61 protein-coding genes, 1 tRNA gene, 1 other RNA gene and 3 pseudogenes (2 of these 66 only partly in view) are annotated in these 57,671 nt (G+C 29.3%); 38 read left to right on the top strand and 28 right to left on the bottom strand.

Annotation, left to right across the window (positions count from 1 at the left end):
• The 5 genes in view from CQA42_RS06265 to CQA42_RS06245 are tightly spaced (at most 8 nt apart) and all read left to right on the top strand, a layout consistent with a single transcriptional unit that may run on beyond the window.
• Positions 1–1,166: the 3' portion of a bifunctional (p)ppGpp synthetase/guanosine-3',5'-bis(diphosphate) 3'-pyrophosphohydrolase gene (locus CQA42_RS06265; RefSeq protein ID WP_115583813.1), read on the top strand. 982 nt of this gene lie to the left of the window's left edge; 1,166 of the gene's 2,148 nt are visible here — the last part of the coding sequence; the start codon falls outside the window, past its left edge; its stop codon occupies positions 1,164–1,166.
• Between the two features lie 8 nt (positions 1,167–1,174).
• Positions 1,175–2,383, top strand: a complete 1,209-nt coding sequence (gene tyrS / locus CQA42_RS06260) for a tyrosine--tRNA ligase (RefSeq protein ID WP_115583812.1) — start codon at positions 1,175–1,177, stop codon at positions 2,381–2,383.
• Positions 2,380–3,474 carry a nitronate monooxygenase gene (locus tag CQA42_RS06255; protein WP_115583811.1) on the top strand — a complete coding sequence of 365 codons (1,095 nt, stop codon included), beginning with the start codon at positions 2,380–2,382 and terminating at the stop codon, positions 3,472–3,474. The genes tyrS and CQA42_RS06255 overlap by 4 nt, the downstream gene beginning before the upstream one ends.
• Positions 3,475–3,476: 2 nt before the next feature.
• Complete coding sequence (locus CQA42_RS06250) at positions 3,477–4,649, top strand: N-acetylmuramoyl-L-alanine amidase (protein WP_115583810.1); 1,173 nt, start codon at positions 3,477–3,479, stop codon at positions 4,647–4,649.
• Positions 4,649–5,455: a hypothetical protein gene (locus CQA42_RS06245; RefSeq protein WP_115583809.1), complete on the top strand. Its 807-nt coding sequence runs from the start codon at positions 4,649–4,651 to the stop codon at positions 5,453–5,455. The genes CQA42_RS06250 and CQA42_RS06245 overlap by 1 nt, the downstream gene beginning before the upstream one ends.
• Here CQA42_RS06245 and dapF read toward each other — a convergent pair.
• Genes dapF through carB form a run of 6 tightly spaced genes read right to left on the bottom strand, consistent with a single transcriptional unit; the run spans position 5,439 to position 11,109 of the window.
• Positions 5,439–6,209 carry a diaminopimelate epimerase gene (dapF, locus tag CQA42_RS06240; RefSeq protein ID WP_115583808.1) on the bottom strand — a complete coding sequence of 257 codons (771 nt, stop codon included), beginning with the start codon at positions 6,207–6,209 and terminating at the stop codon, positions 5,439–5,441. The genes CQA42_RS06245 and dapF overlap by 17 nt on opposite strands.
• 1 nt (position 6,210) lies before the next feature.
• Positions 6,211–6,708, bottom strand: a complete 498-nt coding sequence (locus CQA42_RS06235; RefSeq protein ID WP_115583807.1) for a DUF4149 domain-containing protein — start codon at positions 6,706–6,708, stop codon at positions 6,211–6,213.
• Positions 6,709–6,718: 10 nt separating this feature from the next.
• Positions 6,719–6,967, bottom strand: a complete 249-nt coding sequence (locus CQA42_RS06230; RefSeq protein ID WP_115583806.1) for an RNA-binding S4 domain-containing protein — start codon at positions 6,965–6,967, stop codon at positions 6,719–6,721.
• A gap of 10 nt (positions 6,968–6,977) precedes the next feature.
• Positions 6,978–7,400: a hypothetical protein gene (locus CQA42_RS06225; protein ID WP_115583805.1), complete on the bottom strand. Its 423-nt coding sequence runs from the start codon at positions 7,398–7,400 to the stop codon at positions 6,978–6,980.
• Positions 7,400–7,831 carry a Sua5 YciO YrdC YwlC family protein gene (locus CQA42_RS06220; protein ID WP_115583804.1) on the bottom strand — a complete coding sequence of 144 codons (432 nt, stop codon included), beginning with the start codon at positions 7,829–7,831 and terminating at the stop codon, positions 7,400–7,402. The genes CQA42_RS06225 and CQA42_RS06220 overlap by 1 nt, the downstream gene beginning before the upstream one ends.
• On the bottom strand, positions 7,831–11,109 hold the full coding sequence (gene carB, locus CQA42_RS06215; protein ID WP_115583803.1) for a carbamoyl-phosphate synthase large subunit: 3,279 nt from the start codon (positions 11,107–11,109) through the stop codon (positions 7,831–7,833). The genes CQA42_RS06220 and carB overlap by 1 nt, the downstream gene beginning before the upstream one ends.
• Before the next feature lie 138 nt (positions 11,110–11,247).
• Between carB and ffs the strand changes: the two genes are divergently transcribed.
• The 4 genes from ffs to coaE all read left to right on the top strand — a co-directional run bounded on the left by ffs (position 11,248) and on the right by coaE (position 13,828).
• Positions 11,248–11,345: signal recognition particle sRNA small type (ffs, locus tag CQA42_RS06210), an RNA gene on the top strand.
• A gap of 134 nt (positions 11,346–11,479) precedes the next feature.
• Positions 11,480–12,688, top strand: coding sequence for an NAD(P)/FAD-dependent oxidoreductase (locus tag CQA42_RS06205; RefSeq protein WP_115583802.1), 1,209 nt, complete (start codon positions 11,480–11,482; stop codon positions 12,686–12,688).
• 40 nt (positions 12,689–12,728) lie between these two features.
• Positions 12,729–13,244, top strand: coding sequence for a hypothetical protein (locus tag CQA42_RS06200; protein ID WP_115583801.1), 516 nt, complete (start codon positions 12,729–12,731; stop codon positions 13,242–13,244).
• Positions 13,244–13,828 carry a dephospho-CoA kinase gene (coaE, locus tag CQA42_RS06195; RefSeq protein ID WP_115583800.1) on the top strand — a complete coding sequence of 195 codons (585 nt, stop codon included), beginning with the start codon at positions 13,244–13,246 and terminating at the stop codon, positions 13,826–13,828. Before CQA42_RS06200 ends, coaE begins: the two co-directional genes overlap by 1 nt.
• On the opposite strand, the gene CQA42_RS06190 is transcribed toward coaE, so the two are convergent.
• From CQA42_RS06190 to CQA42_RS06175, 4 genes are read right to left on the bottom strand one after another with little or no spacing between them, the layout of a single operon-like run.
• The gene (locus CQA42_RS06190; RefSeq protein ID WP_115583799.1) at positions 13,825–14,565 is read right to left on the bottom strand and encodes an ABC transporter ATP-binding protein; all 741 of its coding nucleotides are present in this window, start codon (positions 14,563–14,565) and stop codon (positions 13,825–13,827) included. The two genes, coaE and CQA42_RS06190, sit on opposite strands and share 4 nt — an antisense overlap.
• A complete protein-coding gene (locus CQA42_RS06185; RefSeq protein ID WP_115583925.1) occupies positions 14,552–15,544 on the bottom strand; it encodes an iron ABC transporter permease in 993 nt (330 codons plus the stop codon). The genes CQA42_RS06190 and CQA42_RS06185 overlap by 14 nt, the downstream gene beginning before the upstream one ends.
• Entirely contained in the window at positions 15,534–16,472 is a 939-nt protein-coding gene (locus CQA42_RS06180) for an ABC transporter substrate-binding protein (RefSeq protein ID WP_115583798.1), read from the bottom strand. The genes CQA42_RS06185 and CQA42_RS06180 overlap by 11 nt, the downstream gene beginning before the upstream one ends.
• Positions 16,473–16,481: 9 nt before the next feature.
• Positions 16,482–18,671, bottom strand: coding sequence for a TonB-dependent receptor (locus CQA42_RS06175; protein WP_115583797.1), 2,190 nt, complete (start codon positions 18,669–18,671; stop codon positions 16,482–16,484).
• 99 nt (positions 18,672–18,770) lie between these two features.
• On the opposite strand from CQA42_RS06175, the gene CQA42_RS06170 reads away from it, so the two are divergent.
• Entirely contained in the window at positions 18,771–19,250 is a 480-nt protein-coding gene (locus CQA42_RS06170) for a DUF6056 family protein (protein WP_115583796.1), read from the top strand.
• Positions 19,251–19,263: 13 nt separating this feature from the next.
• Complete coding sequence (locus CQA42_RS06165; protein WP_258865590.1) at positions 19,264–20,298, top strand: DUF6056 family protein; 1,035 nt, start codon at positions 19,264–19,266, stop codon at positions 20,296–20,298.
• A gap of 101 nt (positions 20,299–20,399) precedes the next feature.
• Here the strand turns inward: CQA42_RS06165 and CQA42_RS06160 are convergent.
• From CQA42_RS06160 to tatB, 7 genes are all read right to left on the bottom strand, one after another.
• Positions 20,400–20,487 (bottom strand) — tRNA-Ser (locus CQA42_RS06160).
• A gap of 22 nt (positions 20,488–20,509) precedes the next feature.
• On the bottom strand, positions 20,510–20,896 hold the full coding sequence (locus tag CQA42_RS06155) for a hypothetical protein (RefSeq protein ID WP_115583794.1): 387 nt from the start codon (positions 20,894–20,896) through the stop codon (positions 20,510–20,512).
• 2 nt (positions 20,897–20,898) lie between these two features.
• Positions 20,899–21,111, bottom strand: coding sequence for a PP0621 family protein (locus CQA42_RS06150; RefSeq protein ID WP_115583793.1), 213 nt, complete (start codon positions 21,109–21,111; stop codon positions 20,899–20,901).
• Positions 21,104–21,619 carry a 16S rRNA (guanine(527)-N(7))-methyltransferase RsmG gene (gene rsmG, locus CQA42_RS06145; protein ID WP_115583792.1) on the bottom strand — a complete coding sequence of 172 codons (516 nt, stop codon included), beginning with the start codon at positions 21,617–21,619 and terminating at the stop codon, positions 21,104–21,106. Before rsmG ends, CQA42_RS06150 begins: the two co-directional genes overlap by 8 nt.
• Positions 21,616–22,632, bottom strand: coding sequence for a tRNA preQ1(34) S-adenosylmethionine ribosyltransferase-isomerase QueA (queA, locus tag CQA42_RS06140; RefSeq protein ID WP_115583791.1), 1,017 nt, complete (start codon positions 22,630–22,632; stop codon positions 21,616–21,618). Before queA ends, rsmG begins: the two co-directional genes overlap by 4 nt.
• Positions 22,625–23,368, bottom strand: coding sequence for a twin-arginine translocase subunit TatC (gene tatC, locus CQA42_RS06135; RefSeq protein WP_115583790.1), 744 nt, complete (start codon positions 23,366–23,368; stop codon positions 22,625–22,627). Before tatC ends, queA begins: the two co-directional genes overlap by 8 nt.
• The gene (tatB, locus tag CQA42_RS06130) at positions 23,361–23,828 is read right to left on the bottom strand and encodes a Sec-independent protein translocase protein TatB (protein WP_115583789.1); all 468 of its coding nucleotides are present in this window, start codon (positions 23,826–23,828) and stop codon (positions 23,361–23,363) included. The genes tatC and tatB overlap by 8 nt, the downstream gene beginning before the upstream one ends.
• A 125-nt stretch (positions 23,829–23,953) precedes the next feature.
• Here tatB and serS point away from each other — a divergent pair, with 125 nt between their 5' ends.
• The 10 genes from serS (at position 23,954) to CQA42_RS08550 (ending at position 34,042) form a co-directional block, all read left to right on the top strand.
• Positions 23,954–25,249: a serine--tRNA ligase gene (serS, locus tag CQA42_RS06125; protein ID WP_115583788.1), complete on the top strand. Its 1,296-nt coding sequence runs from the start codon at positions 23,954–23,956 to the stop codon at positions 25,247–25,249.
• 3 nt (positions 25,250–25,252) lie between these two features.
• The gene (locus tag CQA42_RS06120) at positions 25,253–27,694 is read left to right on the top strand and encodes a tetratricopeptide repeat protein (RefSeq protein ID WP_115583787.1); all 2,442 of its coding nucleotides are present in this window, start codon (positions 25,253–25,255) and stop codon (positions 27,692–27,694) included.
• 4 nt (positions 27,695–27,698) lie between these two features.
• On the top strand, positions 27,699–29,738 hold the full coding sequence (locus CQA42_RS06115; RefSeq protein WP_115583786.1) for an ATP-dependent helicase: 2,040 nt from the start codon (positions 27,699–27,701) through the stop codon (positions 29,736–29,738).
• Positions 29,739–29,742: 4 nt separating this feature from the next.
• Positions 29,743–30,459, top strand: a complete 717-nt coding sequence (gene flgA / locus CQA42_RS06110) for a flagellar basal body P-ring formation chaperone FlgA (protein ID WP_181881510.1) — start codon at positions 29,743–29,745, stop codon at positions 30,457–30,459.
• Positions 30,456–31,040 (top strand): UbiX family flavin prenyltransferase, encoded by a 585-nt coding sequence (locus CQA42_RS06105; RefSeq protein ID WP_115583784.1) that lies wholly within the window; start codon positions 30,456–30,458, stop codon positions 31,038–31,040. Before flgA ends, CQA42_RS06105 begins: the two co-directional genes overlap by 4 nt.
• Positions 31,037–31,528 (top strand): pantetheine-phosphate adenylyltransferase, encoded by a 492-nt coding sequence (gene coaD / locus CQA42_RS06100; protein WP_115583783.1) that lies wholly within the window; start codon positions 31,037–31,039, stop codon positions 31,526–31,528. Before CQA42_RS06105 ends, coaD begins: the two co-directional genes overlap by 4 nt.
• Before the next feature lie 2 nt (positions 31,529–31,530).
• Positions 31,531–32,094: a dTMP kinase gene (tmk, locus tag CQA42_RS06095; protein WP_115583782.1), complete on the top strand. Its 564-nt coding sequence runs from the start codon at positions 31,531–31,533 to the stop codon at positions 32,092–32,094.
• Positions 32,095–32,673 carry a ComF family protein gene (locus CQA42_RS06090; protein WP_115583781.1) on the top strand — a complete coding sequence of 193 codons (579 nt, stop codon included), beginning with the start codon at positions 32,095–32,097 and terminating at the stop codon, positions 32,671–32,673.
• Positions 32,674–33,275: 602 nt separating this feature from the next.
• Positions 33,276–33,686: a cytochrome P460 family protein gene (locus CQA42_RS06085; protein WP_147289263.1), complete on the top strand. Its 411-nt coding sequence runs from the start codon at positions 33,276–33,278 to the stop codon at positions 33,684–33,686.
• Entirely contained in the window at positions 33,650–34,042 is a 393-nt protein-coding gene (locus CQA42_RS08550; RefSeq protein WP_408941442.1) for a tetratricopeptide repeat protein, read from the top strand. The genes CQA42_RS06085 and CQA42_RS08550 overlap by 37 nt, the downstream gene beginning before the upstream one ends.
• A gap of 73 nt (positions 34,043–34,115) precedes the next feature.
• On the opposite strand, the gene CQA42_RS08545 is transcribed toward CQA42_RS08550, so the two are convergent.
• The 7 genes and pseudogenes from CQA42_RS08545 to CQA42_RS06045 all read right to left on the bottom strand — a co-directional run bounded on the left by CQA42_RS08545 (position 34,116) and on the right by CQA42_RS06045 (position 38,863).
• Positions 34,116–34,376, bottom strand: coding sequence for a 5-methylcytosine restriction system specificity protein McrC (locus CQA42_RS08545; RefSeq protein WP_115583923.1), 261 nt, complete (start codon positions 34,374–34,376; stop codon positions 34,116–34,118).
• A gap of 71 nt (positions 34,377–34,447) precedes the next feature.
• Positions 34,448–34,867, bottom strand: a pseudogene (locus CQA42_RS06070) (5-methylcytosine restriction system specificity protein McrC); the annotation flags it as partial.
• Positions 34,868–35,111: 244 nt separating this feature from the next.
• Positions 35,112–35,207: pseudogene (locus tag CQA42_RS08540) on the bottom strand (hypothetical protein); the annotation flags it as partial.
• A 185-nt stretch (positions 35,208–35,392) separates the two neighbouring features.
• Positions 35,393–36,277, bottom strand: a pseudogene (locus CQA42_RS06060) (McrB family protein); the annotation flags it as partial.
• Positions 36,278–36,301: 24 nt separating this feature from the next.
• Entirely contained in the window at positions 36,302–37,036 is a 735-nt protein-coding gene (locus CQA42_RS06055) for an FkbM family methyltransferase (RefSeq protein ID WP_181881509.1), read from the bottom strand.
• A 310-nt stretch (positions 37,037–37,346) separates the two neighbouring features.
• Entirely contained in the window at positions 37,347–38,300 is a 954-nt protein-coding gene (locus CQA42_RS06050; protein WP_258865582.1) for a polysaccharide deacetylase family protein, read from the bottom strand.
• A complete protein-coding gene (locus CQA42_RS06045) occupies positions 38,297–38,863 on the bottom strand; it encodes a methyltransferase domain-containing protein (protein ID WP_258865581.1) in 567 nt (188 codons plus the stop codon). The genes CQA42_RS06050 and CQA42_RS06045 overlap by 4 nt, the downstream gene beginning before the upstream one ends.
• A gap of 259 nt (positions 38,864–39,122) precedes the next feature.
• On the opposite strand from CQA42_RS06045, the gene CQA42_RS06040 reads away from it, so the two are divergent.
• The 9 genes from CQA42_RS06040 to pssA are packed head-to-tail and all read left to right on the top strand — an operon-like array spanning position 39,123 to position 46,774.
• On the top strand, positions 39,123–39,908 hold the full coding sequence (locus CQA42_RS06040) for a 3'-5' exonuclease (RefSeq protein WP_115583775.1): 786 nt from the start codon (positions 39,123–39,125) through the stop codon (positions 39,906–39,908).
• Positions 39,909–39,918: 10 nt separating this feature from the next.
• Positions 39,919–40,836: a PDC sensor domain-containing protein gene (locus tag CQA42_RS06035; RefSeq protein ID WP_115583774.1), complete on the top strand. Its 918-nt coding sequence runs from the start codon at positions 39,919–39,921 to the stop codon at positions 40,834–40,836.
• A gap of 20 nt (positions 40,837–40,856) precedes the next feature.
• On the top strand, positions 40,857–41,465 hold the full coding sequence (gene hisH, locus CQA42_RS06030) for an imidazole glycerol phosphate synthase subunit HisH (protein WP_115583773.1): 609 nt from the start codon (positions 40,857–40,859) through the stop codon (positions 41,463–41,465).
• Between the two features lie 13 nt (positions 41,466–41,478).
• Positions 41,479–42,189: a 1-(5-phosphoribosyl)-5-[(5-phosphoribosylamino)methylideneamino]imidazole-4-carboxamide isomerase gene (hisA, locus tag CQA42_RS06025; RefSeq protein WP_115583772.1), complete on the top strand. Its 711-nt coding sequence runs from the start codon at positions 41,479–41,481 to the stop codon at positions 42,187–42,189.
• Between the two features lie 54 nt (positions 42,190–42,243).
• Positions 42,244–42,621, top strand: a complete 378-nt coding sequence (locus CQA42_RS06020; protein WP_115583771.1) for a chemotaxis response regulator CheY — start codon at positions 42,244–42,246, stop codon at positions 42,619–42,621.
• A gap of 9 nt (positions 42,622–42,630) precedes the next feature.
• The gene (locus CQA42_RS06015; protein WP_115583770.1) at positions 42,631–43,500 is read left to right on the top strand and encodes a 50S ribosomal protein L11 methyltransferase; all 870 of its coding nucleotides are present in this window, start codon (positions 42,631–42,633) and stop codon (positions 43,498–43,500) included.
• A gap of 21 nt (positions 43,501–43,521) precedes the next feature.
• Positions 43,522–45,411, top strand: a complete 1,890-nt coding sequence (gene ftsH / locus CQA42_RS06010) for an ATP-dependent zinc metalloprotease FtsH (RefSeq protein ID WP_115583769.1) — start codon at positions 43,522–43,524, stop codon at positions 45,409–45,411.
• 2 nt (positions 45,412–45,413) lie between these two features.
• Positions 45,414–46,043 carry a hypothetical protein gene (locus CQA42_RS06005; RefSeq protein WP_115583768.1) on the top strand — a complete coding sequence of 210 codons (630 nt, stop codon included), beginning with the start codon at positions 45,414–45,416 and terminating at the stop codon, positions 46,041–46,043.
• Positions 46,044–46,060: 17 nt separating this feature from the next.
• A complete protein-coding gene (gene pssA / locus CQA42_RS06000) occupies positions 46,061–46,774 on the top strand; it encodes a CDP-diacylglycerol--serine O-phosphatidyltransferase (protein ID WP_115583767.1) in 714 nt (237 codons plus the stop codon).
• 10 nt (positions 46,775–46,784) lie between these two features.
• Here the strand turns inward: pssA and CQA42_RS05995 are convergent, their stop codons facing one another.
• The 4 genes from CQA42_RS05995 to CQA42_RS05980 are packed head-to-tail and all read right to left on the bottom strand — an operon-like array spanning position 46,785 to position 50,123.
• The gene (locus CQA42_RS05995) at positions 46,785–47,747 is read right to left on the bottom strand and encodes a Gfo/Idh/MocA family protein (protein WP_115583766.1); all 963 of its coding nucleotides are present in this window, start codon (positions 47,745–47,747) and stop codon (positions 46,785–46,787) included.
• A complete protein-coding gene (locus tag CQA42_RS05990) occupies positions 47,740–48,828 on the bottom strand; it encodes a DegT/DnrJ/EryC1/StrS aminotransferase family protein (RefSeq protein ID WP_115583765.1) in 1,089 nt (362 codons plus the stop codon). The genes CQA42_RS05995 and CQA42_RS05990 overlap by 8 nt, the downstream gene beginning before the upstream one ends.
• 44 nt (positions 48,829–48,872) lie before the next feature.
• Entirely contained in the window at positions 48,873–49,508 is a 636-nt protein-coding gene (locus CQA42_RS05985) for a sel1 repeat family protein (protein ID WP_115583764.1), read from the bottom strand.
• Positions 49,509–49,556: 48 nt separating this feature from the next.
• The gene (locus tag CQA42_RS05980; protein WP_115583763.1) at positions 49,557–50,123 is read right to left on the bottom strand and encodes a hypothetical protein; all 567 of its coding nucleotides are present in this window, start codon (positions 50,121–50,123) and stop codon (positions 49,557–49,559) included.
• A gap of 207 nt (positions 50,124–50,330) precedes the next feature.
• Here CQA42_RS05980 and CQA42_RS05975 point away from each other — a divergent pair, with 207 nt between their 5' ends.
• The 8 genes from CQA42_RS05975 to CQA42_RS05940 form a co-directional block, all read left to right on the top strand.
• Positions 50,331–50,516, top strand: coding sequence for a hypothetical protein (locus CQA42_RS05975; protein WP_147289262.1), 186 nt, complete (start codon positions 50,331–50,333; stop codon positions 50,514–50,516).
• A complete protein-coding gene (locus CQA42_RS05970) occupies positions 50,506–50,829 on the top strand; it encodes a CiaD-like domain-containing protein (protein WP_115583761.1) in 324 nt (107 codons plus the stop codon). The genes CQA42_RS05975 and CQA42_RS05970 overlap by 11 nt, the downstream gene beginning before the upstream one ends.
• 25 nt (positions 50,830–50,854) lie before the next feature.
• Entirely contained in the window at positions 50,855–51,538 is a 684-nt protein-coding gene (locus CQA42_RS05965) for a response regulator transcription factor (protein WP_115583760.1), read from the top strand.
• A gap of 10 nt (positions 51,539–51,548) precedes the next feature.
• Positions 51,549–52,805, top strand: coding sequence for an ArsS family sensor histidine kinase (locus CQA42_RS05960; RefSeq protein ID WP_115583759.1), 1,257 nt, complete (start codon positions 51,549–51,551; stop codon positions 52,803–52,805).
• A 6-nt stretch (positions 52,806–52,811) separates the two neighbouring features.
• Positions 52,812–53,774, top strand: coding sequence for a porphobilinogen synthase (gene hemB / locus CQA42_RS05955; protein WP_115583758.1), 963 nt, complete (start codon positions 52,812–52,814; stop codon positions 53,772–53,774).
• Positions 53,775–53,788: 14 nt separating this feature from the next.
• Entirely contained in the window at positions 53,789–54,958 is a 1,170-nt protein-coding gene (locus CQA42_RS05950) for a pyridoxal phosphate-dependent aminotransferase (RefSeq protein ID WP_115583757.1), read from the top strand.
• A 114-nt stretch (positions 54,959–55,072) separates the two neighbouring features.
• Positions 55,073–57,223: a flagellar hook protein FlgE gene (gene flgE / locus CQA42_RS05945; RefSeq protein ID WP_115583756.1), complete on the top strand. Its 2,151-nt coding sequence runs from the start codon at positions 55,073–55,075 to the stop codon at positions 57,221–57,223.
• 1 nt (position 57,224) lies between these two features.
• Positions 57,225–57,671, top strand: the 5' portion of a protein-coding gene (locus CQA42_RS05940) for a 6-hydroxymethylpterin diphosphokinase MptE-like protein (RefSeq protein ID WP_115583755.1). The gene runs 1,455 nt beyond the window's last position; 447 of the gene's 1,902 nt are visible here — the first part of the coding sequence; it begins with the start codon at positions 57,225–57,227; the stop codon falls past the right edge of the window.

Genomic DNA, 57,671 nt, shown 5'->3' with positions numbered 1-57,671 from the left:
CAGTTTTTGATGAATCTTCTATATTTGAGATTCAAATAAGAACAACTAAAATGCACCATTCAGCAGAATTTGGTGTAGCCGCACATTGGAAATATAAAAATATCGGTATGTCACCATCAACTGATTGGATATCAAATCTTCAATATCAAGATAATAATATAGAAGAATTTTATGAATTAGCAAAAAATGATCTATATAGGGAAGATATTGTTGTATTCTCACCAGCAGGTGATACATATACGCTTCCTGTTGGAGCTGTGGCACTTGATTTTGCTTATGCAGTCCATACAAAACTTGGTTCTCACGCAAAAGAAGCATATATAAATCATCAAAAAGCTTCATTGCTTACTACCTTAAAAAGTGGTGATATAGTAAGGATTATTACAGGAGAGTCTTCTGCACCAAAATGCACTTGGATTGATACTGTAAAGACTTCAAAAGCAAAAAGTGATTTAAAGATTCAGTGCTCACACAAGATAAAAGAAATTGAGCAAAAAAGTGCAATTAACATCATCTCTACGATATTTTTTGATCATAATATGAATATTGTGGAAAATTTTGTAAAAGAAAATAATCTTCTCCAGTCTATTGGAAAGGCTACAAAAGATTTGGATTTTTTAATTGATTTAAAAAATAGAATAAAAAATCAACTAAAAAATAATGTTAATTTCTTATCCAAGATAAGGCTAGATAGATTGAAAATCAAAAAACAAGAATTTGGGAATCTTATTGTTTATTCAAATCATACTATTTCAGAAACATTATTTGATTATTGTTGTCGTCCAAAGCATAATGATGAAGTCTTGGCGATAAAAAATGGCTCTAAAGTATTTATACATCATAAATTATGCGAGAGAGTATTTTTAGAAGTATCAAATGGTGCTAGAATGGTTTTTGTTCATTGGAAAGATGATGTCAATACAGCATATAAAGTGATAGTAGCACTAGAGGGAAAAAAGGGGACTTTAGCGGAGTTTTTGGGGACATTAATGAAGTATGATTGCAATGTGATTGGAGTTTCGTATAATGGATATAAAAATCAATTTATGACTAATTGCGAGATTATGTTTGAAACACCAATACATGATACAAAAATATTAAAAAACATGCTTCTTAAAAAATATAAAATTATTGATTTTTTTAATTTAAAAGATGCATATACATAGGAAAAATAATGGAAGATAAAATAAATAATGCTTTAAGAGAAATACAAAGAGGAACAAGTGAAATAATTGGTATTGACTATATTAAAGATTTAGTTAGCAATTACTTTAAACTTGGAAAACGTTTTATTATAAAAGCTGGTTTTGATCCAACTGCTCCAGATTTACATTTAGGACATAGTGTGCTTTTGCAAAAACTAGCTACATTGCAAAAATTTGGTGGAGATATTAAATTTCTAATTGGTGATTTTACAGCTACCATTGGTGATCCTAGTGGTAAAAGTGAAACTAGAAAAGTTTTAAGCAGAGAAGAAGTATTAAAAAATGCTAAGACTTATGAAGAGCAAGTTTTTAAGATTCTATCAAAAGAGCATACAGAGGTTTGTTTTAATTCAAAATGGCTAAGTGCATTAGGAAGCGAAGGAATGTTGCAACTTACTGGTAAGTTTTCTGTTGCAAGAATGCTTGAGAGGGATGATTTTTCAAAAAGATATAAAGAAAATCAGCCAATTAGCATTGTTGAGTTTATGTATCCATTATTGCAAGGATATGATAGCGTATCACTTAATTGCGATATAGAATGCGGGGGAAATGATCAAAAGTTTAATTTACTTGTTGGTAGAAGTATGCAAAGGGCTTATGGGCTAAATAAAGAGCAATCAGTGCTTATGATGCCACTTTTAGAAGGTCTTGATGGAGTAAATAAAATGAGCAAAAGTCTTGGTAATTATATAGGTATCACAGATAATCCAAATGATATGTATGCCAAAATTTTAAGTATTTCAGATTCTATGATGTGGCGTTATTATGAGTTGCTTAGCAGTATCAGTCTTGATGAGTTAGATAAATTAAAGCATGATGTAGAAAATAACAATGTCCATCCAAAGAGTGCAAAAGAGAATCTAGCTTTAGAAATTGTAGAGAGATATCATTCAAAAGAGAGTGCAAAGAGCGCAAAAGAGAATTTTGACTTAGTATTTAGCAAGGATTGCGTGCCTAAAGATTTGAATGAATTTAGTGCAGAATCTAATATATGGATTTGTAAATTATTAGTTGATAGTAAAATGTCAGATTCTAGCTCACAAGCAAGACGAGATATTAACGCAGGGGCGCTAAGAATTGATGGTGTTAAAATATTAGATGAGAATCTTAAGCTTAAATCAGGTATATATGTAATCCAAATTGGTAAAAGAAAATTTTTGAGAGCTATTATAAAATGAACAATGTATTGTTTAAATCATTAAAAATCGGCAAACATACTATTAAATATCCAATTATACAAGGTGGTATGGGAGTTGGAATAAGCTGGGATGAACTAGCAGGTAATGTTTCACTTCAAGGGGCTTTGGGGACTATTAGTTGCGTTGGAACAGGATATTATAAAAAAATGCACTTTACTGAAAAAATCGTTCGCTCTAAGCCATTTGAAGCAATTAATTTTTATTCTAAAAATGCATTAAATGAAATTTTTAAAAATGCAAGAAAAATATGTGGAAATGCACCTCTTGCTGCAAATATTTTATATGCAATAAATGAGTATGGCAGGGTTGTAAGAGATGCTTGTGAAGCAGGTGCAAATATTATTATTACAGGTGCTGGACTTCCTATCAATATGCCAGAATTTACAAAGAATTTTCCAGATGTAGCACTTATTCCTATTGTCTCATCTGCAAGAGCTTTACGCATTATTTGCAAGAGATGGAAAGAAAGATACAATAGAATCCCTGATGCTGTGATTGTTGAAGGACCACTTAGCGGCGGACATCAAGGATTTAAATATGAAGATTGTTTCAAAGAAGAATTTAAATTAGAAAATATCGTGCCAAGTGTCGTAAAAGAAGCTAAGATTCAGGGCAATATTCCTGTAATTGCTGCAGGTGGAATCTGGGATAGAAATGATATTGATAATTTTTTAGAATTAGGCGCTCTTGGCGTGCAAATGGCTACTAGATTTTTAGGCACTTATGAATGTGATGCTAAAGCGTATTTAGAGATTATGCCAAAATTAACAAAAGAAGATATAAAGCTTATTAAATCACCGGTTGGTTATCCAGCTAGGGCTATTAATATAGGTGTATTAAAGGCTATAAGTGAAGGCACTGCCCCAAAGATAGCATGCGTTAGTAATTGTGTTCAACCATGTCATCGAGGAATGGAGGCTAAAAAAGTAGGATATTGTATAGCTGATAGATTAGGCGATGCCAGCTATGGGAATCTTGATACAGGATTGTATTTTACAGGTGCAAATGGATATAGAATCGATAAAATCATTAGCGTTAAAGAACTTATAGATGAATTGAGTGGAAGATAAGATTGATAAGATTTATTTTTCTTTTAATTCCATTTTTGTTATTTAGTGCTCCATTAAAAATTACTAATTTAAAAGAAAACAATGGTGTAGTGAGTATCATCTTTAATAAAAGCATCAAATTAGAAAATTTTAATAAATCCAAGATAAACACTGGAATCTACTATGATATAAAAGCAGAATATATGCTTAAAAAAAAGACTTTTAGACTAAAAAATGAAAATTTTATCACTATCGCACAAAACAACAAAAAGACTACAAGGATTGTGATACAAAGTAAAAAAATAGAAACTCTAAATTTCAAAATCAATAAAAATATTTTATTACTTAGTTTTGATACAAAAAAAGATTCAAATCAAAATACACAAATACAAAATGACAAAAATGTTATATCCAATTTGTTTAATTCAATAGATGATAAAAAGCCCACTTCGCCGACAACAGATACTACTCCACCAATAAAAGAACAAGCAGAATCTATCCCATTTGCAAGAAAAGATAAAATCATCGTATTAGACCCTGGGCATGGTGGAAAAGATTGTGGAGCGCAAGCAGATAAAATTTGTGAAAAAACTATTGTTCTTGCTATAGGCAAACTTGTTAAAAAAACACTAGAATCTAGAGGTTATAAAGTTTATATGACTAGAGATAGTGATAAATATATAAGCCTTACAGATAGGACAAAGTTTGCTAATAATAAAGAAGCAGATATATTTGTCTCAATTCATGCAAACTCACTTCCTAAAACATCAAAAAATTATAATACTACAAGTGGAATTGAGACTTATTTCTTATCAAACGCAAGAAGCGAACGCGCTAGAAAAGTCGCAGAATTAGAAAATAAAGATGATATTGAGGTTATGAATTATTTCTCAAAATTATCATTTTTAAATTCTATCAATTCGCAGCGACTTTTAGCATCAAACAAACTTGCCATAGATATCCAACATGGAATGCTTATAAATACAAGAAAATTATATACCAAAACGATAGATGGTGGAGTAAGAGAAGGTCCTTTTTGGGTTTTGGTTGGTGCATTGATGCCTTCAGTGTTGGTTGAAGTTGGCTATATATCGCATAAAAGTGATTTAGAAAAATTACAAAATATGAATTATAAAGAAAAATTAGCCATAGGTATTGCTGATGGCATAGATAATTATTTTTTAAAGAATTTTTAATGACCAAGCAAAAAAATGAGTTTATTTTCTCACTTATATTTTTTTTCTTTTCTTCATTTTTCTTTTTGTCTATTATCTCGTCACTATTTATTGATAATTTTGTTGATTTATTAGATATTTTTCTTCGTCCAAATAATATTTTTGTTCAACTTTCAAGGATTTTGCTATTTATTGCAATTTGTATTTTGATTTATCTTATCCAATCAAGTATAAGAAAAGATTCTAAGAAATATATTTATATGGCATTATTTGGAATCTTTATTTTTTTGTCATTATTAATCATTAGCTTTGCATTGCCACAGGATAATTTAGATGGATTTTTGGATGTTTATGACTTAGATGATAATCATTTGGTGATAAATAGTATAGAAGAATTAATCATTGATAGTTTTGTATTTATTTATTTTATAACTATTCCTTTATTTATCTTTTTTTATAAAAAGAATCTATTTAATAACTATTTTTATAAAACATATATAAAAGAAATAATGCCATCACTAAATGTAAGTATTATATTTTTATTTGGTTATTGCATAAGGGTATATGACTTTGATAATTTTTTATCTGCTATTGATTTTGTTTTATCATTAGCTAGTATTATTTTGTTTGCAAGAATTATTTTTTCTCTTAAGAGTTCTATTACTTTTTATAATATCGTAAATTTATTTATTCTTATTTTTGGTTTTATTTTATTTATACTTTGTTCTCATTTGCTAGAGCAATTTTATTTGTATTATGCAAATTTATTTTTTTATACGATTGGGTTATTGTATTGGTTTTTTAATATACTTATAGAAAAAGCTTGATATCACAGATTCGCTCTACTTTACCTTTATAATACACTTCGTCATTTTGCATTTTAAAATACAAAGGTTCATTGCTTGGTGGTATTAATGTGGCGATTTTATGAATCTTATTTTGCATTAATGCTAGATAATATGTGGCAGCCATGCCTGTTCCGCATGCAAGTGTGATATCTTCTACACCTCTTTCATATGTAGATAAATGGATGATATCTTTACTAATGATTTTTGCAAAATTTACATTTGCATTGTATTTTTTTCTTAGATTCTCCATCATCTTATTTTTACTTTTTGGTAATTTACCATCTATAAAGCTTACTAAATGTGGGATTCCAGAATCTAGCAGTGTAAATTGCATTTCATATTCATCAATGCAATCTTTTTTTATTTTTACTTTTCCAAAATTTACTTCTACTATATCATCATTTTTATCATCAATTTCTACTTTAATTTCTCCAGCACCACTTAAAAATGAATGCTTTTTTGGCGCTAGATTGTTTATGTAAGCATAGTGCGCGACACATCTACTTGCATTTCCACACATATCTGCTTTGCTTCCATCAGAATTATAAAAATCCCATTTATATGCATATTTACTATGTGGCATGATGATTACAAGCCCATCAGCACCAATTCCACTATGTCTATTACATATTTTTTTTGCAAGATTTGCTCTTTTTTTAGAATCTAATATATTGTTAAATGTATAAAAGATTAAAAAATCATTACCACTTGCATTATATTTTGTAAGCCACATTTTATTTCCTATAAACTAGCCTAAATAAGACATTTATACTAAGACAAAAAAACAATACATTTGCCACAAATTCACTTTGAGCATGCATAGAGATAAACTCACTTGATTGCGTAGCATTTAGACCTAGCTGCTGTTGTTCTACAATAAAAGGAGTGTAATAAAGACTAAATAACAATATGCAAATCACACTAATTGCACCACTTATAAATAATATAATTTTAATTATTTTTTTATTGTCTCCTAGACGAAGGGTAAAAGTCTCAAATATCGCAATGATAAAAGCAACTACAATAAGTAATATATTTAATTTTAGAAATATTTGAGTCATTAAGATTCCGCTTTGAAATTTGCTTAATTCAACTCCAAAAAAACTAGCATTAAATATCACATTTGCGACAAAAGCCCCACTTGCAAGCAATGCTCCAATAGTAATTCCTAGAATCCAAATATACAATGCCACTGCTGTATTTATAAATGTTTTTCCAAATAAAAATTTCATCTAATCATCCTTAGCTTATCTCTTTTATATATTCTTGTTTTTGATTTTTAGGTAGTGTTTTTGTTGTAGGTATCATTAATACTTCGTATTTTTTTGAATATTCTAAAAATTTTATTTCAATAATATCTCCAACTTTTACATTTCTACTTGCTTTTGTTATGCCACCATTAATGCTTACTAGGTGACTTTCTAGCAAATCTTTTGCCATGCTTCTTCGTTTTAAAATATTTGTAGTATTTAAAAATTTATCAATTCGCAAAAGTTTCCTCCTATCTTACATCCAATCTTTGTATTTTTGGGTTATCTTTTAATTTATAATATATTTTCATATTGTCTTTATAGATTAATTTTGCAATATAATTTTTGCCATCTATATTTATTTTTGCATTTTTTGCAAACATTTTTTCTCCAGCATTTAATCCTATACTAGGAATTAGTGTAAGACAAAATAAAATAGCACAAATTAGATATATAAATCTTAAAAAATTTTTATTTACAACAAAAGCAATTCCGCTAAATAATCCAAATAAAATATATAGATATAAATTTAGATTCTGCATAAAAAAGCTATTGAAATATTCTTTTATTTCATAATATGAAAAATAATGAATAAAGATTCCGCCATAAAATATAATTATTGGAAATAGCCCAAATATCGCACCAAAAAAAACTATAGCTATGATTTTATCCATTATCTTATCTTTTTTATCTTATCTTTTTTTATTTTAAAAATTTTAGATGGAGAGGATTCAAAGATTCCTCTTTTATCCATTATTAAAACATCAGCTTTATTTATAGCAAAATTTAAATCAAATTTATGTTTATGTAAATTTGCAGATGAAGAATAAAGAAGCCCAAAATGCTCTAAAAACTGCGAATGTAAGCCATCATCCACAAGTCTAAATGATTTATTATTTTGGAATATAAAAGTAGTCTTTTTACTTCTTCTTATTGCTTTATTTATTTTTTGTGGAATCTTGGAGTGTTTTTTTATCAAAAAAAGTGAGTTAGATTCTACTAATATGGGTTTGTTTTGCATATTTTGCTTTGCAAGCAAGATTCTATCTTTTGATTTGCTTAAAAACCCAGCTGTTGTATCACTTTGAGCTAAAAATAAATACATTAATTTAAATAATCTTGCAAAGCTTGCACTTTATAAGGCGATGATTTTTTTAGTTCTTTTATAGCTTTTAGCGCACCTTTTGTCCCAGATATGGTTGTAAAATATGGAATTGCAAGTCTAACAACCTTCTCTCTTATCTTTTTTGCATCATCTTTGCTTGATTTATCATCACTTGTATTAATCACTATATCAATCTCTTTATTTGATAATAAATCATGAATATTTGGTCGCCCCTCGCTTATTTTTAATACTTTTGTAGCTTCTATATTATTATTTATTAGATTAGTATATGTCCCTGCTGTTGCATATACATTAAACCCAAGATCAATAAAACTCTTTGCAATATTTGGAAGATATTTTTTATCATTATCCATAAACGATAGCAGCACATTTCCATTTAGTGGAAGTGCATTGTTGCATGCAATTTGTCCTTTTGCAAAGCTAATGCCAAATGAAGAGCTAATCCCCATAACTTCACCCGTGCTTTTCATTTCTGGACCAAGCAATACATCTGCTCCAGGAAGTTTATTAAATGGGAATACAGATTCTTTTACTGATACATATTTTGGCATTTTTGGTTTATAGATTCCATTTTCATTGATTACTATATTGTATTTATCATAAAAATTTAGTGCTTTTTTAAGTGTTTTTCCACACATTATATGTGTAGCAACTTTTGCAAGTGGAATCCCTGTGGCTTTACTTACAAAAGGTGTCGTCCTTGATGCTCTTGGATTAACTTCAATAATATATATTGCGTTATTGTATATTGCATATTGTATATTCATAAGTCCTATAACACCAAGTTTTAATGCGACAATTTGTGTTATTTGCTCTATTTCTTTTAGATGTTTTTCACTTATATTAATTGTTGGTATCACACAAGTAGAATCTCCGCTATGGATTCCAGCTTCTTCTATGTGTTGCATGATTCCTGCGATATATACATCTTTGCCATCACTTAGAGCATCAACATCAAGCTCTATTGCACCATCTAAAAATTTATCAATTAAAATTGGATTATTTTGGCTTATATTTAGTGCTTCTTCCATGTAGATTCTTAGTTCATCTTCATTATATACGATTTTCATAGCCCTTCCACCAAGCACATAAGAAGGGCGAACAAGCACAGGAAATCCAATATTAAAAGCAATCTTGTATGCATCTTCTTTATTAAAAGCTATTCCATTTTGTGGTTGTAATAGATTGTTTTCTTCGATAAATTTTGCAAATTTTTCTCTATCTTCTGCAATATCTATTACTTTTGCACTGCTTCCTATGATATTAACATCAAGCAAAGATAGCATTTTTGAAAGTTTAAGAGGCGTTTGTCCCCCAAAATGCACGATAATTCCATCTGGTTTTTCTCTCTCAATTACAGAGCGAACATGCTCAAAATCAATAGGCTCAAAATACAATATATTGCTTGTATCATAATCCGTGCTAACCGTCTCTGGATTGCAGTTATACATAATGCTTTTATATCCCAAATCTTTTAATGCAAAACTTGCATGCACACAGCAATAATCAAATTCAATACCTTGTCCAATTCTATTTGGACCGCTACCGATAATTAGGATTTTTTTACTTTTTTCATCTATGCAATTTTGCGTATTTTGATAAGTTTGTTGATTTTGTGGATTATATGAAATGCTTGAATATAAATAAGGTGTAAGACTTGGAAATTCGCCTGCACAAGTATCTACCTCGCTATATTCATGTTTTATACCAAATTTCATTCTTGCTTGATAAATATCATTTTGATTTAGATTAAATCCATTATTATTTTTATTTAATAAAAGCGCAATCATTTCATCGCTAAAACCATCGATTTTTAATTCCCTTAAAAGTTTTTCGTCATTTAAAACATTGGAAGTGATTTCTTTTTCTCTATCTACTAAATATTTTATATTATTTAAAAACCATTTATCAATCTTGCTTAATTCATGCACTTCTTCTATGTTTAGCCCCATTCTAAAGCCATCAGCAATATATAGCAATCTATTTGCATTTGGTCGTCTTATTTCTTTGCTTATTAATTCTATATCATTTGATATTGTATTTAATCCGCACAATCCATTTTCTAAGCTACAAAGTGCTTTTTGTAAAGATTCTCTAAAAGTGCTACCTATCGCCATAACTTCACCAATACTTTTCATAGAAGTCGTAAGTGTAGAATCTGCTTTTGGAAATTTCTCAAATGTCCATCGTGGAATCTTTGTAACAATATAATCAATGCTAGGTTCAAAGCTAGCTGGTGTGCCTGTAATATCATTTTTTATCTCATCAAGTGAGAATCCAACAGCAAGCATTGTAGCGACTTTTGCGATTGGATATCCTGTAGCCTTGCTTGCAAGCGCAGAACTTCGTGAAACGCGTGGATTCATCTCAATAACCGTCATTCGCCCATTTTGCGGATTTATTGCAAACTGCACATTGCTTCCACCTGTATCTACGCCAATTTCACGCAAGATTTTAAAGCTAGCATCACGCATTCGTTGATATTCTTTATCTGTAAGTGTGAGTGCTGGGGCAATAGTGATAGAATCCCCTGTATGCACACCCATAGGATCGAGATTCTCAATACTGCAAACAATAATACAATTATCAAATCTATCGCGTATAACTTCCATTTCATATTCTTTCCAACCAAGCAAAGATTCTTCAATGAGAATCTCACTTATTGGACTTACATCAAGCCCATTTTGAGCTATTGCCATAAACTCATCAATATTATATGCTACGCCGCTTCCACCCCCTGCAAGTGTGTAACTTGCACGAATAATAAGCGGGAATCCTATTTCTTTTGCTGCATCAAGAGCTTCTTTCATTGTGTAGGCATATCTACTTTTTGGTAAATCCATACCAATTTTTATCATCGCTTCCTTGAAAGCCTGCCTATCTTCCCCTTTTTTGATTGCCTCTGGATTTGCTCCTAAAAATTTAATACCCTCTAGCATTCCTTTTTCTTGCATTCGCATAGCTACATTTAGCGCTGTTTGTCCGCCCATCGTAGGTAAAATAGCATCAACTTTTTCTACTTTTATTATATTTGCAATAATTTCTTCTGTAATAGGCTCTATATAAGTCCTATCCGCAAAATCTGGGTCTGTCATGATTGTTGCTGGATTTGAATTAATAAGGATTACTTTGTATCCTAGTTTTTTTAGAGTTTTTGCTGCTTGTGTGCCAGAGTAGTCAAATTCACAAGCCTGTCCTATTATGATTGGTCCTGAACCAATAAGTAAAATTGTTTGTATATCTGTTCGTTTTGGCATAAAACCCCTCTTTATTGTGCTAGAAAGTTTTTTGCATTCTATACAAAAGCACTTAAAAATTTCATTATAAAAATTATTTAATTTTTAATTTCTTAAATTTTGATTTAAGGAATATTTAATTATTATTCTACTTGCTCTTTTTTAGACCTATGCAATGGGTGTTATAGGCAATGCTTCAGGGTGGGAACACAGCAGAGCCCCTATAATATTTATGTGCCATAGTAATCTGAAAAAGGGCGCTTCTTAAATATCCTTGTTACAAAAATTAATCATACTCATACAACTTTATTTGATTTAATAAATGAATGCAATTACAATTTATTATAATCTAGGCATAAAAAAATATTTCATTTACTATAAAGAGCTTCACATGGGAAGACCAAATATTTTGATCCTTGGTGGTGGATATGGCGGATTTAAGATTGCTACTTATTTACAAAAATATCTGCAAGTGGATAAAGCAAATGTTACATTAATCAGCAAGCACGACTATCATTATCAAACGACATTACTTCACAAGGTTGCAGTTGGAACCTATAGCGCAAGGAAAGCTAGGATTTTTTTTAGAAAAATATTAGATTCTAATAAGGTTAGTTTCATAAAAGATACTATTTTAAGAATTAATCCAGAATCCAAACAAGTATTTGGAGAGCGAGGTTGTTATAGCTATGATTATTTGGTTATTGCACTTGGTTTTGTTCCAAATACATTTGGTATCAAAGGTGTAGATGAGTTTTGCTATAAGCTAGAAACATTAAATTCTGCTATTCGCCTTAGAAATAATATAGAATCTAAGTTTAAAGATTTTGATTCAGAACCGCTTGATTTACGATTTGTGGTATGTGGTAGTGGATTTACAGGTATTGAGTTTGCAGCTGAACTTGGAACGCAAATTGATGAATTGTGTAAGATTTGTGGTATTGATAAAAGCTTGGTTAAAATCATTTGTGTAAGTAGAGGTGAGCAGATTTTGCCTATGTTTAATGCAGGGGATTCTAAATTAGCAAAGCATAAGATGTTAAAGCTAGGAATAGAATTTATTCAAGGTGATGTTATTGAATGCAAAAGTGACGGAGTTATTATTAAAAATAAATTAGGTGTTTTAGAGGATATAAAAGCAAACAATATTATATGGTGTGCTGGTGTAAAAGGCAGTGGTGTGATATCTAATTCTACTTATTTTGAGCATAAAGATTCTAGGATTTTGGTAGATGAATTTTTAAGAGTGCCAAAATATCCTAATATTTTTGTTGTAGGTGATAGTGCAATTTGTATGAAACGAGATATATTAAATGCCCCAACAGCACAACTTGCAAATCAAATGGGTGAGTATGTTGGCAAAAACTTGGTAAATATACTAAATGACAAATCACTTAGTAAGCCATTTGTATTTAAGCATAAAGGAACTGTATGTTCGATTGGTCATACAGATGGAGTTGGCGTTGTTTTTCATATAAGCATTAGTGGTGAAATAGCGGCATTTTTGAAAAACTTTATAGAAAATAAATGGATATTTAGCATTGGTGGGATTGCTAATGTCCTTAAAAAAGGTCAATTTAGATTTAGAAGTAGTAATTAATTGTTATAATTTCTAAAACAATATTAATAAAGGCTATTAAATGGATAAAGATATTATAGAAGCAGAGTTTTTGGCTTGTGTTGGTTTGTGTATAAATGATTTTAATTATGAAAAAAAAGATGTTTTAGTTCTTCATTGTGAAAATAAAAAGCTCTTAGAATTTCTTGATACATTGCATTGTAATGTTTATGATACAAGTGACAAAAAAGAGAAATTTGATTTGATTATTGATATGAAAAATGATACAACCAAGGACTTTTTAGGGATAACAACAAAAGATTCTATTGTTATTATAAATTTGCCCAATTTAGAATCTAGCCAAGAAAATGCACTGGATTCTATTAAAAATGCATCTTTTAGTATCAAAATGCCATTTAAAGTTGCACAAAATTATTATTTGTTTTTATCAAATAAATTTCACCCGCTTGCAGATATATGTCTTCAAAAAATCGACATGATAGAATCTCTAAAATATTACAATGCAAAGATTCATGAAGCAGCATTTGCTATGCCAAACTATCTAAAAGATATTTTAAAAGGTGTAGCAAAAAATTAATGAAATTAGAAAATGCAATAGCAATCACTGGTGGAATAGCAAGTGGTAAAAGTAGTGTATGTGATCTACTAAAACTATATGGATATAGCATCATTGATGCTGATAAAATAGCTCATAATGCTTTAAATATATTAAAAGATGAGGTAGTTTTAGAATTTGGTAGCGAGATTTTGGATTCTAGCAATAATATAGATAGAAAAAAATTAGGTGCTATTGTATTTTGTGATGATACAAAAAGAAAAATATTAGAAAATATTTTACATCCTTTTATAAGAAATGAGATCTTACAAATTGCAAAAGAGCTAGAAAAGTATAAAAAAGTCTATTTTGTAGATATTCCACTTTTTTTTGAAGCAAAAGAAAAATATCCAATAAATAGAATCTTGCTTATTTATACACCAAAACAAATACAAATAGATAGACTTATAAAAAGAGATAATATAAAAGCAGAATTAGCCATAAAAAAGATAGAATCTCAAATAGATATAGAATCTAAAAAAGCCCTTTCTACCTATATAATCGATAATAGCAAGGATTTAGCACATTTACAATCTCAAATAGAATCTTTTATAAAAACACTCTAAATTGCTTTTATAAAGTGCAGATTCTCTAATTTGTGATAATTTAAATCTATTTCATATAGTTTTTCTAAATCCTCTTTTGTTACATCAAATTTATTTTTTTGAAATAATATTTTTTGATTTTTTATAGCGATGATATTTGTAGCATAATCAAGCGCTAAGCTTGGGTCATGAATATTTATAATAATTATTTTTTCTTTCAATTTAGAGATAATATCAAGCAATTTTTTTTGATTGTTTATATCAAGATATGCTATCGGTTCATCAAGTAGCAGAATCTTACTATCTTGCAACATACATCTAGCCAATAATACCAATGCTTTCTGTCCGCCACTAAGTGATTGCACACCTCTATTTGCTAAGTCTTGTATATTTAGCATTTCAAGTATATTAAAAATCTTGTTTTTATTTATTTTGCTAAAGATTCTAGTATGTGCTTCAAATCCAAAAGCCACCATATCAAATACACTATAATCAAATGGCACATCTAGAATCTGCGGCATATATGATACTAGTTTTGCTCTTTGTTTGATTTTTATATCCTTGATATTTTTATTTTCTATCAATATCTCGCCACTAAAAGGTTTTATTAGCCCTAATATACATTTAAAAAGTGTGGTTTTTCCAGCACCATTTGCACCTAAAATCGCATTAAAACTAGAATCTCTAAAAGTTAGATTTATATTATTTAGGATTTCTCTTTTGCCATATGAAATATTTATATTCTTAATATCTAACATTTAAATGCCTAAAAAGAAGTACGATAAAAAATGGTGCAAATATAATCGCATTTATCGCCCCAAGTGGCAGATCAAATGTGCTTACTCCTCTTGCAATCCCATCACTAAATAAAAGCATACTTGCTCCAAGTGCAAGAGAACAAGGAAGTAAAATCTTCATATTGCTACCAACTAAAAATCTTGCAATATGTGGCACAATAAGTCCAATCCAGCCAATAGTCCCACTTATACTTACACATAATGCACAAATAAAGCTAATAAGTAGCATGCAGATTGTCTTTATTAATGAGATATTAACACCAAGTGATATTGCCTCACTATCTTGAAGGCTTAAGATATTTATTTTTGAATGAAGTAAAAATAATATACTAAATGAAAACACAAACCCAACAAAAAGTAAAACTACATCGCTATATTCAATCAATCCAAGACTTCCAAAAAGCCATATTGTGATACTTTGAGATTTTTCAGCAGGGACAAAAAATTGAATAAGGCTAGTTATCGCACTCAAAAATGCACTAATAACAACACCTGCTAAGATAAGCGATATATTGTTTGTAGTTTTACCAATAATAAGTATCAAAATAGAACTAAAAATCGCTCCACAAAATGCAAGTATAGATAGATTTATTGATGGAAAGATTCCAATTCCCATAGCACAGCCAAGTGCTGCCCCGCTTGAAATACCAAGTAAAAATGGATCAATAAGGGGATTTTTGAATATATTTTGCATTATCGCACCACAGCCGCTTAATGACGCACCAATCAATATCGCACCTAAGATTCTAGGAAGTCTTGTATCAAGCAGAATAGATCCTTCAGCACTCAAAGCAGTGCCATAAAAAATATAACTATAAAATTCACTTAGTATTTTTTGAAAATTAATATTTATCGCACCAACATTAAGCATAAAAAAGCCACAAATTAGTGGAGAAATAAAAATAATAGCAATTTTGATTTTTTGGATTCTATCTTGCATCAATACCAAATAATTCCTTATTAAAATCTCCAATGATTTTATCTATATCTATATCACTATATAAATCTTGATATGCAAATTTTGCAGCAAATAGTGAAGTTTCTAAGATTCTAGGACCCCAATTATCCCATAATGGCATTTTATATACAGCTTTATTTTGTACAGCTTTTATATTTTTTAATTTTTTATTATCTAAAATATCTTGCACATCAAATCTTGCAGCTCCCCATATAAAAATAATATCTGGATTTAGTTTTATCATGTATTCAATACTAACTTGAGTAGAATCTGTATTTATATCTTTTCCTAGATTCTCCACACCTATTAAATCAAGCATGCTAGCTACCATACCAACTCCGCCTGATATATCATTTGGCTTACTCCATAGATAAAGCGCACTTTTTTTAGATTCTATTTTTTCTTTTTTAGATTCTATTAGTTTTATTATTTCATAACCTTTTTGCATTTTTTTATTGAATAATTCTTCTTTTCCAAGTGCTCTTGAAATAGTTTGCATATCAGCAATTAGCGAAGTTATACTATTTGGATAAAAAGCAATGATATTTATCCCTTTTTTTCTTACAAAATCAATTTGCTCTTTTTTTCCAGCCCAAACTACAACTATATCGGGATTTAGTTTTTTTAGGACTTCTATATTTAGATTTGATCCGCTACCGCCACCTACTTTTGGTATAGAATCTATATTTGGATTAGAGATTCTTAAAAGTGGTGTATTATAAACATGTTGGCTTAGTCCAACTGCATCATCCCAAATATCAAGCATTGCTACCATTTCACAAAAGCTAAGAAATATATGAGTCTTTGCTGGTTTTGTTAGCGTTGTTTTATTGTCTAAAAAATCTTGTATTACAATTTTAGAATCTCCAAGCAATAGCAATGGCAATAATATTAATAAAATTTTTTTCACTCTATTCCTTTATATATTGTAATTAAGGCTAAGAAAAAAAGCCCTGCCTGCTGCTTTATAATATGAATAATATTTTTGATTAAATAGATTTGTTATATCAAAATTGACGCTAAAGTCTTTATTAAATTTCATTCCAATTCTAAAATCAAATAAAGAATAAGAATCTTTTGCTCCATATACATTTTTTATCGTATCTAAATTATCAGCATTGTTATATGCTTTGCTTGCAAATTCATATCCCAAGCTTGCATAAATCTTAGAATCTTGTGAATATAGATGATTGTATTCATAATATAAATTTATATATGCTTTATGCTCTGGAATCCCTGGTAGTTTTTTGCCTATGCTGTTTGGATTTGCACTATTTTTTAGCATTTTTGAATCAGTCCAAGTATATGTGATATGAAAACTAAAATCATAGAATAAATTTTCTTTATATGCGATTTCAATACCTTGTAATCTAGCACTTCCTGCATTTTGGTAGCTACTTGTTGCATTATCTCTATAAATTGCATTGCTTAAGTGAGTGTAGAAATAAAATATTTTTATAGGATTATTAATGATTTTTTGCTCTATCCCTATATCAAAGCTTGTTGCATTTTCTGGCTTTAAATTTGGGTTGCCAAGTATTTTTGTTCCATCATTGTATGTATATTCTGAAAACATTTGATTTAGTGTAGGCACTCTAAATGCTTGCCCAATAGAAGTTTTTAGCAATATTATGTTAGATAAATTATAATTAATTGATAGTTTTGGTGAAAATGCAAACTTTTTGTTTCCCCTTGTAGGCAAGCCTATCCCATTTGCATTAATATTATAATAATCATTTCCAAGCCAATAATCAACTCTACCACCAATAGAGGCGATCAATTCATCATCTAGAAATTTCATATTTACATCACCAAATGCACCAACAAAATGAGAATCTCCGCCACTTTTCCCTTCAAATGTCATCTTTGGAGAATCTAAATATCTCCAATCAAAAATATTATGATTATTTATATCCATTGATAACATTTTATAATCTAGCCCAAATAATAAAGAAAAATTTTTATTTAAATCTAGAAAATAAAATAAATCTAGCGCATTTTTTTGATGTCTTGTATAAACCTGCTTGCCACTGCCACCAAACGGGCTTGCATCAGCGTTTGGTCCATTCCAATAATCAAATCCATCAAGTCTAGAGATATTAAATTCTAATATTGAATTTGAAAAATAATGTTTATATTTTATTGCTTCTATAAATTGATTATAAGATTCATTTCCCATTCCACCTACAAAAGCATATGGTATAGTTCCTTGAGGGTTTTGAATATTTGAGCTATTGCCCCAATATTTTTCACCATTTTGGCTTAAAAATGTTTGTTGGTCTATGTGTCTGTAATTGTAATTTGAATAATTAAAACTCGCACTAAGCTCCCCATTATCGCCTATATCTAGTTTGCTTTGTAGCCTAAAATCATGTGTATTATAAGATTGTCTTCCCATATCGCCAACAATATATCTAATCTCTCCTGTGCTTGATGTTGTTGGTATGTATCCACTTACATTTTGTTGAGTTGATGATACCCAAGCTTCATCTGCTGCATATCCTTTTGATGTGCTAAAAGCATAACTAGCTTTGATTTTTAATTTTTTATTAAAATATGCATCCCCAAAAGTTGCAAATCCGCGTAAAAGATTTTGTGGTGCATTTTTATCTTGAAGTGGATTCCCATAGCCAATGCTTGCCTTTATTGTGAGTTCATCATACATTTGTGTTATGAAATTTACCACGCCACCAAGTGCGCCACTTCCATATATATTTGAAAAAGGACCACGAATAACCTCAACTCTTTCTAAGTCAAGAGCATTCATGCTTGTTAGCATTTTTGCATTATTATTCATATCATTTATGCTAACTCCATCTATTAATATATTTGTGCCACCACTAATCCCTCTTATAGTTACATTATCAAATGTCTCTAAACCTCTTCCTTTTGGTGTATTTATACTCTCTAATCCTCTTAATGTATCGCTAAATTTTGCATTTGGAGTTTTATTTATATCTTGCTTTGTTACAATGCTTATATTTCCAGCAGATTCTGAAGTAAGTGTTGATGTTTTATTTGCAGTTGTTGTAACTTCTCCTATATTTATATCATTTATTTCATTGCCTTGTAATATTAACAATACAAAACATATACTAATTTTTTTCAAAAACTTCCTTTGTCTATTTATTTGCTAAAAGGTAGTATTACATAATAAGGTAGTATTATATATAATAGTTTGTGATTCTTTCAAAATAAAAGGGTAGAAATGTTTGCAACAAGTTATAAAACTATAATATTTTTTTTATTTGTATTTTTATACTTTTTATTATTAAATATATTCTCTCCACCACAAGGTGATGATTGGAATTATATTTTATCCAATAGAGATTCTATAAAAAATAGTATTGATGTATTTTTAAATTGGAATTCAAGGCTTGGTGAGTTATTGTTTTCATCAAATCTATCACAGATTCCGCAGAATCTATTTGATTTTTTAAATGCGATTGTAGCCTGTGTTTTTATCTTTTTATTTTTTTATATTTTATTTTTAAGATTCCCAAATAATTTATGCGATTTTGCCGCTATCTTGCTAACTTTGCTATTGCTATTATTATTGCTTAGTTTTGAAGAAGTATTTTTATGGGGAAGTGGAAGTTTGAATTATTTGTGGGGTTTTAGCCTAAGTTTATTATTTCTTATTCCATATAGAAAGAATTTGCAAATTTTAAAAATGGGGGGGGGGTAGCACAAATAGTAATATAAAAAATCTATGGTTTTGTATTTTTATGTTTATATGTGGATTTGTTGTTGGCATGTGGCATGAAGGCACTTCATCTTTGATTTTAGTAGCGTTGATTTTATATCTAATTACATTAAAATTGATATATAAAAAAACTATTCCATTATGGTTTTATCTAGGGATTTTTGGGCTTTTTATTGGATTTTGGATTTTATTTTTTTCACCTGGACAAAATGCAAGAATCCTTGCTGAATCTATGAAATATGATTATATAAGTATTAGCGATTTTTTGTCTCTTGGATTGTTTGGAATCATCTCTAGACTAAATATTGTTTTAACAAATGCATTTAATCAAAATCCGATATTTTTTCCTATTGTTTCTTTTATTGTCGCTTTTGTGTATGCATTTTGGTATCAAATAAAAAATAGAATCTTTGGATTTTTAATTTTAGTGCTATCTGTAATATTATTTTTATTGATATTGATAGAATTTCCACTTTTTGCGTATTTAATGATTTTTGGAATGTTTATTTATATTCATATTAAAAGTAAAGATTCTAGATTTTTAGTTTGTGCTATTTTGCTATTTTTTTATTTTTTGAGTATTTTAAGCACATTTCAGCTTTTAAATCTACCTTTTCGCTCCCGCGCTCTTGGTGTGATACTCTTGGTTGCTATTATTGTGATTTTAAATAAACAATATTTGCAAAATAAAAAGATTGCATATTTTATAATTTCTATTTCTCTATCTTATTTTTGTTATGTTTGTTATTGCTATTATGATTTAAATTCAAAATGGAATAATTTAGTAAATCTAGTAAATGATGCAAAGGATTCTTATAAAGGCGAGCAAGAATGGATCTCTAGAAAGATTATGAATACTTATGATGTGCAATACTTGGGATATGGAATAGATATAGTTGTGCCAAAAGAGCAATATAGCTTTACATATAGAGGTTTTAGTTCATGGTGGCATTTAAGTCAAGATACAAAAAATGATATAAATCAATCTTATGCATTTATATTTAGGATAAGAAGTATATCTCTACAATAGATTAGAATCTTTTTTGGATTCTCTTTTATGTAATAAAGCAGCTAGCAATAGAGAGTTTAAAACTTTTTTATGATTTAAATTTTTAAAGATTTGTATTACACTGGCAGAAAGGAAGGGATTCGAACCCTCGAAGGCTTTCACCTTACACGCGTTCCAGGCGTGCTCCTTCAACCACTCGGACACCTTTCTATATTTTTAATTCTTACAAAATCTATTTTAATATATCATTAAAAATTACACCATCAATTCCTAACATAGCCATATTTTCAATGCTTCCTTCATCATTTATCACATACAGAATCTTGCTATCAAAGAAATATTCATTTGCTATTTTTTGTGCATTTTCAACTAGATTTTTTTCTTTTATGATGATAAATTTTGCCATCAAATTTGCAAAAATAACAACCTCATTTAAAGAATGTACAACAATGCCATAAGCTACATTGTTTGCAACGCAGTGTTTTGCAATATTGTAAGTATTGTTGATATTTGATTGAAACCATACTATTTCATTGGCATTTGAATTTGCTATATTTTCTATGCTCTCTATTTTTCTAAATGCAATAGATTCAATTGCCTCATGTCCTATAATAATCATTGCTAATCCTTATTTATCAAGCATTCTTTTCCACAATACCACCTGCCATTTGCAAATATTGCATCATCTTTTGATACAAAGCTTTTGCATCTAGCACATTCAATCATATCAAAAGATTCTGTATGATTATCTTTATTGTCTTTATTTTTTTTCTTTCTAAAAAATAAAAACCAAATTGCAACAATAATTAATCCAAATATTATAAATCTACCCATTTAAATTACCTTTGCTTTTATACACATAGCTTCTATTTCCTACTTTTTTATATACATTTTTTTCATCACTTCCTTTATAAAACAAAAAATATCCATTATTATTTAGAAAATCTTTGCTAAGGTCTATCAATTTATCACTTTTAAACAATGCCCTTGAAGTTATCAAATCTACTTTAAATTTTGGCAATTCTTCAAATCTATTTTTTATGATTTCTACATTTTCTAGCTCAAGTTTTATTGCTATATGATTTAAAAATGCAGATTTTTTATTGTTTGGTTCTGTGAGATAGAATTTGCAATCTTGCTTTAAAATAGCAAGCAAAATTGCTGGAAATCCATTTCCACTACCAATATCAATAGCACTTTTAAAATCATTTATAAAGCTAAGTGGATAGATAGAATCTTCTATATTTTCAAATATTAAATCTCTGCTTTTATATCCTGTGAGATTATGAATCTTATTCCATTTTAGTAATTCATCGCAAAAAATATTGAATTTTTTATTCATAGTATTAGCATTCCATCGCCATAAGAATAGAATTTGTATTTATTATCTATAGCATTTTGATAAATCTCAAGAGTTTTTTCTCTACCAATAAATGCTGATACAAGCATGAGCAGTGATGATTTTGGCAAATGAAAATTGGTAAGTAGATATTTTGTTTTTATGGGTTTATTAAATGGATTTATAAAAATATCGCAATCCCCACTTAATTTTTTACTTCGCGTGTAGTATTCTACACATCTACAAGCAGTCGTGCCGATACATAGAATCTCATTGCTATTATCTATCTTTTCTTTAGAATCTTGATTTATAAAAAATGTCTCTGTATGCATTTTGTGATTTTTTATATTGCTAGATTCTACTCCAAAAAAAGTTCCAGCACCAATATGCAAGGTCACAAAACAATGATTTAGAGATTTTATTTTAGCAAATGCATTATCATCAAAATGAAGTGAAGCAGTAGGCGCAGCGATCGCCCCTAGATTTTTAGCAAAGACACTTTGGTATGTTTTTTCATCATTTGTATTGCTTTTTCTTTTTATATAAGGTGGCAAGGGCATGCAACCAATCTCATCTAATATTTTTAAAACAAGATTTTCATTTAATATCTTAGAATCTTTATAAAATTGTATGATTCTAATGCCATTATCCAGGCATTCTTTTATGATTGCTCTAAGATTATTTGAAAATATTATTTCATCACCATTTTTTACTTTTCCTTTAATTTGCACTTTGAAAGTATCGCAATCTAGCGCATTATGATATAAAAGCTCGATTTTACCACCACTTTTTTTATTTCCAAAGATTCTAGCTTTTATGACTTTTGTGTCATTTAAAACTATCAAGCAATCTTTTGGAATAAAATCGAAAAATTCACCAAAATTGCTATGTATGATTGTATCTGTCTCTCTTTTATATACAAGTAGCTTTGCATTATTTTTTGGAAATACAGGATTTAGTGATATTAATTCTTGTGGAAGATGGTAGTTATAAGATTCTAGTGCTTCATCATTCATCATCAGAATTTAAATCACTTGGTTTTTCTGGATTTACAAATTTTACAATAATGATTGATACACCATAAAGCACGACAAGAGGCACTGCCATAAGAATCTGTGTTGTTACTTCAGGTGGTGTTAAAAATGCTGCAAGAATAAAAATCAATACTACAGCAATTCTAAAAAATTTGATTAATGTTTGGTCTGTAATAAGCCCAATTTTTGCTAGAAAATAGCAAACTACTGGTAATTCAAAAGCAATACCAAATCCAATCATAAATCTTGCAAAAAAAGTTACATAATATCCAATGCTAGGCATTGCATTAAACATTCCACTATCATTTCCAAAAGTTATAAGAAAAGCAAGTCCATAAGGAATTACAATAAAATATGCAAATAAAACTCCAATTAGAAACATAATTGTTGCAAAAAACACAAATGGCAAGATCATTTTCTTTTCATTGCTATACAATCCAGGTGCCACAAATAACCATAATTGCCAAAAAATAATTGGCAAAGAGACAATAAATGCAGAAAAAAATGAAACTTTTACAGCTGTCAAAAATCCTTCACCAACTTGTATAAACACAGGTTTTGTGTCTTTTGGTAATACATCAATTAGTGGAGCTAAGATGATTTGTAATATCATCTCCCAGAATCCATAACATACAAAAAACATCGCAATAATTGTAATTATCGATATTGTCAATCTTTTTCTTAAATCTATTAAATGCGGTTTTAAATCTTCAAACATTATTTTGCTCCGCATCGCTTTGTTTTGTAGAATCTGCTTTATTTGTCACTTCTTTTTTCTTTAGATTTACTTTTGAGGCAATTTCTTTTCCTTTAGATTCTAAATCTTGCATTTTTACTTCATCTTTAGCATCATTTTTTGATGTTGAATTATAAGATGGCACCTCAAGCGATGAATTTAAGATATCGCTTAATTCATTTAAGCTTTTATTATTGCTTATATCTTTTGTAATATCATTTGTGCTTTGTTCAAATTTCTTTTTATATTCTAGGGCTTCTTGTTTGATCTCGCTTATATGGACTTCTCTATCAATTGCATCTTTTGCATCATTTATTGTTTTTTTGAGTGCTTTTATAAACCTTGCTATATCAATAAATGTTTGTGGAAGCTTGTCTGGTCCTAAAAAAAGAACTGCAATAATTGCAATAACTAGAATCTCACCAAATGAAAATCCAAACATAAAAACCTTTTATCACTTTTAAAAATAATGCTTGTTATTGTATCGCAAAAAGTTTATTTTTTGGGTTTTAGATTGTTATAATTAGTGTTTTAATAATTTTTAAAAGACATTTAAGGCTTTGAATAATGATAGATATAAAACTTTTATTAAATGATTTTGATTTTATCAAAAATGCTCTTTCTATAAAAAAAGTGCCACAAGAGACATTGGATATTGTTTTTAACATTGCAAATATATATAAGTCAAAATTAAAAGAATTAGAATCTAACAAAGCAGAACAAAATGCAAAATCTAAGTTATTTTTTGAATATAAAAAACAAAATAAAGATATAAAAGAACTTCAAGAGAATCTTACATCATTAAAATCAAAAATAGCAGTTTTGCAAGATGAAGTAAATAATGCAGAATCTAGCTTAAATGATGTTTTACTTGGTATTCCAAATTTGCCAGATTCTAAAACTCCAATAGGAGATGATGAAAATGATAATGTTATTTTAGAGACGATTTTAGAAAAAAAGAAATTTGATTTTGTTCCAAAAGAGCATTATGAATTGCTTGAGGTGAATAAATGGGTAGATTTTAGTCTTGGTATAAAACTTGCAAAAAGTAGATTTAATGTGCTAAGTGGTGGTGCAGCAAAACTAAATAGAGCATTAATCAATTTTATGCTTGATTTTAATGCCAAAAATGGCTTTAGCGAGGTTTGCACGCCTGTAATCGTAAATAAAGATTCTCTTATTACAACAGGGCAATTGCCAAAATTTGAAAATGATATGTTTAAAATCGATAGTTTTGTAGATGAAGAAATTGAATTACAAAAAGGACAAAAACCAAAAGGGCATGAATTATATCTCATCTCTACTGCAGAAATAACCCTTACAAATTTATATAGAGATAGCATCATTCCAATAGAATCTCTTCCTATCATGCTTCAGGCTTATACACCTTGTTTTAGAAAAGAGGCGGGTAGTGCTGGGCGAGATACAAGAGGTATTATAAGACAACATCAATTTGATAAGGTGGAATTAGTTGCAATAACTACACCAGATAAAAGTGATGAAATGCAAGAAAAAATGCTTCTTAGTGCAAGCGGAATCTTAAAAGCATTAGATTTACCTCATCGCTTTATACAGCTTTGCGGTGGAGATTTGGGATTTAGTGCAAGTAATACGATAGATATTGAAGTATGGCTTCCAGGGCAAAATTGCTATAGAGAGATTAGCTCTGTATCAAATGTGCGAGACTTTCAAAGTAGAAGAGGAAAAATCAGATTTAAAGATGGTAAGAAAAATATTTTAGCCCATACATTAAATGGCTCATCACTTGCAGTTGGTAGGACAATAGTGGCAATTGTTGAAAACTATCAAAATAGTGATGGCACTATAAGCATTCCAGATGCGCTTAAAAAATACATGGCTTAATACATGGCAGAGAACACACAAAATCCAAATAATGATGATAAAACAATCATTCGTCTTGATGATGATAATCCAAATAAGCTATCCAATCTAAAAGATAAAACAAGATTATTTTTTACAAAACAAAAGCAAAAATTTAGTGGTTTTATTACAAAAGTTACAAATTTAATTAATATCATAAAAAATAATGCAATTTTGCAAAAAATATTAGGTAATAAAAAGCTATTTTATTTGATTCTTGGTTTTATTATAGGGATTATTGTTTTAATTGTTATTGCAGTTTTAACATTCAATAAAGAATCTCCATTAAGCGAGATTTACACCCTAAAACCTAAAAACAATATCATAAAAAATGATGGAACTAATTTTCAATTTAGTAGTGGCGAATTGCAAAATTGGATAGAGAAGGCATCTATACTTTATAATAGTGGTCAAATCACAGAAGCACTTGATATATACAGCAATATCGCGATATTTTCACAAAGTTTTTCAAGCTTTAATCTAGGTGTAGCAAAGCTAAAAGAAGGTGAATATAAAGATTCTATACAGGCATTTATAAATACTATTAATTCTGGTGAAAATGTAGCTGCTGCAGCGATAAATGCTGCACTAGCTTCATATATGATTAATGATTTGAAATCTTATGATTATTTTGTTGGTCTTGCTAGAGGAAAGCTAAGTGATTGGTATGATAAACCGCTTTATTCATATCTTTATTCGCTAATAAATTTTTATTCACAAAATTATTTTAATGCGCTCTCATCACTTAAACATCCAAGCTCTAATTTTTATAAAGATGAAAATGCCATTCTTGCTTCAAAGATCTATCTTAGCTTTAATGATAATTATAATGCTTTAAAAAGTTTATTAGATATATCAAGTGGAGATTATCGTTTTAGTACTGGATTGCTTTATGCACGCATGGGAGAGTATGATTTGGCATTTGAGCAAATTGATACTTATATAAGAGATAATGCTATAAACAATCCAAAAGAAAAAATAGCTTTAGGATTGGTTGAGATAAAAAGATCAAACTTTGCTCAAGTATCAAATATCTATGAAGATTTATTAAAGTCTCATTCACAAGAATCTTTGCAAAATATATATCCTATAAAAGTCAAACTCGCAGATTCTTTATTTGATATTAATTTAGTGCAAAAAAACTTCTGGAATCTAAGTCAAAGACAAAATATACTCGTTAATTATAGAGTGTTATTTTATTTTGCACCATTTAGGGTATTTGATGTTGAGAATACTTTATCTTTGCTAAGAGAGGGAGGCTTGGAATTAAGAATGGATAATATTGAAAAAGCAAGCTCTGCATTGCTTAGAGGTGAGATGTTATCTAGGATTAATACAAATATAACACAAAGCATAAGAGAGATTCTAAAATACAATATTAATAATGCCTTAGAGATAATGAAGCAAGCATCTTTGGTGTATCCAAATCATCAAGTTTTGCAATATAATCTAGGTCTTATATATGCACAATTAAATGATTTTGAAAATGCAAAAAAACATTTTATCAAAGCTTATCATTTAGATGAAAATGATGTTTTATCTGGAATCTTTGCACTTATGTGCCATCAGCTAACTTATAGTGATGGAAATCGTATTTTTAATGATATTACTTATAGTTTTGATAATATAAATTTTGATGATGTAGATAAAATGATGTTCCTTAGATCATTATTTGGTTTTGTCAATGGAAATATATCAGATGATATGACTTGGTTTGATAACGCAAAAAAAACACCAATGATGTATGCCCTAAATGCTCTTTATTCTATTAGTTCGCAAAATAGAGAAATCATATCAAATTCATTTAAAGATTTAGAGGTTGCTACAAATAGCGATATGGTGGCAGTCATGCTTCATCATATATCAAATTATTACAATCAAAATATAAAAGAATTTTCACTAAATTTATTTAACTTTTTTAAAAATGATTTAAAGAATCTTGATTTAGTTTATACTGGTCCATCACTTGCTAGAGAGCTTTATACTTTTATGGCATTTTTAGTTGGTGCAAATAGCTATGTAGATACATTGCTTACAAATAAATTATTAAATACACAAGGTGATATTAGCGGAATCTTGCAAGCTTTGGCGCTAAATTCTATTTATTTGGGTGATTTTGAAAAATCATTTGTATATTATAATAGCCTTATTGATGATTATAAAATAACAACTTCAGAGAATTATTTTTTAGCTGGTGTTGCAGCTATTGGAGCTGGGCATTATGATAATGCTGCTGCTTTGATACAATTATCAAGACTAGAATCTAGCTCAAATTTTGAGAGTAGATATGCACTTGGCTTGCTTCATCAAGCAATGGGTAATTTTAAACTAGCAAGCTTGCAGTTTGCACAAATTGGTGATACAGGATTTCAATCAAGATTTTTTGATTTTGAGATTGATACAAGTAATCTTTTGAAACAAGAGTGACTAAATGAGTAATATTTTTGATGGTTTAAATGATGAGCAAAAACGAGCTGTAGAGCATATCGATGGTGCCTTGCTTATTCTTGCTGGCGCTGGAAGTGGAAAAACAAAAACTCTAACTACAAGACTTGCTTATCTAATTGATGAAGTTGGAATAAGCCCGACTTCAACGCTTACTTTGACTTTTACAAATAAAGCTGCTAGTGAAATGAAGCAAAGAGCATTAAATCTAATTAGAAATAAAGATTCTGCGCCACCACTACTTTGCACTTTTCATAGATTTGGATTATTATTTTTAAAATTTCATATAAATAGAATCAATAGAGAGCCAAATTTTATTTTAATTGACACAGATGATAAAAAGAAAATTATAAAAAATCTGCATTCAAATCTACCTACAAGTTTTCTAGCTGCTGAAATTTCTAGATTTAAAAATGATATTGTATTGCCAAATGATATAAAAGAAATATCAAAAAATCCAATGCATAAGGAAATTGCAAAGATTTATGAGCAATACAATGCTTATTTATTAGCCAATAATATGCTTGATTTTGATGATTTATTGCTTGTTACTTATGAGATATTGGATTCTAATCCCTCTCTTGCAAGCGAGATTAGTGATAGATATAAATATATTATGGTTGATGAATATCAAGATACAAATGATTTGCAATATAAATTGCTTCAAAAATTATGTAAAGAGCATAGCAATATTTGTGTTGTTGGTGATGATGATCAAAGTATATATAGCTGGCGTGGGGCAAATATCAATAATATTCTTGATTTTACAAAACAATTTAGCGATGCAAAAGTCATTAAACTAGAACAAAATTATCGCTCAACTACACAAATATTAGAAGTAGCAAATAATCTTATTAAAAATAATGAAAAACGACTTGGTAAAAAGCTAATAAGCGTCACTGGAAATGGTAAAGATGTAGAGATTCTAGAATCTATTGATGAAAGGATCGAAGCATTAAATATTGCAAGAAAAATTAAAAATCTCCTAAGAAATGGAGCAAAGCTAGAAGATATAGCAATTTTATTTCGATTAAATGCTTTAAGTAGAGCCTTGGAAGATGGATTAAGAAAAGAAAATATCCCATATAAGCTAATTGGTGCTGTTAGATTCTATGAAAGAGCAGAGATAAAAGATATTTTGAGTTATTTTAGGCTTATTATAAATATAGAAGATAATTTTTCATTTATGCGAATTATAAATCGCCCCAAACGAGGTATCGGGAAGGTTACGCAAGATAGATTAGAATCTTTTGTAAAAGCAAAGCAAATATCTATTTTAAAAGCTATTAGTAAATATAAAGATGAAATTGGAATCAATAAAAAACACTTAGATACAATAGAGGGAATATTTGATACTATAAATGAATTAAAAGAGATATTAGAGCATTCTACTATGGGATTTTTAGAAGCATTTAAAGAAAAAATAAATATTTTAGATACATTTAATAGCACAGAAGATGAAGTGGATAGAAAAGCAAATATAGACGAATTTTATGGATTTTTTAGAGATTATATTTTGCAAAATCCAACCGCCTCGCTAGAAGATTTTTTAAATGATATTGCATTAAGTAGCGATGATGATAAAAATATAGAAAATGCTATCTCCTGCATGAGTGTTCATTCTTCAAAAGGATTGGAATTTAAATATTTATTTATAATAGGATTAGAAGAAGGATTTTTTCCGCTTATAGGTGATACGACAGATATACAAGAGGAGCGAAGGCTTGGCTATGTCGCATTTACAAGAGCAAAAAGTGAGCTTTATGTTTCATTTGCTAAATCTAGATTCTACAAAGGCAAAAGGACAGAACTTCAAAAATCAAGATTCCTTGCTGAAGCAGGACTGATAGATGATATTGCAAAAGTAGATAATTATTCATTTAATCGCAATGATTTGGTAAATCATAAGATTTTTGGAATTGGTAGAATCTTAGATATAAATAAAAGTGGAAGCGATATGAAGCTAAAGATAAATTTTGGTGGAATAACAAGAGAAATCTTATCTTCATTTGTTAGTAAGGTGTGAAGTTTTGAGAATCTTATTTTTTTTATTATTCTTAAATTTTATTTATGCAGAAACTATTTTGGATAATAATGCAACAATTCCAATTAGTCAAAATCATAAAGCAATAATTTCACAAATAGAATCTTTTATAAAAGATAAATTTATAGCGACATACAAGCCTTATAATATTGTCATTCATAATATAGAAGTATCTCCTGCAATACAAATAAATCTAAATCAATTAAAGATTGATAAGATTATTTTTGATGATAGATTATTAAGGCGAGATAGTGGGAATTTTGAAGTCCATTTATATCACAATCAAAAACATCAAAAGGTATTTTTTAGCTTTAATATTAATGCAACTATCGATGCATTATCTGCAAGTAGTGATATAAAAACTAATGAAGTTATCACAAATAATAATTCCACTATCACGCAAATTTATATAGATAAAAATATGCAACTTCCAGCATCATTAAATATCATTGATGAATATTCTGCAAAGAGTTTTATTCCAAATGGTGCAATAATTTCAAATACAAAAATCACTCCAAAAATAATAGTGCAAAAAGGTGATATACTAGAAGTATTTTATAATGATGATAATATAAATATCATATTTAATGCAGAGGCATTAAAAAGTGCTTCAATTGGAGAGATTATAAAAGCTAAAAGTTTGCAAGGAGATAGAATAGTAAATATAAAAATATTAGGTGACAAAAAGGCAGAAATGCAATGAAACTAATAGTTGGAATCTGTGGTGCAAGCGGTGCAATGCTAGGACTGAAATTTTTATCCAAGATTTGGGATAGGGATGATTTAGAGATATTTTTAGTAGTTAGCAATGGCGCAAAAAAGACAATGCTTTTTGAACATAATATTGATTTTGATAATTTCAACACTCCACTATTACAAGATTTACATAAAAGCAAAATCAAGATTCTAGATGATTTAAATCTAGGTGAGTGTATATCATCTGGGTCATTTGGAATTGATGCTATGGCTATTATTCCATGTAGCATGAATACATTAGCAAAGATTGCTTGTGGGATTAGTGATAGTCTTATTACTAGAAGTGCTCTTGTGTGTTTAAAAGAGCGAAAAAAACTACTTCTTGCACCAAGAGAAATGCCACTAGATTCTATATCATTAAATAATATGCTTATTTTATCAAAAGAAGGGGTGGTTATTGCACCACCTATAATTGGATATTATTCTAATATTTCTAGCTTAGAGTCTATGGAAGATTTTTTGATAGGAAAATGGCTTGATATTTTAAATATCAAAAATTCTATATATAAAAGATGGGGTAATTCTTGAGTAAAATTGCTATATATCCTGGGACTTTTGATCCTGTTACAAATGGGCATTTAGATATTGTTAGGCGAAGTTGTGAAATTTTTGAAAAAGTGATAGTTGCAGTAGCAGAATCTAGCACAAAAAATCCTATGTTTAGTCTTGAATGTAGAGTAGAGATGCTAAAACTTGCAACAAAAAAAATAGATAATGTGACAATAGAGCCGTTTTCCTGCCTTTTAGCAGATTTTGCAAAACAAAAAGAATCTAATATTTTAGTGCGAGGGCTTAGGGCTGTTGGTGATTTTGAGTATGAATTGCAGATAGGATATGCAAATTCTTCACTAAATAGCGATTTAGGGACTGTGTATTTTATGCCTACATTAAAAAATATATTTATTAGCTCAAGTATAGTTAGATCTATACTCGTATATAGCTACAATGTAGAGCATTTGGTGCCAAAAGAAGTATATACATATATCAAATCTAATTTTCGTATCAATGGAGATTGATAATGTATATAGTCTTAGAAGGTGTTGATACAAGCGGGAAAAGCACACAAATAGAGCTTTTGGGCAAAAAATTTAAACATGCAATCTTTACAAAAGAGCCAAGTTCTAGCACTTTTGGTATGCAAATAAGAGAATTAGCATTGCATGGAAATTTAGACAATACCACGCAAGCATTATTGTTTATGAGCGATAGGGCAAATCATACAAAAAATTTGATACTACCAAATAAAGATAAATTAATAATAAGTGATAGAAGTTTTATAAGCGGAGTTGCTTATTGTTCTTCTCTTGATTTTTATTTACTTTTAAATCTAAATCTTGCAATTGCAAAAAAACCAAATTTAGTTGTGATATTGGAAACAAATAAGGAAATATTGCAAAATAGACTTAGCTCCAAGATTCTAGATGATATAGAAAATACTGGAGTTATGAATCTTTTAGAAATCCAAAAAAAGATATTTACTATTGTAGAGATTCTAAATATTGATTATATAGCTATACCTTGTGATAAAAACAAAGATGAGATTTGTGAAATCATTTGTTCAAAAATAAAAGAGTTGAATTAATTGAAGTGTATATTATGTCAAAGTTTAAGCATAAGACTTATTTGTCCATCTTGTGATAAAAAAATAACGCTCTCACCAAAGAAAAGAAAAACTTTTGATGATTTTGTTGTGTATAGTTTTTTTAATTATCAAGATATAGAATATTTATTAAGAAGTAAATATAGCTTGATAGGTAGCAGAATCTATAAGATTCTAGCTAGAAAGGCATTTTTATATTTTATAGATGAAGTTGGAAGCACATTTGATTCTCTTAATATTTTTAGCATTGGGATTGATGATAGGGTAAAAAAATATTATTCACATTGCGGTGTGATTATAAAAGAATTTGATAGTATTTTTTATCCATTGTTTGGAGTATTGGTTTCAAATAATGATATTTGCTATGCAGGAAAAACTCTAGCATATAGAGAATCTAATAAAAAAGATTTTATCTACACAGGTAAAAGAAATATTGATGTAGTTTTATTTGATGATATAATCACAACAGGGCTAAGCATAAAAGAGGCTAGGGAAGTTTTGCAAAAAAATGGAGTAAATGTATTATTTGCTCTTACATTAAGTGATGCAAGAAATATTTAAATATTTTTTATTACAAAACAATCCAAAACACCGCACAGCCATAAAACAAAACAACTAAAAATAGCAGAATCTACATTTATTCACAATACCTTAAAATATTGCACAACCCACAACACTAACCAACAAAGAACCCAGCCAAAAGCCATACTAGCATTGTAATCTTTATTTTTTGCCTTATGTTCAAGAATTTGTCAAGTAATCTTTACAATTACAAAGCGTTTGTGCAATGTTTTCACCCGTGTTGTGCTTCAAGTATTTAGCAAGGCGCAGAATCAAGACATAAGCTTCTGTCCGCGGTTATACGCCATATTAATGGATTGTTGATTTTTTGCACCCTGCCTGCAACTTTATCCGCTTCACACTTTCGGCGCAATAGATGCGACAATCTTGCTAAGCAGCTTCTATGTTTTACATAAAATTTATAAACTCAATCGTTATTCATCTTGACAAACACTAAGTGTTAGAATTTATAATTGCATTTATGCATAGAATCTGCCAAGATTCTAAATACTAAGCAAAAGGATAAATATGAAATTATTGCGATATAGCAAAAAGGAGCGTTGTGTGCGCTATCTGCGGCTTGTTTGCTTGGAATCTGTGCATTGCAAGCACAAGATTCCACACTAGATTCAGCTTCCACAATGGAGCATTTGAGTTTCCCGCATGATTACAAAAACGGCGTGATGTATGCAAGTATCAAGCGGGGCAATGTTATCGAGGATATTTGCGCCCAAAAGGCTGACATAAAGGCGCTTCAAACAGATGGCAAGCTGCCCGAATTAACGACTATCACGATGGAAGAATATGCTAACAATGGCGGAGTGCGCGGGCAGCTTAATCGCTATATTATTATGCAAAAGCGCGACAAAAAATGGCGTTTTGAGGCTTTCAATGCGGATAAGAGACTTAATACCGCTGAAAACACCAACCGCTGCTTAAGCTGCCATACAAGCTCGCTTAGCGGTGAAGATATTGTATTTACGCTAGATTCGATGCGCAATTTAAGGAAATAAATGAAAAAAATATATATTTATATGTATTTTTTGTAGTAGCATGGGGAAAAATACCAGCTGAGCAATTACAACAAGAATGCAATGATGGCGATGTAGAAGCATGTTTTAGTCTTGGCTTAATATACAACGATGGAATAGGTGTTAAACAAGATTACAAAAAAGCAATAGAGTTATATACAAAATCTTGTGATGGTGGAGATTCTGTAGGTTGTTATCATGTTGGTTATATATATGCTAAAGGACAAGGTGTTGAGCAAGATTTAAAACAGGCAAAAGAATTTATTGGCAAGGCTTGCGATTTGGGAAATCAAGAATCTTGTGAGGTATATAGAGAATTAAATGAAGCAGAGAATTAAGCCTTGCTATGTATTTTGCTTAATTGTTACTTTTGCTAAGACAAAGTTTTGATGATTTAGGAGCATAAAAATTCTAGGAGCTTTTGTATATATCAAAAAATCTAATATGCAAATTTGTGCTAGATTCTGCTTTGTATATAAATTTATTTCTTTTTATATCACCAATTTTTGGATAAATTATATATCCATTTTTGCACTTATATTTCTCAAGATAAGCAAAAAGCTGATATAAATCGCTTTGTGAGATTGCATTAATAGAATCTATGATTTTCCATTTTGTATCAAGTATGGCAAGTGGCGGTTCTTTATCTTGATCTTTTCTGTAAATTACTATATCAGGGCATAGCTAGAATCCGTCTTTTTCATTTTGTGTTACTAGATATTTGGATTTTTCTTGCGATTTTACTATGTATTTTTTACTACGTTTTTTATATAAAAAGCTACAAAGCTTTCAAAAAGTTTATTCATATCAAAGAGCAAAGCACTAGCCTTTGAGCTTCCACTATATGGGCTTGGAGTGAGTTTTTCTAAAAAGAGTTTGCACCAAGGTAAAATTTGCTCATAAGCCTTAAAATGCCTTGAATTTACACATTTTGCAAAATCAGCCTTATAATTTGTGCTTTGAGCTATATCATCAAAAATAAAGCGAAATTGCAAAAGTCTTGTGCTTGAGCTAAATTTAAGCTTTTGAAGCTTTAAAAGTGAAGCAACTATAAGGCGGTTTTGAGATAGGTTTTGGCTATACTCATCAGCAAGGGTGTAAAAGCGTTCTTTGTGGGCAAAATTGTGCTTAAGATTTTGATTAAAAAGCAATTTGCCTTTTAAAAAAGTGCGGTTTGTTCATAATCTATATAATCACTTTTTATACCCTGTTTGACAAGCTTTTCAAGCTCATCTAAAAACAAGGACACAAAATTTCAAGCAAAGGAAGATTTTGGCTTTTAAAGTTGCGATATTTCTTTGCTTAAAAGGAGGGTTTTTTAAGGGTTTTAAGCATATTAAGAAGCAAATCTTGAGCTTTTTTGGCTGAAAATTTGCTTTCTTTTGCTTGTGAATTTGAAGCTTTATTTTATAAATCTTGCTCTAATTTCTTTTTGCCTCTAAAAATCTTAGGCAAAATTTCAAGACAAAAACCACTTTGGGTTTGGATTAAACCCACATAATTTCTTACTTTAAGCTTGTTTAAACCATAAAACTAGGGTGTTATTTGTTTTCATTGTTTAGCTATTTTTATTTATTATATCTTGGAATTTCTTTAAATCCCGCTCCTTAGAATCAGTGATTTTATATATCGTCTTTTCACTATCAAGCTCATTAAAGTTGTTATCAAAAAGATTCGGCTTTTTCAAAAAAGAAAGAATGCCCGATTGCGTGTTCTCTATCAAGCAAAAACTCTATACGATTATTTATCGCAGAGAGGATACCAAATAAAATTTTACTTTCTTTAACTCCATATTCATCAATAAAATTATTCTCGCTAATACTATCTACATCGTTTTTAACAAGCCAAATCTCTTTTAAAGCCTCAGCATTTGGCATCATCTCAACAAATTCAAACCTCCTACGCAAAGCTGTATCAAGCAAAGCAATACTTCGATCTGCTGTATTCATAGTGCCTATGATATAAAGATTATTTGGCACTCCAAATTCTTTGTCAATATTGTCAATATTATAACTATATGGAAGTTTTACTTTTAAAGATTCTTTTTCGCCAAGTCTTTTACTTGGTTCTATCAAGGTGATAAGCTCCCAAAAAAATTTTAGAGATATTACCTCTATTAATCTCATCAATGATGAGGATGTAAGGTTTTAACTTTTCTTTAACATTGATATTTCGAGCTTTAAATTTTGTATCTTTAAATTCTTTTAACTTTTTATAAAACATAAAATAATACACAGCATTGCCATGAAATCCTCTTTACTTGCCTTGAATGCTTTGAAATTTTCGTAAGCCATTAAACTTAATTCTTTTAAAATACCATCTTTTGTTTTATAAATCATATTTTCAGGATCATCAATATTTGGCTTAATACCTTCCACAAATTCCTCATAAGAATAACTTTGATGAAAAGTAATAAATTCAATTTGTCCTAGTTTTCTAAACTCATCAAATTTAAGTTTTTGCTCCTTGCGTGTTAAATTTTCTGTATTAACTCCTAAAATTTCAAAAGCTTTACCAATAGTCGCATAAGTTTTCCCAGTGCCCGGAGGTCCATAAAGAATTTGATTTAAAGGTGGCTTTTGCATAAAAACTCCTTATTATTTTGGTATTTTTCTACCAAAGATATTTATTTGCAATTCAAATTCACAAGTTTTAGATTCTATCAAGAATGGTGATTTATATTTTGTGATATTTTCTAAATAGATTCTAAAGTTTGCTTTATCTAAGATATTGATTATTTCTCCTAGATTCTGTGGTTTATCATGTCTTTGATGATATTCAATAAATATATTTTGGATATTATTTAGGGAATCTTTACAATCTAGCAGGACTTCATTTTCAGCACCTTCAATATCAATCTTTAAAAAATCAATATAGCTATGTTTTAAGAGGATATTTTTTAAAGCAACAGAATCTATTTTTTGTGTATTTTTAGAATCTAGCTCTATATGACCACCATCAGCACCATCGCTAGCAAAGTAGATTCCATTATCATCAATCCATATTGCTTTATTGTGCAGTTCTATATTATTTGCATTATTATTTTTTATATTTTGTTCTAAATATTGAAATATTTTTTTATCTGCTTCAAATGCATAAATTTTACAATTTTCATATAGCTTTTTAAAATAAAGCACGCTAACACCTACATTTGCACCACAATCAATAATGAGTGGCTCTTTATTTTTGGATTTAAATTTATATATCTCATCTCCAAAAATTTCTTTTATTTGATAGATGAAGCTTAAACTATCAGGAATATCAAATATCAAATCTCTAAATTTAATATTTTTCTTCTCTTTATACCTTGCTGCCCCCCCCCAACTTATCAAATAATGAATAAACATCTCTTGCGTAATATTTATTTGTAGCATAGTGATATATTGGTCTTAGTATGTCTTTTATTAAATATTTCATTTTTTTCCTTTAATCTACTTGTTAATCAAATATCATATTCATATAAAAAATATCTTTTAAAAAGATTCTTAGAAGAGAAAAGATATTTGCTATGTAGGCATTTTATTTTATTATTCCTTATAAGAATCTTGCTATAAGATAGCCGCTTTTATACACAAAAGCCTTTGTTTTTATAGATTTATTAGTCTAATACCACTCTCTTTTTTCTAAAATCAAATATTGTATTCATATCAAAATGTCTTTTAAAAAGATTCTAGGAAGGGAATAAAGATGTGTTTTATGTTCATCAAATATACTTCCATGCCTTGTTGTAGTAGCACTTTTAAAACCTATATTTTTTATTAATTCAAAATGTTTCTTTGATACTTCTATCCTGCCTCCAAATGGATATGCAAAATGTTTTGGAATAAATCCAAAATGATTATTAAAAACATTATTTGCTTTTAATATATCTTGTTTTATTTCTTCATCATTTATATTATTAAAGATTGGGTGAGAATATGTGTGATGTCCAAGTGTCATTAGATTGTCTTTGTCATTTAACATAAAATTTATATCATCATAATTTAGTGCTAAATCATTATATTTATCCATATCATAGTTTATGCCTATTTCTTGCATTGTGTTTTTTGCATGTTCATAATCATTGATTTTTGATATAAGATAATCTCTAATTTTTAAAAAAGTTATATTTTTCTCTTCTATTGTATCTAGCTTTATTTTTTCATCATTAAATATTATACTTGAATGTTGCAATAGATAATCTTCAAGCCCAAACCACCACATATTTGCTTTTTTCTCTAAAAATGAAGCACAAGTATAAATACAAAATGGAATCTTATGTTTTTTAAAAATATCAAATCCATATGTAAGATTGTCTTTATATCCATCATCAATTGTGATACAAATATTTTTCTTTTGTAAGGTGTTGTTGTTTAGATGATTTATCAATTCATCAATAGATATAAAGCTATAGCCATCATTTTTTAAATTTATGATAAAGGATTCTAAGAAATCTGGGCTAATTTTCATATTTTCATTTGCAGGAAGTTTATTTGGATTTATTGGAGCTATTTGATGTAGCATAAATATTACACCTTTGCCTTCAAAAATTTTTCTTCTTAAATTACCTATTACCCCCCCCCTACTATTCAAAACAGCTTTTATTTTTTGTTTCATAGTTTTTCCTTGTTTAAGTTTTTATCTGACTTTTTTGCAACAATAGTAATTAATATTTGATAATCTGGGTCTTTATAAAAAATTTCATCTTTGCTTAATTCTTCGCTTGCAATTCCATGCAATTCTGCTACAGCAGCCAATACATTGCCATAAGTGCTAACTTCTATTTCATCTCCAAATATTTCTTCAAAATCTTTTTTTATTCCCATATCACTAAATCTATAATAATCTCCCCATCTCTCATAATTATATCTTGATATCTGGATGAGACCACAAACACTTACCAAAGCTACTCCACCTTGTTTTAGCATGGAGTGAATCCCTTGTATTGCTTTTTTATAATCATGTATGAAGTTTAATGTAACAGTGCAAATAAAACAATCTAAATAATCTTTTGGAAGATTCTCGTATTTTGTCAAATCACCAATGATTGTCGCAGCTGGATTATCATTTGTATAATGCAAAATTTCACTTTTTACTACATTGCTACCAAATTGTTTTGTATATGTAGATTCTGCTATTTCGCATACAATGCCTTTGATGTGATGTTTATTTTTTTGCAAAAAATCATTTGTATAGATTCTATCAATTGGAGTTCCCCTATCAAATCCAAATACTCTAGAAACCGGCTCTAGCTGTCTTAAATTATGCCATTGTGGCGGATTTACTTTTCTATATATTAATTTTTATATTTATTAATATATGTTTTATTTTTCTTAAAAAATTCATATTTCTCCTAAATTTCGATTTTAAATTTAAGGTTGGATTCTATTATATTTTAGATTAGAATCTTTAAATTATTTTAGATACAAAAGAGTGATTATGATTTGTGTTTTTGATTGTGAAAGTATCCCAGATGTGGAGCTTCTAAGAGAGGTTTATGATTATAAAGGTAGTGATATAGATGTATGTGAAATTGCATTTAAAACACAAGAAAGTATTAATGGAAGCTCATTTTTGCCACTCCCATTTCATAAAATAATATCTTTATCTGCTGTGATTTGCGATGAGAATTGTAATTTTATAAAAGTTGTTAATTACAAAGAAGGATTAAGCGAGCAAGAAATAATAAGCGATTTTTTGCATTATTTTAATAAGCACAATCCAAAATTAGTAAGTTTTAATGGTAGAAATTTTGATATTCCTCTTATTATGCTTAGAGCAATGAAATATAATCTTAATGCTAGTGCTTATTTTGAAATCCAGAATCCAAAATACAATAAAAGCAAATGGGAGAATTATCGTAGTCGTTATAGTGAGAATTTTCATATAGATTTGCTTGATTGTCTTGGTTCTTTTGGTGCAGTAAGGGCTATGCGTCTTGATATAGTTTGTAAAATGGCAAATATTCCAGGCAAATTTGATACAAGCGGTGATGATGTATTTAGACTTTATTATGAAAATAAGATTCAACAAATAAATGATTATTGCCAAAGTGATGTATTGAATACTTATTGGCTATTTTTAAAATATTTATTATTGCAAGATAAAATAAATATAGAAGATTATGCAAATTTATTAAATGTTTTTTTTGATAAGATTCCACAAAATAAAAATTATACAGATATATTTAAAGATTATATTACACAAGAATTAAATAGATTGTAGGAGGATTTTTTTGCTTTCAAGAGATATTGCTATGTATTCAAAACTAAGATATGAAATACGAGCTTATATGAGTTTTATTTTTGAGCAAAATATAAAAAACTATATGCCAAATACAAGCATTAATCAAGTCCAAAGTAGAATGGTTAGAATTCATAATGAAATAAAAATTTTTAATACATTTTATATACTTGATGAAAATGGAATCTTAGTAAATGGAATCTTTGATAGAAAACAAGCAGATGAGTTTATAGATTCTGATTTTTCAAATAGATCATATTATTATGAAAGCATAAAAGAAAGACGGATTGTAATAACAGATCCATATCCTTCAAAAATAGGTGGAAAGCTCGTAGTAACTGCGTCTTATCCTGTATATGACAATAAAAATAAATTGATATGTATAGCTTGTATTGATATATTATTAGAAGATGCTTTGTCTCTTTCGCTTTCCCCTACTTTATATGGCTATTTTTCAAAATTTAGTATGTTTATTTATGCGATTTTATCTGCGTTATTGTCACTTGTTGCATTGTTGTTGCTTTCAAAAGGTGTTTGGAGTTTGATTGTTGCAATAGATAATTTTAATAGTCTTGATATTAAAGATGTGTTTGAATCTACTATTTTACTTACTCTCTCGCTTGCAATTTTTGACCTTGTTAAAGCTATATTTGAAGAAGAAGTATTAGGCAGAGGTGTAAATGAAAATTATAGAGCAGTCCATAAAACTATGACTAGATTCTTAGGTTCAATTATCATTGCTATAGCAATTGAAGCATTGATGCTTGTATTTAAATTTACTATTACACAACCAGATAAACTTTTGTATGCCGTATATCTAACAGGTGGTGTCACAATGCTGCTTGTTGGGTTGTCAATCTATGTAAAATTTGCTTATGGTGCAAGTGAAAACCTTAAGCGTAAAAAATAAATATTAGGCTTGGTGTGATGATGAAGGTTGCAATTTTAAATTATAATATTGGGAATCTTGCAAATGTCAAAAATGCTTTACAAACTTTTGATAATGTATTTGTCGATATTGTATGCGATGTGGATTTAATCGCTAGTTATGATAAAGTTATTTTGCCAGGCGTTGGTGCATTTGAAAATGCAATGAAGCATTTGAGGGACAATAATATGGATGAAGCGATTTATTCATTTATAAAAAGTGGAAAACATATTCTTGGAATCTGCCTTGGAATGCAACTTTTATTTGATAAGAGTTATGAATTTGGAGAGCATTTAGGGCTTGGATTAATTAGTGGAGAGGTAGTAAAATTTAGAGATTCCACTCTTAAGATTCCACATATTGGTTGGAATATGATTGATATAAAACAAGATAGAGGATTGCTAAAAGGCATAAAAAATAATGAATACTTTTATTTCGTGCATAGCTATTATGTAGAAGCAAAATATAAAGAAAATATTCTTGCTATGTGTAATTATGGTAAAAATTTTAGTGCCATTGTCCAAAAAGACAATATATTTGGCATACAATTCCACCCAGAAAAAAGTTCAAATGCAGGATTAAAAATATTAAATAATTTTATAAATTTATAAAGGTAGGTTATAAATGTTAGTAATTCCAGCCATTGATTTAAAAGATGGAATGGTAGTTAGGCTCTATAAAGGTGAAATGAATAGTGCAAAAGTCTATGGAGAGCCATTTGAATTTGCACGTGCATTTGAAAATTATGGTGCAAAATGGATTCATATAGTAGATTTAAATGGAGCATTTGCTGGAATCCCAAAAAATATAGAACAAATAAAAAAGATTCGAGAATCTTGCAATCTAAAAATTGAGCTTGGCGGTGGTATTAGAGATGAAGATACCATTAAGCAATATTTATCATTAGGAATAGATAGATTGATTCTTGGCTCAATTGCTCTAAAAAATCCTACTTTTGTAATAGAAATGGCTAAAAAATATCCAATAGCAGTTGGAATTGATGCAAAAAATGGAAATGTGTCAATTGATGGTTGGGCAAATACAGATTCTACAAGTGCTATTTCTTTGGCAAGTAAATTTAAAGGCAGCAAGATTGAGACTATAATTTGCACAGATATCAATAAAGATGGCACAGGAAATGGCATAAATCTTGATTTTACAAAACAAATTGCACAAGCTAGTGAGATTCCTACGATTGCAAGTGGTGGATTTCGTAGTGATGATGAATTAGAAATGATGCTAAGCGATAAATATATCAGCGGTGTGATTGTTGGCAAGGCATTTTATGAGGGCTGGATAAATTTAAGGGATATTTTTGTAAAATATCAAGCTTAAAGTTATATATGTTATTATATCAACTCAATTGCTTATTAATAAAAGGAGATACCATTGAAGTTGCTTGTTGTTGATGATAGCTCTACAATGAGAAGGATTATAAAAAATACACTTCAAAGACTTGGATATGAAGATATTTTGGAAGCAGAACATGGACTACAAGCATGGGAATTATTAGATACTATAGATGGTATAGATATTCTTATAACAGATTGGAATATGCCTGAAATGAATGGTCTTGATTTGGTAAAAAAAGTAAAAGGCGATCAAAGATTTGCTAATATTCCAATTATTATGGTCACTACTGAAGGTGGTAAAGCAGAAGTTATTACTGCATTAAAGGCTGGCGTAAATAACTATATTGTAAAACCATTTACTCCACAAGTATTAAAAGAAAAACTAGAAGCAGTGCTAGGAGTGAATGAACTTTAGTATAGTGTTATGGATAAATTTTATTTTGAAATATGCATTATTCCAAATGCTTTTTTTGATATTTTTGTAAGCCAGATAGCTGATTTTACTTCACAAGCATTAGAAGAAAATACTATAGATGGAGAATCAAGTATTATTCTTCGTATAAATGAGAATATAGAATCTAAGCTCATACCTTATTTAAATCAATTATGTAAAAACTTAAGTCAAATAAATTCTACTTGTGTTAATTTTAAATACAGTATTTCTAAAAAGAAAATTGAAGATTATATAGAGACTTACAAAAAATCCATCACAGGTTTAGAATGTAGCTGTTTTTATATACATCCAAGCTGGATAAAACCAAAAGATTCTAAGATAAATATCACTTTAGAACCATCTTTAGCCTTTGGCACAGGACATCACGCAAGCACATTTATGAGTATAGAAGCAATTGTATCTTGTATAAATAAATCAAAAAAGAATCCTACATTGCTTGATGTTGGCTGTGGAAGTGGAATCTTAGGACTTTGTGCTTATAAATTAGGTGCAAATGTGAGTTTGTGTGATATTGATGATTTAGCAATAAATGAGAGTAAGAAAAATTTTTTAGCAAATAATGCTACAATTACAGATATATGGCTTGGCTCCTTAGAATCTGTCAATAAGAAGCATGATTCTATAAATAAAAAGTATGATATTGTAGTTGCAAATATTATCGCTTTAGTTATTATAGAGCAAGCCAATAGTCTCTTATCATCATTAAATGATAATGCTTTTTTAATATTATCTGGCATATTAGATAAATATGCAAGTTTGATAAAAGATAAATTTAAATGCCTACATTTAGTAGAAGAAAAAACAAAAGATGAATGGGTTACATTGATATTATCAAAATGATACCTATTGCAAAGGAATATAATGAGACAAAATAACAAACCAAACAGCCCAATAGGCGGGAATCCGATATTAATTTTTGCAATTTTTACTATTGTTGTGATTTTGATATTTAAGGTCTTTTCACCAGGTGGTTCAGTCTTGAGTGGTGGTATTTCACAAACTATAAGTTATTATGAATTAAAACAATTGATAGAAAATAAAGAAGTCGAACAAGTAAGCATTGGGCAGACTATCATTAAGGCTCAAGGGGATAAAGATGGTCAAAATATTATTTATACTGCAAAAAAGGTAAATGATAGCTCTCTTGTTCCATTGCTAGATTCAAAATCTATTCCTTATAGTGGTTTTAGTGAGACTAATTGGTTTACTGATATGTTAGGTTGGCTTATACCTGTATTTATCATACTTGGTTTATGGATGTTTATGGCAAGTAGAATGCAAAAAAGTATGGGCAATGGAATCTTTGGTATGGGCAATGCAAAGAAACTTGTCAATGCTGAAAAACCGAAAGTAAGATTCGATGATATGGCAGGAAATAAAGAAGCAAAAGAGGAAGTTGTAGAAATCGTTGATTTTTTAAAACATCCAGATAGATATGCAAGCATTGGTGCAAAAATACCAAAAGGAGTATTGCTTGTTGGACCTCCTGGCACAGGTAAAACATTGCTTGCAAAAGCTGTTGCAGGTGAAGCAAATGTACCGTTTTTTTCAATGAGTGGAAGTAGTTTTATAGAAATGTTTGTAGGACTTGGAGCAAGTCGTGTAAGAGATTTGTTTGATATGGCAAAAAAAGAAGCCCCAAGTATTATATTTATTGATGAAATTGATGCAATAGGTAAATCAAGGGCTGCAGGCGGTATGATAAGCGGTAATGATGAAAGAGAACAGACTTTAAATCAGCTTTTAGCAGAGATGGATGGATTTAATTCTGATAGCTCACCAGTTATTGTTTTGGCTGCTACAAATAGACCAGAAGTACTAGATCCGGCACTTCTTAGACCTGGAAGGTTTGATAGACAAGTTTTAGTTGATAAACCAGATTTTAATGGAAGGGTAGATATTCTAAAAGTTCATATCAAATCTGTTAAATTAAGTCGTGATGTAGATTTACAAGAGATAGCTAGACTTACTGCAGGACTTGCAGGTGCGGATTTGGCAAATATCATAAATGAAGCTGCATTACTTGCAGGCAGAGCTAATAAACAAGAAGTTTCGCAGCAAGATTTTAGAGAAGCAGTTGAAAGAAGTATCGCAGGGTTAGAGAAAAAATCACGTAGAATCTCACCAAAAGAAAAGAAAATTGTAGCTTATCATGAAAGTGGGCATGCTGTGATTGCAGAGATGACAGAGGGAGCAAGTAAGGTAAATAAAGTATCTATTATACCTCGTGGAATGGCAGCTCTTGGATATACATTGCATACTCCAGAAGAAAATAGATATTTGATGCAAAAACATGAGCTAATTGCAGAAGTAGATGTTTTATTAAGCGGTAGGGCAGCAGAAGATGTATTTTTAGGCGAGATTTCAACAGGTGCTAGCAATGATTTGGAACGAGCCACTGATATTTTAAAATCAATGATTAGCTATTATGGCATGACAGATGTTAGCGGATTAATGGTGTTAGAAAAACCACGCAATAGTTTCTTAGGTGGCGGACTTGGAAATCAAAGAGAATTTAGTGAAAAAACTGCTGAAGATATGGATAATTTTATAAAATCAACACTAAATGATAGATATAACTTCGTAAAACAAACTCTAACCGACTATAAAGAAGCTATAGAATTGATGGTAAGTGAGCTTTTTGAAAAAGAAGTTATAGATGGTAGTAGGGTAAGAGATATTATATCTGAATTTGAGGTAAAAAATAATCTACCTACACGGCTTGTAGCACGCGAACAGCTAGATGATTGATAATGAATAAAGCAAAAAAAATACAAACTACAAATCAAATTATTGCAAGAGAGGGCATAAAGCCTATATTATTTAGTGGTATTTTGGTATTTTTTTGTATTTTTATATATTTGCAAGTTTTTGCATTAATATTTTTTATTATTTGTTTATTCTTTATCGTGCTTTTTAGGAATCCAGAAAGAATATCAAAATATCGTAAAGATGGTGCGATTCTTGCACCATGTGATGGAATAATTCGTGATATATCTATAAATGATAATGAAGTTACGATAAAAATAGAGATTGGATTATTTGATGTTGGGATACTTAGGACACCTATGTTTGTAGATTCTATTGGTACTATTTATAAATATGGTTTATTTATAAAAGATGATGAAGCATTAAAAGAAGTATTAAATACAAAGCATTGCATCAATGGAATCCAAAATGATAATACAATCTATTCTATAAAACTATATCCTGAAATTTGGAATAAGGTTAGCATATATGATGTAAATCTAGCTTTTGCAGGTGATAGAATAGGATTTATGAAATATGGCTATTTGGTATTAAGTATATATTCTCCATGTGATATTAAAATCCAAAGAGGTGATAATGTTTTTGCTGGGCAAAGTTTGCTTGCAAAAATTTGACTTTAAAGAAGGCTCTTATGAAGATTAATCCATTATTTATCATTCCAAATTTATTTACAGCTACAAGTGCTTTTTTGGGAGTATTAAGTATTATATATGCATCTAAAGGCAGGATAGAGTTTGCTTGTTGGCTTGTAATCGTATCAATGATATTTGATGGACTTGATGGTAGAGTTGCAAGAATAACAAATACATCAAGCAAATTTGGGGTTGAATTTGATTCACTTTGTGATGTAATTGCATTTGGTTGCGCACCTGCGATATTATTATATTTTTCAATCGGGCAATATTATGATAGATTTGGTGCCATGGTTAGCTGTCTTTTTGTCGTCTTTGGGGCTATTAGACTTGCTAGATTTAATATCGCTACAAATAATAATGATATAAGCAAGTATTTTATAGGACTTCCAATACCATCAGCTGCTATTTTTGTAGCTACTATGATAGTATTAAAGATTCGATATGATGTATTTAAAGAATATTCTACTTATCTTTTGATTGCAGCATTTTTGGTAGGAATCCTTATGGTTAGCAACGTTCGTTATCCTAATTTCAAGCAAGTAAAATGGAAATTATCAAGTTTTGTTTTGCTTGTAATTATACTTGCTATATTATTTGTGCATCCAATAGAAAGTATATTTAGCTTAATAAGCATATATATTTTATTTGGATTAATTAGATATATATATCTTGTAGCCTCAAGGATAATATTTAAAAGAGTGAGTAATTAATTTTTTATAATTATTTATTTGCTTTTTTGTGTATTTGTTCTTGAATCTTATATGCGATTTTCATCGCCATCATACCATCATATTGATTTGGTATATTATTTTTTACTACATTTCCTTTACATAAATTGATAAAATCTATCAACTCTAGGAGTAAAGATTCTTGGGCTCGCACTTCTATTGTTTCGGTATTTGAGCTAATTGATACATTACCAAATCTTTGTTCTACACTTTGTTTATTTACAAATACTTCTTTGCTAAGCAAATTACAATCAATATATTCACTATCAGTTGTGATACTTATTTGTCTAATTCGTTTTTCTGTGATTCTGCTTGCAACAATATTTGAAAAGATTCCATTTTTATGCGTGAGAATTGCTCTTGCATATTCAATCATTCCATTTATCACCACACCTTGCGCATATACTTCATCTACTTCACCATTTAGATTGAGTGCTAAATCAATATCATGTATCATTAAATCAATTATTACATCGACATCCGTTATTCTATTACTCATTTTATTTGTTCTAACCAAATCAATATTGATTATTTTATGCGTATTTTGTAGTATATTTTTTAGCGTTATTATTGCTGGATTGTATCGCTCAATAAAGCCAACTTGAATATTTAAACCCTTTTGTTTGGCTAAATCTAGTATGATTTGAGAAGATTCTAGAGTGTTTGTTAGTGGTTTTTCTACAAAGATATTTTTTACATAATCACTTACTTTATTTATATAATCAAAATGCGTAAATGTCGGAGTTACTATTATACACCCATCACATTGTACTAAATGAGAATCTAAATCATTTGATACTTTTACATTAAACTTTTTTGCTATTTCCTTGCAGGCTTCTTCATTTATATCATATATAAAAGTAATTTCTACATCTTTTAGCATGCTTAGGATTCTAAGATGGTTTTGCCCCATCTTGCCTATACCAAGTAATGCGATTTTTATTATTTTATCCATTGATACACTCTATAATCTTGTCTTGTTCCTCTTTTGTGATAAATGGACTAAAAGGGATTGAGAGAATCTCATCACATACCATTTCAGTAACCTTAAAATCACCTTTTTTGTATATACCGAGATTGCATACTATTTCTTGTAGATGAAGTGGTATAGGGTAGTGTATAGCATATGGTATATTGTGTTTATTTAGTTTGTTTGTTAGATTCTCTCTATCTTTACATCTAATTGAATATTGGGCATATACACTTTCATATCCATTTTCTACAAATGGTGTAATCACATTTTTTAAATGTTTATTATAATATTTTGCCTTTTGCCCTCTAAGAGAAATTTCATTATCTAAATATTTTAATTTGATATCTAAGATTCCAGCCTGCAGTGCATCAAGCCTAGCATTTAATCCAATATAGCTATGTTTGTATCTTTTGGTTTGTCCATGATTTAAAAGACATCTTATTTTGTCATTTAATCTATCATCATTGCAAAAAATAGCCCCACCATCACCATAGCACCCAAGAGGTTTGCTTGGAAAAAAGCTTGTTGTTGCTATAAAACTTGCATTGCAAGATTTATATTTTTTATTGTTATAAGTAAGACTTGCTCCAAAGCTTTGTGCTGCATCTTCGATGACGGGAATCTCACCTGCAATTTTATTTATTTCTATTAAGTTTGCCATTTGCCCAAATATAGATACAGGAATGATGGCTTTTGTCTTTGGTGTAATAGCATTTTTTAGCAGTGATACATCTATATTGTATGTTTTTTCATCTATATCAACAAATACAGGTTTTGCCCCAAGTAATAATATAGCCTCTATGCTTGCAATAAAACTAAATGGCGAGGTTATCACCTCATCACCTTGTTTAATATCAAGTGCCATTAAGCTCAAAATTAGTGCATCTGTTCCACTGCTACAACCAATAGCATGTTTGCTTCCAGTATAATTAGCTATATTTTTTTCAAAGCTATTTACATGCTCTCCCATTATAAACTTTGAAGATTCTAAAATCTCATTTATTTTTTGATTGATTTCAAGTTTATATTCATTATATTGTGCTTTTAGATTAATAAATTCCATTTTTACCACTTAAATTTTTCTAAAAAGCTAATAATACCTAAAAATTACTTTAGAGAAATGATTTGATTGTATTTTATGCAAGCTTTTTTTAGACCACCATTACAAGATTTTGCAAGCAAATTCATGGTAAGATTTATATTTCTTTTTACACCATCACCAAATAAATAAATATTTGCTAGTTTATAGCAGGCTAATACATCATCTCTAAAGCATTGTGTGCTTAAAACCTGTCTTTCATTTTTTATAAATATATAGTTTTGTTCTCTTTTAATATTACAAGCTTTTTTGTGTCCTAATCTACATGCTTTTGATAGATACCAAGTAACTTTAAAACTATCTAAAATACCTTCATTTGAATAATATTGATATATATTAAAACATGCATCTTTATCGCCTAAATAACATTCATCTTTTTTTGTTACTACAGAATCTATTCTAAGACTTGCATCAATTTCACTAAGTGCGTTGCAACCAAGTTGGTCACCTAATACGCATGATTTGTAGAATAAATCTCTAGCAATGATATTTGAGCCAAAGCTCGCTGCTCTAAATCCTTCATTTCTATAGTATGACGCATTTATTTCAGGATTCTCTTTGTTATATGGTGGTGGTATGAGATTCTCTGCAAATAATATATACTCAAAAGATATTAGCAGAATAAGTATTTTTATATATTTCATAAATAAATTATTAACCTTTTTTTTATTTTAAAATCGTCAAATTTTGTTTTATTTTTCTTTAATTCCATTTTTTTGTGAATTTAGTTTTTTTAGATTATTATTTATAGAATATATTGCTATACAAAATGGTATAGAAAATCCAATATAAGTTACAGCACTCTCCATTGAAAGATTTCCTATAAATATAAAAAATATAATGCTAAGTATTGAAAATGCAGATAAGATTCCAATGACCATAGCCTGCCATCTTTTTATTTCTTTTTTTAGTATAACTTTTTGTGCTATTGAATAATCTAGGTTTGCTAATTCATTTATCTCAATAAAATTATTTTTTAATTTTTTTAAGTTTTTTATTTCATCGTTTAGTGTGTCTATTTTTTGATTTATTACTTTAATCTTAGAATCTCCATCTTTGTTTTCAAGATTTTTATTGGTAATGGCTTTTGATTGTTGCTCTAGTTTTTCTTGGATTAGCTCTATATCTTGTTTGATTTTATCTTTTATAGAATTTGTTTCTCCTTTTATTTCTTCTATTAATTCTTCAGTATGTCCTATATCTTCAATTAGCTTAAAAAGCATTTCTGCAAGTTCTTCTTTTTTGTTTATATTGTCCATATTATGCCATTTACCTTTTTTATAAAATTACTTACAATCAACTTAAAGATTATTTGTAATTTAATTCATTTTTGTTAAAATTATAGCTTAAAAAGCTTCCTTGTAAAAATACATATTTTAAAAAATATAGCTATATAAGCGGGGATTTTCATGGACAAACATCTTTTGGCAAGCATATATGACATTAGAGGAAATAAGGAAAATGTAGTGAAAATTTGTAGAAATATCTTATCTATTTATCCAGATGATGTTGAGGCAGAAGAATCTTTAAGACGACTTGCTACAAGAAATATTGATATTAGTGGATTAAATTTGGATATGTATGATACTTTTATAAATGCAGATTCTAAAGAAAAATTAATAGAACTTGAGAGGTGGCTGATTGGATACTAAAGAAGCTATATTATCTACTATCTCTGAGCTAGGGGCACAAACCAAGAATGATTCTCATATGCAAAGTGATATAAAAGAAATAGAACAATATGCCTCTATTGATGAAGTAGAAATAAAAAATAATTTTGATGATGAAATTATCACTTTACTTCGATTAAAAGAAAAGTCTTTAGTATTATTTGAAGGGTTAAAAAATACAAAAGATTCTACATTGGAAATAAAACTAGAAATGGTTATTAGTTATCTTGAATATCAGCTTTATATTATTGAAGATAGACTAAAAGTGATTAAAGATTTGGCTAAACAAGATTGATGCAAAAAGATTAAGGAATAGTAAAATGATAGAAATAATAATGATAGAAGATGATATAGAGTTAGCAGAGATTTTATCTGAATTTTTAAAAGAAAATAATATAAATGTTACAAACTATACAGACCCTATAGTAGGAATGCGAGCAATAGAAAAACAAAAGTATGACTTATTACTTCTTGATTTAACTCTGCCAAATATTGATGGTATAGATGTCTGCAAAAAAATAACAAAGCATAAAAATATTCCAATTATTATATCTTCAGCAAGAAGTGATACACAAGATAAAATAGATGCACTTGAATATGGTGCAGATGACTATTTACCAAAACCATATGATCCAAAAGAATTATTAGCAAGGATAAATAGTGTTCTTAGAAGATATAGCATAGTCCCAACTCAATCTATCTTAGGAAATCAATATAATACAGATTTTGTCGTAGATAAAGATAGTATGAATGTATTTTTTAAAGGCAAAAAAATAGATTTAACAAGAGCCGAATATGAAATACTAACCCTTTTTATGTCTAAACCAAATCATATATTTTCTAGATCAGTTATCGCAGAAAAGTGTGATTCTATAAAATCACAAGGTGATTATAAAAGTATAGATGTGATTATAGGTAGATTACGCAGTAAAATATGTGAAGATGTGAAACATCCAAAATATATCCTCTCTGCAAGAGGTCTTGGCTATAAACTAAATATATAAGTCATACTAAATGCTAAAATCAGATTCTTTGATTGTAAAGATTACATTACTATTTATTTTTAGCTCAATAAGTTTTATATTTTTTGTTTTATATTTTATTGGCTCAAAAGCAAATAAGGACAATGCAGTCATTGAACAAAGATATGATAGTGTTATTGATAATATCAGTGATTTATTCAAGTTTGGTTATGAAATAGAAGATCTGCAAACATATCTTTATGATGTTGGGTTTTATCAAGTTGAAGATTCTAGTATTTTATCTAAAGTTTCAAATCGCTATTTAGTAATTTATAATGATAGAAAACAAATCATTGTTAATATGAAAAAGATAAATGGGCATTATTACATTATCATAGAAGATGTAAAAAATGGCAATAAATTTATCTATACAGACTATAACTACGATGATTATACGACTTATTATGTAATAGCACTTTTATCTTTTATCACTCTTGTATTTTTTTATATACTTGTTTTAAAATCACTTCTTCCGCTTAGATTGCTAAGACGCGAAGTTAAAAAATTTGCAAATGGTAATATGGATATAAAAGTCATATCCGATAATAAAGATGAAATAGGGGAATTAAGCAAGGAGTTTGCAAAAGCTGCAAATACTATCAATGAAATGAATAAAGCTAGAGTTTTATTTTTACGCTCTATTATGCATGAATTAAAAACTCCTATTGCAAAGGGTAGAATAGTTACAGAAATGATAACTGATACAAAAGCAAAAAATAGGCTTATTTCTGCTTTTACAAGACTTAATGTTATAATCGATAACTTTGCAAAAATCGAAGAAATGAATACAAATAATTATAAAATCTCTAAAAGTAGATTTAGGCTTATTGATTTGATTGATAATATAAATAAAATGCTACTTATTGAGGAAGAAAGACCAAGAAATGTGATCCTTATTAGCAGGGAAGCACAGATGTTTGCGGATTTTGATTTAATGAGTCTTAGTGTGAAAAATTTATTAGATAACGCTCTTAAGTATTCAGATGATCATCGTGTAGTGATTTTTGTAGAGGGCAAAGATCTTGTAATACAAAATCAAGGCAAACCTTTCAAAGATGACTTACATAAGTATTTTTCCCCATTTTATAGTGATGGCAGTGATAATAAGCAAAAGGGGCTTGGACTTGGTATGTATATCATAAAAAATACGGTAGAATCTCAGAATCTTGTGCTTGATTATAAATATGTAGATAACAATCATTATTTTTATATTAGGGATTGTATAATAAATGATACTAATGAAGTTTGAGGAAGAATGATGATTCGGCTTAGAAGATTAAGAAAGAATGAAAAAATAAGAGAAATGCTAAATGAGAGCAGAATTCATCTTAGCAATTTTGTGTATCCTTTGTTTGTTGTAGAAGGCAACAATATAAAAAATCAAATCAAATCTATGCCAGATGTCTATCAAATGAGCATTGATAATATCTTAAAAGAATGTGACAATCTACAAAATCTTGGTATATCACATATTATTTTATTTGGGATTCCAGATATTAAAGATAGTATAGGCTCTAGCGCGTTATCACATGATTCTATAGTAGCAAAAGCGGTGCATGCTATAAAAGAGAGATTTAGCGATATGATAATTAGCGTGGATTTGTGTTTTTGTGAATATACAGACCACGGACATTGTGGAATCTTAGATTCTAATAATGATGTAGATAATGATAAAACTTTAGAAATATTAGCAAAACAAGCAGTGATTTTAGCTTCAAGTGGTGCAGATATTATTGCTCCAAGTGCGATGATGGATGGACAAATAAAAGCTATTAGAAATGCACTTGATTCTAATAATCTTACAAATACCCTTATTATGAGTTATTCTACAAAATTTGCAAGTGCATTTTATGGACCTTTTAGAGATGTCGCAGATTCTACTCCTAGTTTTGGCAGTAGAAATACATATCAGCAAAATCCAGCAAATAGAAGTGAAGCGATAAGAGAATCTTTGTTAGATGAGAGTGAAGGTGCTGATATATTGATGGTAAAACCAGCTCTTAGTTATCTTGATATCGTAAGAGATATTAGAGAAAATAGCCGTCTTCCACTAGCTGTTTATAATGTAAGTGGAGAATATGCAATGCTAAAAGCCGCTAAAATGGCTAAATTGATTGATTATGAGAGGGCATTACTTGAGATGATGATATCTTTTAAGAGGGCAGGAGCAAATATTATTATTAGCTATCATGCAAAGGAAATTGCAAACTTAATTTAAAATAAAGGTATATGATGAAATATTCAAAACGAATTTCAACTTTAGAAGAATCTTTAACAATAGCCATTAGCTCGCTTGCTAGGGATTTGAAGGCACAAGGCAAAGATGTATTGTCATTTTCTGCAGGCGAACCAGATTTTGATACTCCAAAAATAATAAAAGATGAAGCTATAAGGGCTATTAATAGTGGTTTTACAAAATATACTCAAGTTAGTGGTATAAATGAACTGCTAGTTGCAATTAGCAATAAGTTAAAAAGTGAAAACAATCTAGATTATGAACCAAATGAAATAATAGTAAGCAATGGAGCTAAACATTCATTATTTAATGTTTTTGCTGCACTTGTAGATTCTGGCGATGAAGTCATCATACCATCACCTTATTGGGTTACTTATCCAGAACTTGTTAGATATTTTGGTGGGAAAAGTATCTTTATTGAAACTGATGAAGATAATGATTTTAAAATCAATGCAAGTCAATTAAGAGCTGCAATCACACCTAAAACAAAGATATTAGTTTTGACATCTCCATCAAACCCAACAGGGATGGTATATTCAAAAGATGAGTTACTATCATTATATGAAGTATTAAAAGATACAGATATTATTGTTGTAAGTGATGAAATATATGAAAGATTGGTATATGACAATATAAGCTTTACTTCTACTGGTAGCATTAATAATGATATGCTAAATAGGACAATTACTATAAATGGACTTAGCAAAGCTGTTGCAATGACAGGCTGGAGAATGGGCTATGCTGCATCAAAAGATAAAACATTGATAAAAATGTTAAATAATCTTCAAAGTCAAAGCACATCAAATATAAATTCTATTACTCAAAAAGCTTCTATTTTTGGATTGAATGGTGATGCAAAAATGGATATTGACAATTTTATATCAGCATTTAATATTAGAAGAGATTTGGCATACAAATTAATAAATGATATAAAATTACTAAATGTTAGATTGCCTCAAGGTGCATTTTATTTATTTATAAATATTAAAAAAATAAATCCAGATTCTATGGCTTTTTGTAAAGATTTGCTTGAAAAAGAAGGTGTGGCATTGGTGCCTGGTGTGGCATTTGGAATGGATGGTTATGTAAGATTCTCATTTGCTTGCAGTGAAGAGCAAATAAAAGCTGGTATCACAAGAATAGATAGATATATAGCAAACTTATAAATTCTTTTAAAAATATTTAGTTGTAAGACTAAATATTTTTCTTCTTTTTTTTGCATTTTGGAATGTTTTTTGCTTTATCCTTCGTAATAAATTTTTTACACACAAGGATAATATATGTTAAAGTCTTTATGGTCAGGCGTAAGTGGAATGCAGGCACATCAAATCGCTCTAGATGTTGAAAGTAATAATATTTCAAATGTTAATACGGTTGGCTTTAAATATTCAAGAGCTTCATTTGTTGATATGCTATCTCAAATAAAGCATATAGCAACTTCACCATATAAAAATGGACTTGGTGGTCAAAATGATTATTCAGTAGGGCTAGGTGTTGGCGTAGAAGCAACTACTAAAGTTTTTTCTCAAGGTAATACACAAAATACAGATATTAAAACAGATTTAGCAATCGAGGGCGATGGATTTTTTATAGTTAGCCCAGATAGAGGTATTACTCGCAATTATACAAGAAATGGAGAGTTTTTATTTGATGCTAATGGTAATCTAGTAAATGCCGGTGGATATATAGTTCAAGGTTGGGCTAGAGGAGAGTTGGCAGATGTTGAATATATGTCAGAAGATGATTTTTTCAAAGTTGATAGCACTGGTCCTATACAAAATATAAGAATCGATCCAGCTATGGTTATGCCAGCTAAATCTACGACTTCTATAACACTAAGAGCAAATTTAAATGCAGGGAAAAAAGCAGACCAAATGATATCTCTATCATCCTTAGATTCTAGCATAAAGAGCGAGGTAAATCCGCAAATTAGATTATATGATTCTGCAAATAAAATCCAACAAGAAGCATATGATTTTGGTGTGTTATTTAATGTTGATGGCGATGCTTTAGCACTAAAAGAAAATCAAGGTATTTGGATTAGCTACCAAGTAGCTCAAATGAGACAGGCAGTTGTTCCAACTGCAGAATCTAGCACAATTGGTATTAATGGAGAGGAGATTTCATTTATAAATGATTCTGCTGCAACAGGCATTAGCTCTATTGTAGCTGCACAAAATGCTATTAATGCAGTAAGTGATAAAACAGGCGTGCAAGCATATGTTGATAATGGATTGCTTAGACTTGAAAATCAAAATGATAAAAATGGCGATAGAAGTAATAAAAATATTTTGATTACATCAGGTGGAACAGGAGCATTGGCGAATTTTGCACAAGGTGATAGCGTTATTACTGCATTTGCATATAATTATACAAAATCAGAAGATGCAGATTCTACAATAGGACAATTTAGAACAACAGAAGATTTAAGGGCATTAATACAGCAAGATGCAAATGTGATAAAAAATCCACAAGTCCAATATGCAGATAGCACAGCTAGCGTAAAAGTTAGTGTAAATAGCCATGGTATGTTTGAGATGCAAAATTTGGATGATGGTGATGATTTGCAAAATAATTTAAATATCAATATTAGCAGTTTTTATTCAAGCAATGTTACTGACAATGTGCTATTTAAAGAATCTATGGCAGGATTAGCTACGACTTCTCTTGTTGAGGGTGGAAATGCGACAAGCACAGGCGTATTTGGTGTAGCCACTCATGCTACAAGTGTAGATGTAGTTGATAGTCTTGGATCTAAACATACAATTAGATTTGAATTTTTTAAAGTTGGCGATAGTGAATGGAGTTTTAGGGCTATACTTCCAGAGCCAGCACAATTTTTAGGTGGTTCGGCTATTAGACCAAATATATTTGAAGGTGGTAGGGCTACATTTAATTCTGATGGTAGTCTTGCTGGTATGAATCCGCCAGTTTTACAATTTGATCCTAAAAATGGTTCTACTGCACCACAAAGGATAGAATTAGCTTTTGGAGATAATGGCACATTTGGTGGTTTGACAAGTGTTGATAGGGTTTCAGAAACTTATAATATAGCTGGAAATGGTTATCAAGCAGGCGATTTAGAAGATATTAGATTTGATTCAAATGGAACACTTCTTGGTGCATTTAGCAATGGTAAGGCGCTTGCTCTTGCACAAGTTGCATTAGCAAATTTTGCAAACAATGCAGGTTTGCAAGCTGAAGGTGGAAATATTTATAGCCAATCTGGAAACTCTGGAGGTCCAATTATTGGTGCGCCAAATACAGGTAGAAGAGGCGGAATAAGCGGCTCAAAACTAGAAATGAGTAATGTTGATTTAAGTAGAGCATTGACACAATTAATAGTAGTGCAAAGAGGGTTTCAAGCCAATTCAAAAGCTGTAACCACATCAGATCAAATACTAAATACTTTACTTGGATTGAAGCAATAATTTGCAAAATATTTTAGAATCTCTAAAAAATAGAGATGAACATTTCATACTTGAAAGAATGTTGGATAATCTAGCATTCTTTAGAGTTCATAATAAAAAAATTGCAGATTCTATTGCTAATATGATAGAAGGTAAAAATAAAAAATATAAACTTCTTTTTAGCAAAGATGACATAAATATAATTGATTTACAAAATAAAATTTTTCTTTATCCAAAAGATTCCATCCTTGATATTTCGTCAAATCTTGCTTTAAATCCGCTAAATAATAGCCAGTGGAGAGTGTATTCAAATGATATTAAACTAGCAAAAATTGAGATAAAAAATCTAGAAATTACAGCAGAATCTATCAATAAAATGGTTGATTTTACATATTTAAATATTATAGATTCTAATACTTCTTTTCATTTGCCATCTTTATTTTTACCACAAACTAATATTTTTGGGCTT

It is taken from the genome of Helicobacter sp. MIT 99-5507 (assembly GCF_003364295.1).
In the GTDB taxonomy this organism is placed as follows: domain Bacteria; phylum Campylobacterota; class Campylobacteria; order Campylobacterales; family Helicobacteraceae; genus NHYM01.
Note: the sequence above shows the minus strand (reverse complement) of the source record. Positions and strands in the feature narration are given on the sequence as shown.

Coding starts and splice junctions, on each gene's coding strand:
- CQA42_RS05980 (WP_115583763.1), bottom strand. CDS start 50,123: ATGGACAATATAAACAAAAAAGAAGAACTTGCAGAAATGCTTTTTAAG.
- carB (WP_115583803.1), bottom strand. CDS start 11,109: ATGCCAAAACGAACAGATATACAAACAATTTTACTTATTGGTTCAGGA.
- hisH (WP_115583773.1), top strand. CDS start 40,857: ATGAAGGTTGCAATTTTAAATTATAATATTGGGAATCTTGCAAATGTC.
- CQA42_RS06155 (WP_115583794.1), bottom strand. CDS start 20,896: ATGATTATTATAGGACATGAGGCAATTGAATCTATTGCATTTAGAAAA.
- CQA42_RS06200 (WP_115583801.1), top strand. CDS start 12,729: ATGGATAAAGATATTATAGAAGCAGAGTTTTTGGCTTGTGTTGGTTTG.
- CQA42_RS05995 (WP_115583766.1), bottom strand. CDS start 47,747: ATGGATAAAATAATAAAAATCGCATTACTTGGTATAGGCAAGATGGGG.
- CQA42_RS06115 (WP_115583786.1), top strand. CDS start 27,699: ATGAGTAATATTTTTGATGGTTTAAATGATGAGCAAAAACGAGCTGTA.
- tmk (WP_115583782.1), top strand. CDS start 31,531: ATGTATATAGTCTTAGAAGGTGTTGATACAAGCGGGAAAAGCACACAA.
- CQA42_RS06040 (WP_115583775.1), top strand. CDS start 39,123: ATGATTTGTGTTTTTGATTGTGAAAGTATCCCAGATGTGGAGCTTCTA.
- coaE (WP_115583800.1), top strand. CDS start 13,244: ATGAAATTAGAAAATGCAATAGCAATCACTGGTGGAATAGCAAGTGGT.
- CQA42_RS06205 (WP_115583802.1), top strand. CDS start 11,480: ATGGGAAGACCAAATATTTTGATCCTTGGTGGTGGATATGGCGGATTT.
- CQA42_RS06120 (WP_115583787.1), top strand. CDS start 25,253: ATGGCAGAGAACACACAAAATCCAAATAATGATGATAAAACAATCATT.
- CQA42_RS06050 (WP_258865582.1), bottom strand. CDS start 38,300: ATGAAACAAAAAATAAAAGCTGTTTTGAATAGTAGGGGGGGGGTAATA.
- CQA42_RS05985 (WP_115583764.1), bottom strand. CDS start 49,508: ATGAAATATATAAAAATACTTATTCTGCTAATATCTTTTGAGTATATA.
- tyrS (WP_115583812.1), top strand. CDS start 1,175: ATGGAAGATAAAATAAATAATGCTTTAAGAGAAATACAAAGAGGAACA.
- CQA42_RS06255 (WP_115583811.1), top strand. CDS start 2,380: ATGAACAATGTATTGTTTAAATCATTAAAAATCGGCAAACATACTATT.
- hisA (WP_115583772.1), top strand. CDS start 41,479: ATGTTAGTAATTCCAGCCATTGATTTAAAAGATGGAATGGTAGTTAGG.
- rsmG (WP_115583792.1), bottom strand. CDS start 21,619: ATGAATAAAAAATTCAATATTTTTTGCGATGAATTACTAAAATGGAAT.
- pssA (WP_115583767.1), top strand. CDS start 46,061: ATGAAGATTAATCCATTATTTATCATTCCAAATTTATTTACAGCTACA.
- CQA42_RS06150 (WP_115583793.1), bottom strand. CDS start 21,111: ATGGGTAGATTTATAATATTTGGATTAATTATTGTTGCAATTTGGTTT.
- CQA42_RS05950 (WP_115583757.1), top strand. CDS start 53,789: ATGAAATATTCAAAACGAATTTCAACTTTAGAAGAATCTTTAACAATA.
- CQA42_RS05990 (WP_115583765.1), bottom strand. CDS start 48,828: ATGGAATTTATTAATCTAAAAGCACAATATAATGAATATAAACTTGAA.
- CQA42_RS06235 (WP_115583807.1), bottom strand. CDS start 6,708: ATGAAATTTTTATTTGGAAAAACATTTATAAATACAGCAGTGGCATTG.
- tatB (WP_115583789.1), bottom strand. CDS start 23,828: ATGTTTGGATTTTCATTTGGTGAGATTCTAGTTATTGCAATTATTGCA.
- dapF (WP_115583808.1), bottom strand. CDS start 6,209: ATGTGGCTTACAAAATATAATGCAAGTGGTAATGATTTTTTAATCTTT.
- tatC (WP_115583790.1), bottom strand. CDS start 23,368: ATGTTTGAAGATTTAAAACCGCATTTAATAGATTTAAGAAAAAGATTG.
- CQA42_RS06220 (WP_115583804.1), bottom strand. CDS start 7,831: ATGTATTTATTTTTAGCTCAAAGTGATACAACAGCTGGGTTTTTAAGC.
- CQA42_RS06245 (WP_115583809.1), top strand. CDS start 4,649: ATGACCAAGCAAAAAAATGAGTTTATTTTCTCACTTATATTTTTTTTC.
- CQA42_RS05965 (WP_115583760.1), top strand. CDS start 50,855: ATGATAGAAATAATAATGATAGAAGATGATATAGAGTTAGCAGAGATT.
- CQA42_RS06190 (WP_115583799.1), bottom strand. CDS start 14,565: ATGTTAGATATTAAGAATATAAATATTTCATATGGCAAAAGAGAAATC.
- ftsH (WP_115583769.1), top strand. CDS start 43,522: ATGAGACAAAATAACAAACCAAACAGCCCAATAGGCGGGAATCCGATA.
- CQA42_RS06170 (WP_115583796.1), top strand. CDS start 18,771: ATGTTTGCAACAAGTTATAAAACTATAATATTTTTTTTATTTGTATTT.
- CQA42_RS06015 (WP_115583770.1), top strand. CDS start 42,631: ATGGATAAATTTTATTTTGAAATATGCATTATTCCAAATGCTTTTTTT.
- serS (WP_115583788.1), top strand. CDS start 23,954: ATGATAGATATAAAACTTTTATTAAATGATTTTGATTTTATCAAAAAT.
- CQA42_RS06185 (WP_115583925.1), bottom strand. CDS start 15,544: ATGCAAGATAGAATCCAAAAAATCAAAATTGCTATTATTTTTATTTCT.
- flgE (WP_115583756.1), top strand. CDS start 55,073: ATGTTAAAGTCTTTATGGTCAGGCGTAAGTGGAATGCAGGCACATCAA.
- CQA42_RS06225 (WP_115583805.1), bottom strand. CDS start 7,400: ATGGATAAAATCATAGCTATAGTTTTTTTTGGTGCGATATTTGGGCTA.
- hemB (WP_115583758.1), top strand. CDS start 52,812: ATGATGATTCGGCTTAGAAGATTAAGAAAGAATGAAAAAATAAGAGAA.
- queA (WP_115583791.1), bottom strand. CDS start 22,632: ATGAATGATGAAGCACTAGAATCTTATAACTACCATCTTCCACAAGAA.
- CQA42_RS06005 (WP_115583768.1), top strand. CDS start 45,414: ATGAATAAAGCAAAAAAAATACAAACTACAAATCAAATTATTGCAAGA.
- CQA42_RS06105 (WP_115583784.1), top strand. CDS start 30,456: ATGAAACTAATAGTTGGAATCTGTGGTGCAAGCGGTGCAATGCTAGGA.
- CQA42_RS05960 (WP_115583759.1), top strand. CDS start 51,549: ATGCTAAAATCAGATTCTTTGATTGTAAAGATTACATTACTATTTATT.